Below are 56,315 nucleotides of genomic sequence, written 5' to 3'. Positions count from 1 at the left end.
GTCGTAGAGCATCCCGGACATGAACATCGGCAGCGATTCCTGCTCGATCTGCTGCTCGACCATCGCGCGCATCCCGGCGTCGGCTTCTTCGTCCCAGGCCTGCCCGCGGGCCTCGGCGGCGGCCTTCCCGACGATCGAGATCACGCCCGCCAGTTGCGCGCCGCCCATCACCGCCGACTTGGCGCTGGGCCAGCTGAACATGAACCGCGGGTTGTAGGCGCGCCCGGACATGCCGTAGGCGCCGGCGCCGTAGGACGCGCCGATGACCAGCGAGATGTGCGGCACCGTCGAATTGGACACCGCGTTGATCATCAGCGAGCCGTGCTTGATGATGCCGCGCTGCTCGTATTCTTTGCCGACCATGTAGCCGGTGGTGTTGTGCAGGAACAGCAGCGGGGTGTCGTACCGGTTGGCCAACTGGATGAACTGGGTGGCCTTCTGGGCTTCCTCGCTGAACAGCACCCCGCGGGCGTTGGCGAGGATCCCGACCGGGAAGCCATGCAGCTCGGCCCATCCGGTCACCAGGCTGGAGCCGTAGAGCGGTTTGAACTCGTCGAAGTCGGACCCGTCGACGATCCGGGCGATCACCTCGCGCGGGTCGAACGGGATCTTGAGGTCCGACGGCACGATGCCGAGCAGCTCCGCGGCGTCATACAGCGGTTCGAGGACCTGCGCGCGCGGCGCCGGTCCGCGCTTGCGCCAGTTGAGGCGTTTGACGATGGACCGGCCGATCCGGATCGCGTCCTGCTCGTCGACGGCGAAGTAGTCGGCCAAACCCGAGGTGCGGGCGTGCATCTCGGCGCCGCCCAGCGACTCGTCGTCGGACTCCTCCCCGGTCGCCATCTTCACCAGCGGCGGTCCGCCGAGAAAGACCTTGGAGCGTTCCTTGATCATCACCACGTGATCGGACATGCCGGGGATGTACGCGCCGCCGGCGGTGGAGTTGCCGAACACCAGCGCGATCGTGGGGATCCCGGCGGCCGACGCGCGGGTGAGGTCCCGGAACATCTGCCCGCCGGGCACGAAGACGTCCTTCTGGGTCGGCAGATCGGCGCCGCCGGATTCCACCAGCGAGATCACCGGCAGCCGGTTCTCCCGGACGATGTCGTTGATGCGCAACGTTTTGCGCAGCGTCCACGGGTTCGAGGTGCCGCCTTTGACGGTGGGGTCCGGCGCCACGATCATGCATTCGACGCCCTCGACGATGCCGATGCCGGCGATCGTGGAGGCGCCGACATGGAATTGGCTGCCGTAGGCGGCCAGCGGGCACAGCTCCAGGAACGGCGAGTCTTCGTCGATCAGCAGCTCGATGCGTTCGCGGGCGGTCAGCTTGCCGCGCTTGCGGTGCCGGGCCACCTTGTCGGGCCCCCCGCCCGCGATGGCCTTCGCCAGTTCGGTTTCCAGCTCGGCGAGCTTGGTGTTCATCGCCGCCGCGGCGGCGGTGTACTCCGCGGAGCTCGGGTCGAGGCCGGTTCGCAGAATTGTCATTGGTACCCCAGGAGTTTCGCTGCCAGCATGGTCATGATTTCGTCGGTGCCGCCGCCGATGCCGATGATCCGGAAGTCGCGGTAGATGCGTTCCACCTCGGATTCCCGCATGTAGCCCATGCCGCCGAACAGCTGGACGGCCTCGTTGACCACCCACGCACCGTTCTCCACGGCGGTGTTCTTGGCGAAGCACACCTCGGTGATCAGGTTGGTCTCGCCGGCTTCGGCGCGCTCAACCAGTGAGCGGGTGTAAACCCGGGCGACGTCGACCTTGCGCGCCATCTCGGCGAGGCGCATCTGCACGTGTTGGCGGCTGATCAGCGGCCGACCGAACGTCTGCCGGTCCCGGCACCAGGCCACGGCCAGATCCAGCGCGCGCTGCGCATGCCCATAGGCGAGCACCGCCAGCCCGATGCGTTCGGACACGAACGCCGCCGCGATCTGCGCGAAACCGCTGTTCTCGGCCCCGACCAGGTTCTCCACCGGCACGTGGACATCGACAAACGACAGCTCGGCGGTATCCGAGGCCAGCCAGCCCATCTTGTCCAGCTTGCGCGACACCGTGAATCCCGGGGTGTCCTTGTCGATCACCAACAGCGAGATGCCGGCGGCGCCGGGCCCGCCGGTGCGCACCGCGGTGGTGACGAAATCGGCGCGCACCCCGGAGGTGATGAACGTCTTGGCGCCGTTGACGATGTAGTGGTCGCCGTCGCGGCGGGCGGTGGTGGCGAGGTTGTTGACGTCGGAGCCGCCGCCCGGTTCGGTGATGGCCAGCGCACCGATCAGGTCGCCGGCCAGGGTGGGTTTGACGTAGCGGTCGATCAGCGTCTGGTCGCCGGACGCGGCGATGTGCGGGCAGGCGATCGCACAGGTGAACAGCGACGCCCACAGCCCGCCGGACACCCCGGCGTAGAGGGCTTCCTCCACCAGGGTGACCTCGTCGATCCGGGTACCGCCCGACCCGCCGACGGACTCCGGGAACGCGAGCCCGAGCAGACCCAGCGCCCCGGCCTTCTTGTGCAGCTCGCGCGGCAGTTCGCCGTCGCGCTCCCACTGATCGAGGTCGGGCAAGACCTCGCGCTCCACGAATCCGCGGACGGTGGCGCGCAGCGCCGTCCGCTCCTCGTCGGTCCACACCGTGCTCACGACAGCAACTCCTCCGGGATGTCGAGGTAGCGAGACCGCAGCCACTCCGCGAGTCCCTTTGCCTGCGGATCGAATCGGGCGTTGTACGCGACGCCCTTGCCGAGCAGACCTTCCAGCACGAAGTTCACCGCGCGCAGGTTCGGCAGCACCGTGCGGGTGACGGTCAGCGCTGCGGCCTCCGGCAGCAGTCGCTTGACCTGCTCGACCGTCAACGCATGCACCAGCCAGCGCCACTGCGCGTCGGTGCGCACCCAGACCCCGATGTTGGCGTTGCCGCCCTTGTCCCCGCTGCGGGCCGCGGCGATCGTCCCCAGCGGTGCCCGCCGGGAACCGCCGGCAGGCAGCGGCTCGGGCAGTTGCGGTGCGGCGACGTCGGCCAGCGGCTGGGTCTCGGTCGGCGGCGCGATGTCCACCCGGGCGCCGTCGGGCAGCACCGCGAGGTGCGGCACCGCGTCCTGGTCGACGTAACCCGGGCTGTAGACGCCGTAGACCGAGCCGTTGCCGGGCATCGCGGTGAACGAGCAGCCCGGGTAGCTGGCCAGCGCCAGCTCGACGGCGACGTTGGAAAACGCGCGCCCCACCTTGTTCGGGTCGGGGTCGCGCACCACGCAGCGCAGCAGCGCGGACGCCTGCTCCTCGGTGTCGGCGTCGGGACGATCCAGCCGGGCCAGCGTCCAGTCGATCTCGGCCGGCCGCACCGGCAGCCACGATTCGAGCTGGTTGCGGGCGAGTTCGGCCTTGGCCTCGATGTCCAGGCCGGTGAGGATGAACTCCATCTCGTTGCGGAAGCCGCCGAGGGTGTTCAGCGACACCTTCAGCTGCGGCGGCGGTGGCTCCCCGGTGACGCCGCTGATCAGGACCCGGTCGGTGCCGTCCTGGTGCAGCTGGATGCTGTCGAGCCGGGTCGTCACGTCCGGTCCGGCGTAGCGCGCGCCCTGGATCTCGTACATGAGCTGCGCTTCGACGGTGTCGACGGTGACCGCGCCGCCGGTATTGGGGTGCTTGGTGATGACGCTCGAGCCGTCGCGGCGGATCTCGGCGATCGGGAAGCCGGGCCGGCGCAGGTCGGCGATCTCGCCGAAGAAGGAGTAGTTGCCGCCGGTCGCCTGGGTGCTGCACTCGATCACGTGCCCGGCGACGACGGCGCCGGCGAGCTGGTCGTAGTCGGTGCGGCCCCAGCCGAAATGCGCCGCCGCGGGGCCCACGATGACCGAGGCGTCGGTGACCCGTCCGGTGACGACCACGTCGGCGCCGGCGTTCAGGCACTCGACGATGCCCCAGGCACCCAGGTAGGCGTTGGCCGCCAGCGGCGTGCCGAGGTTCAATTCGGCCGCGCGGGCGGTGATGTTGTCGCCCTCGACGTGGGCGATGTTGACAACGAGGCCCAGTGTGTCGGCGAGCTCGCGGAGCTTGGCGGCCAGCCCGGCCGGGTTGAGGCCGCCGGCGTTGACGACGATCTGGACGTTGCGGTCCAGCGCCAGACCCAGACAGTCCTCCATCTGGCGCACGAACGTCTTGGCGTAGCCGAGGCTGGCGTCCTTCATCATGTCCCGGCCGAGGATCAGCATGGTCAGCTCGGCGAGGTAGTCGCCGGTCAGGACGTCGAGGTCGCCGCCCTCCAGCATTTCCCGGACCGCGCTGAGACGGTCGCCGTAGAAGCCCGAACAGTTGCCGATGCGGATCAGATCCGGATCGGCGGCAAGGTCGCTCATCGAGGACGAGTCTCGCAGCGAGCCCGAAAAAAAGCAAGCACGCATGCTTGTATTTGCGGGATCGTCAGCGCCTGCTGCGCGACCGGCGGGCCGCCGGCGTCGGAATGCCATTTTGGAGCCGACGCTGGTCACCGGCTATCCTGGCAAGAACTGTCGGCGCTGGACTGTGCACGGCAACATCGGTATCAAGGAGAAGCTCGATCATGGCTGTGCCCAAGCGCAGGATGTCGCGTGCGAACACCCGTTCCCGTCGCGCGCAGTGGAAAGCCGAAGCCCCCGGGCTGGTCAACGTCACGGCGGGCGGCCAGCAGCACAAGGTGCCGCGTCGGCTGCTCAAGGCCGCGCGCCTGGGCCTGATCGACCTCGACCGCCGCTAGTTGGGTCGCGGCGACGCCGAGCGTGCATCCAGGGCGGGAATTCGCCCGATTTTCCGCTACAGGCGCACGTTCGGTGGCTGAGCCGGTGAAAGTGCAGGCCTAAGGCGCCAGGGCGCGCCTCTTAGGCCGCTCTCAGGCGATGGGATAAAACTAGAGGCCGTGCGGATACTTGTCGTCGATGACGATCGCGCGGTGCGTGAATCGCTACGCAGATCCCTTTCCTTCAATGGCTATTCGGTGGCTTTGGCCACCGATGGCGTGGAGGCGTTAGAGGCGATCGCTGCGGATCGGCCCGACGCGGTGATTCTGGATGTGATGATGCCGCGGCTGGACGGCCTGGAAGTCTGCCGTCAGCTGCGCAGCACCGGCGATGATCTCCCCATCCTGGTGTTGACCGCCCGCGACTCGGTGTCCGAGCGGGTCGCGGGTCTCGATGCCGGTGCCGATGACTACTTGCCTAAACCCTTCGCGCTCGAAGAGTTGCTGGCCCGGATGCGAGCCCTGTTGCGGCGCACCGTCCCTGACGTGTCCGGCGACTCCGCGCCGATGACGTTCACCGACTTGACGCTGGACCCGGTGACCCGCGAAGTCACCCGGGGTGAGCGCCAAATCAGCCTGACCCGTACCGAATTCGCGCTGCTGGAGATGCTGATCGCCAATCCGCGCCGGGTGTTGACCCGCAGCCGCATTCTGGAGGAGGTGTGGGGATTCGACTTCCCCACCTCCGGGAATGCGCTGGAGGTCTACATCGGGTATCTGCGTCGGAAAACGGAGGCCGAGGGGGAGTCGCGGCTGATCCACACCGTGCGCGGTGTGGGTTATGTGTTGCGCGAGTCGTCGCCTTGATGCCGTCGCTGGGACACCGCGGTCCGCGGCGAGGCACCACGTCGGTGTCGCTGCGTGGGCGGGTGATGCTGCTGGCGATGTCCATGGTGGCGATGGTCGTCTTTGTGATGGCGTTCGCCGTCTACAAGGTGATCTCGGTCGCGCTGTATAAGGACATCGACAACCAGCTGTGGAGCCGCGCGCAGCTGCTGATCGCCAGCGGTTCCCTGGCGGCCAATCCCGGCAAGGCGATCGAGGGCACCGCCTACTCGGATGTGAACGCGATGCTGGTGGTGCCCGGCCGGGCGACCTATATGGCCAATCAGCAAGGACAGCGGCTGCCGGTGGAAGGGCCGGAGGAGGCCGTCATCCGCGGTGAGCGGTTCATGTCTTGGCACACCGTGGGTAAGCAGCGGGTGTTCGCCGTGCACCTGCCCAACGACAATTCGTTGCTGATCTCCAAGAGCCTGGTTCCCACCGACGCGGTGATGATGCGGCTGCGGTGGGTGCTGCTGGTCGTGGGCGGGGTGGGGCTGGCGGTCGCCGCGATCGCCGGGGAGATGGTGACCCGCGCCGGGTTGCGGCCGGTGGGTCGTCTCACCGAGGCGACCGAACGGGTGGCGCGTACCGACGACCTGCGACCCATCCCGGTCTACGGCAGCGACGAATTGGCCCGGCTCACCGAGGCGTTCAACCTGATGCTGCGGGCGCTGGCCGAGTCACGGGAGCGTCAGGCGCGATTGGTCGCCGACGCCGGCCATGAACTGCGCACCCCGCTGACCTCGCTGCGCACCAACGTGGAGTTGTTGATGGCCTCGATGGAGCCCGGTGCGCCACGACTGCCGGAGCAGGAAATGGCCGATCTGCGCGCCGATGTGATCGCCCAGATCGAGGAACTCTCCACCCTGGTCGGTGATTTGGTGGACCTCACCCGGGATGAGGCCCGCGAAGTGGTGCACGAGCCGGTGGACATGTCCGAGGTCATCGACCGCAGCCTGGAGCGAGTCCGGCGGCGCCGCAACGATATTGAGTTCGACGTTGAGGTCACCCCGTGGCAGGTCTACGGCGATGCCGCCGGGCTGTCGCGTGCGGTGCTGAATCTGCTGGACAATGCGGCCAAGTGGAGTCCGTCGGGCGGGCGGGTCGGTCTGCGGCTGACCCAGCTCGATCCGTCCCACGCCGAGCTGGTGGTCTCCGATCAAGGGCCGGGCATCCCGCCGGAGGAGCGCCGGCTGGTGTTCGAGCGGTTCTTCCGGTCGGACTCGGCCCGGGCAATGCCCGGTTCGGGGCTGGGACTGGCAATCGTCAAACAGGTGGTCCTCAAGCATGGCGGCGCCCTGCGCGTCGAAGACACCACCCCGGGCGCTCAGCCGCCGGGAACCTCGATCTACCTGCTGCTGCCCGGGCGTCCGGTCGCGGATGTGGCGTTGCCCACGCCGGTGGCAGACGAGCAGGTCGCGGCCACCGCGCCCCCTGGCGGGCAAAAATCTGCGAACCCACCGAGTAGCATCACAGGCGATTCTCAGTCCGGGCAGGCAACGTAGTCGTGCAGCACACGTTGCATCTCATTTCAACTCCGAGGAGGAGTGACGTAGCGACATGACGAATCACCCACGGTATTCGCCACCGCCGCAGCCGGAGCACCACACCGGGTCGGCCCCGGTGATGTCGTCACCCGAGCACACCGGGCAGATTCCGCACCAGACGCTGTCACACCCGTACGACTGGCGTTATGCGCAGCAACAGCAACAGCAACAGCAGCATCGCCCCCCGTACGACGGCTATCGGGGCGCGCCGCCCGGATTTGACCGGCCCCCCGCCGGTTTCCGGCCAATGCCGCAAAAGCGTTCCCGGACAGGGTTATTGATGACCGGTGCGGTGGCCATCGCGGTGGTGTCGGCCGGTATCGGCGGAACCGTTGCGACGGTGATGCGTCCGGACCGGCCGGCGGTCGGCAGCGGACCTACCGTGACCGCGCCGGTGAACGCGCCGACACAACCGGCCGGCGCGAGCCTGCCCGAGGGCACCGTGGAGAAGGTCGCCGCCAAGGTGGTGCCCAGCGTGGTGATGCTGGAAACCGACCTGGGCCGCCAGTCCGAGGAGGGCTCGGGTATCATCTGGTCGACCGACGGGTTGATCCTCACCAACAACCACGTCGTCGCGGCCGCCGCCAAAACCGATCACCCCGGCCCAGGGCCGAAAACCACCGTGACCTTCGCCGATGGACGTACCGCATCGTTCACCGTGGTCGGGGCCGACCCGGCCAGCGACATCGCCGTCGTCCACGTCGACGGGGTGTCCAACCTGACCCCGATCTCGCTGGGCTCCTCGGCGAATCTGCGGGTCGGCCAGGACGTGGTGGCGGTCGGCTCCCCGCTGGGGCTGGAGGGCACCGTCACCACCGGGATCGTCAGCGCGCTCAACCGGCCGGTCTCGACCAGCGGTGAGGCGGGAAACCAGAACACCGTGCTGGACGCCATCCAGACCGACGCCGCGATCAACCCGGGTAACTCCGGTGGCGCGTTGGTCAACATGAACGGCGATCTGGTCGGGATCAACTCGGCGATCGCCACCCTGGGCGGCGATTCGGCCGAGGCGCAAAGCGGCTCGATCGGGCTGGGCTTTGCCATCCCGGTGGACCAGGCCAAGCGCATCGCCGACGAGTTGATCAACAGCCCCAGCCACACCGCGACCCACGCCTCGCTGGGGGTGCGGGTCACCAGCGATCGCAACGCCCACGGCGCGAAGATCGTCGAGGTGGTCGCCGGGCAGGCCGCGGCCAAAGCGGGGTTGCCCGACGGGGTCACCGTCACCAAGCTCGACGACCGCCCGATCGGCGGCGCCGACGCGTTGGTCGCCGCCGTGCGGTCCAAGGCACCCGGTGAAACGGTGACGCTGACCTACCTGGATCCGGGTGGGGACAGCAAGACCGTGCAGGTCGTGCTGGGGACGGCGGAGCAGTGATGGGAGTCGGCGGGCCGCGGTCAGTGCCTCCAGATACGGTGGCATCCATGGAAAAGGCAGGGGACATGGTCGGCAGGGCCCTCGTCGTCGTGGTCGACGACCGCACCGCGCACGGCGACGAGGACCACAGTGGGCCGCTGGTGACCGAGCTGCTTGCCGAGGCCGGGTTTTTGGTGGACGGCGTGGTGGCCGTGGCCGCCGATGAGGTCGAGATTCGCAACGCGCTGAACACCGCGGTGATCGGCGGGGTGGACCTGGTGGTGTCGGTGGGCGGCACCGGGGTGACGCCCCGCGATGTCACCCCCGAAGCCACCCGCGAGATTCTGGACCGTGAAATCCTCGGCATTTCCGAAGCGCTGCGGGCCTCGGGACTGTCGGCCGGGATCGTCGACGCCGGATTGTCCCGCGGGCTGGCCGGAATATCGGGGAGCACCCTGGTGGTCAATCTCGCCGGTTCCCGTTATGCCGTCCGCGACGGAATGGCGACCCTGAATCCGCTGGCCACCCAGATCATTGGCCAATTATCGAGTTTGGAGATCTGAACCCGGTGTTCGACACCGAATTTCCGGCCGCGTCGGCCGACGAGCGCGACCCGGACGCCGCGCGCGACATCGAGGAGCGCGAGCGGTGGCTGCGGGATAACGTGCCACCGCATCACGGCTGATCAGGGCCCTGCACCGGGCATCGTCGAGGTCACGGCCCGGTTAACGTTCGATTCCCACTTCATCGGCAATCTCGCCGAAAACGCGCGATTGTGCGCAGCTGCGCATACCGTTTTCCTGGGCGAAGTCGCGTCGCCCCAGTAAGTGGTGCCAATGGAACGGCTTATGAAAGGGGCATTCATGCTCAAGGGGTTCAAGAATTTCTTGATGCGCGATGACGTGATCACCACTGCGGTCGGCCTGGTTGTCGCACTGGCTTTCTCGAACCTGGTGAAGGCCTTTACCGACAGCGTCATCACCCCGCTGGTGGCGGCCGTGCAACCCGGCAGCGGAAAGCTCGGGCTGGGCGTGCAACTCAAGGCCGGTAATGAGGCGACGTTCCTCGACTTCGGGGCGTTGATCTCGGCATTCATCTACTTCGTTGTCTTCATGGCGGTGGTCTATTTCCTGATCGTGCTGCCGTACAAGCATCTCCAGGCGCGCCGCGGGGTCACCGTGTTCGGCGACGAGGAGCCGGCCCCGTCCACCAAGACCTGCGAGGAGTGCCTGTCCGACGATCTGCCGCTGGCGGCCCGCAAATGCAAGCACTGCGGCAGCCTGCAGGTCACCTCGTCCTGACATAGCCCGTTTAGTGCAGGGTGAACGTCACCGTCTGGGCCAGCGCGGCCCCGGCGACGGCGTTGGCGGCGCCCACCGGCAGCGCGACCAGCACCACCCGGTCATCGGATTGAGCCTGCTGCTTGGCCGACACCAGGACCACCACCGCATTGCCGGCCACCAGCTTCGGGGCAGCCCCGGCCGGTGACGGCGCGCCCGCGGCCTCGGGGGCGGCGGCCAGGATGTCGACGACGTCGCCGGGACGAAGCAGATCGATCAGCCCGGCGTCGGCCGGATGGACCGGCACGATCCGGGCGTCGGGCCCGGCCGTCGACTCGGCCAGCCGCGCGCCCAGCAACCGGACATCGGTGAGCACCTCCCCACGCCGCGTCGCGCCCGCCACCGTCGCACCGGCCACCGCACCCGGGCTGGTTTGCGCCCCGTCCGGAATCGTTGCGCTCGGCCGCCGCTCGAGGCGGACATCGTCGGTGGTCAACGCCGTGCCCGGCTCCAGGTCGTGCGCCGCCACCAGCACCGGGGTGCGGTCAGCGTCGGGATCGGAGCGCAACGCCGCAATCCCGGCCAACACCACCAGTCCGCCGGCGGCGACGCGGCGGGCCAGCACCGTGCGGGCCCAATCGGGGTGCAGCCACAGCGCGAGCCGGCTGGCCAGGGTGGGGTTGAGCGATTCGCCCATGCGGCCACGGTAGGCAGCAACCTGCGCGGCCGCCTGCGTCGTGCGGCGCGGGCTGTGGATAAGGAAGTGCCGTCCGGCCGCGCCGGTTTAGCTGGAGGCGGCCGCGGTGGACGGGGCGGGGGTGGAGCTGGCGGTCGACTTCTCGGTGGAACCGGACTTGTCGCCGGAGCTGGAGCTGGAGTCCGAGCTGCTCTTGGCGGAGCCGTTGATGGTGCTCTTGGTCGACTCGCGGCTGTCGGTGCGGTAGAAACCGCTGCCCTTGAACACCACGCCGACCGACCCGAACAGCTTGCGGAGTCGACCAGAGCAGTTCTCGCAGGTGGTCAACGCATCGTCGGTGAACGCCTGCACCACGTCGAAGCGGTTGCCGCACGCGGTACACGCATAGCTATAAGTCGGCACAGAAACCTCCGTGATGTGCGCAGAGTTGTTAGCACTCTACAGTGCTAAGTGCTAGAACCGCTATGTGGCGCGTGTCATTCCCGCGCCGAGCGAGGTCACGCCCGTGCCGGGGGTCAGCGCATGGGTCATCCGCACATCGTGCGGCTCGCACGGCAGCTCGTCGAGCACCTCCTCATCGCGGACCACCGCGATGAGCGGCGCCTCCGGCGCGGCCAACGCCAGGGAGCGGTCGTAGAAGCCGCCGCCACGGCCCAGCCGCACGCCGTGGCGGTCGACGGCCAGCGCCGGGACCAGCACCGCCCCGGCCTGTCCCAGCGCCGACGCCGGCAGCCACGGCTCGGGCGGTTCGAGCAGGCCGAACCGCGCGGCCACCAGCCGTCCCGGCCGGTACTCGCCCCAGCGCAGCGGCAGCGGAACATCGTCGCTGGTGGTGCGGGCGACCGGCAGCAACACCCGCAGGTTGCGCCGCGACAACACGTCCAGCATGGCGATCGCCCCGGGTTCGGCGCCCACCGGCACGTAGGCGCAGACGGTGCCGGTGCCGGTCGTCAGCGCACTGAGGTGTTCGGTGAGCGCCTGCGCCTCGGCGGCCCGCACGTCGTCGGCAATTGCACGGCGGGCCTGCAGCAGCCGGCTGCGCAGAGCGGCCTTGCCTGCGGTGCCCATGGCCTCCACGATGCCAGGACCGGCGTTCCCGCGCGCCGACCCGATGCAGTTATCGTGTGAACGATGTCTGGATCACAGCTTCCGGTTCCGCGCACGGCGATCGTGCCCGCGGCCGGTCTGGGCACCCGATTTTTGCCGGCGACCAAGACGGTGCCCAAGGAGCTGCTGCCGGTGGTCGACACCCCCGGCATCGAATTGGTGGCCGCCGAGGCCGCCGACGCCGGTGCCGAGCGGTTGGTGATCGTCACCTCCGAGGGCAAAGACAGCGTCGTCGCCCACTTCGTCGAAGACCTGGTGCTGGAGGGCACGCTGGAGGCGCGCGGCAAGAAGGCCATGCTGGCCAAGGTGCGCCGGGCGCCGCAGCTGATCAAGGTCGAGTCGGTGGTGCAGGCCGAGCCGCTGGGGTTGGGCCACGCCATCGGTTGCGTGGAGCCCACCCTGGCCGACGACGAAGATTCCGTCGCGGTGCTGCTGCCCGACGACTTGGTGCTGCCGACCGGGGTGCTGGAAACGATGTCGAAGGTGCGCGCGCACCGCGGCGGCACCGTGTTGTGCGCCATCGAGGTCACGCCCGAGGAGGTCAGCGCCTACGGCGTCTTCGATGTCGAACCCGTGCCCGACAGCGACAACCCGGACGTGCTCAAGGTCGTCGGCATGGTGGAGAAACCCAAGGCCGAGGATGCGCCGTCCATGTACGCCGCCGCCGGGCGTTATGTGCTCGACCGGGCCGTCTTCGATGCGTTGCGCCGCATCGACCGCGGCGCCGGCGGCGAAGTGCAAATCACCGATGCGATCGCGCTGCTGATCTCCGAAGGCCACCCGGTCCACGTCGTCGTGCACCGCGGGTCTCGACACGATCTGGGAAATCCCGGCGGCTACCTCAAGGCTGCGGTTGACTTTGCCTTGGATCGTGACGACTACGGCCCGGAATTGCGGCGGTGGTTGGTGGCGCGATTGGGCCTGACCGAAGATTAGTCACCGGGCAATCGGATCGGGCCAACGCCGGGCACTCCGAGTTCGGCGGTAACCGCTCGACGGCAGAAAGGCGCGCGTTGCGTTCGGTGGAGGAGCAGCAGGCTCGGGTGACGGCGGCTGCGGTGGCGCCGAGACCGATCCGGGTTGCGATCGCCGAAGCGCAGGGCCTGATGTGCGCGGAAGAAGTCGTCACCGAGCAGCCGATGCCGGGCTTTGATCAGGCCGCGATCGACGGCTACGCGGTGCGCAGCGTCGACGTGCTCGACGTCCACGATGATGAGGCCGGGGCGGCCTCCGGCGAGGTCATCCTGCCGGTGATGGGAACCATCGAGGCCGGGGCGCGCACCCCCAGCCGGCTGCAGCCGCGTCAGGCCGCGCGGGTGCAGACCGGGGCCCCGATGCCGACGCTGGCCGATGCGGTGTTGCCGCTGCGCTGGACCGACGGCGGGAAGTCCCGGGTGCGGGTGCTGCGCGGGGTGCGCTCGGGGGCGTATGTCCGCCGGACCGGCGACGATGTGCAGCCCGGCGACGTCGCGGTGCGGTCCGGGACGGTGATCGGCGCCGCGCAGGTGGGCCTGCTGGCCGCGGTGGGCCGCGAGCGGGTACTGGTGCATCCGCGGCCGCGGCTGTCGGTGATGTCGGTGGGGGGCGAGTTGGTCGACATCGCCCGCACCCCCGGCAACGGCCAGGTGTATGACGTCAACTCCTATGCGTTGGCGGCCGCCGGCCGCGACGCCGGGGCCGAGGTGAACCGGGTCGGCATCGTCAGCAGCGACCCCGCCGAACTGCGCGAAGTGGTCGAGGGTCAGCTGAACCGGGCCGAGATCGTGGTGATCGCTGGCGCGGTCGGGGGTGCGGCCGCCGAGGCGGTGCGCGCGGTGCTGTCCGAACTCGGCGAGATGGAGGTGGCCCGGATCGCCATGCATCCGGGCTCGGTGCAAGGTTTCGGTCAGCTGGGGCCAGACGGTGTTCCGACCTTCCTGCTGCCGGCCAACCCGGTCAGCGCGCTGGTGGTGTTCGAGGTGATGGTCCGGCCGCTGATCCGGTTGTCGCTGGGCAAGCGGCAGCCGATGCGCCGGGTGGTGCCGGCCCGTACGCTGTCACCGATCAGCTCGGTGGTCGGACGCAAGGGCTACCTGCGGGGCCAGCTGATGCGGGATCAGGACACCGAGGAATACCTGGTGCAGGCGCTGGGCGGGGCCCCGGGTGCGTCCTCGCACCTGCTGGCCACCCTGGCCGAAGCCAACTGTCTGGTGGTGGTGCCCGAGGAGGCCGAGCAGATTCCGACCGGTGAACTCATCGACGTCGCCTTTTTGGCTCAGCGCGGCTGAGCGGCGTACACGCTCGTGAACTTGTGGCGCTCCAGCTCCCAGCATCCGGGTTGGCCGAAGGTGCTGGGGCCGCTGCGCGTCGCGGCCGGGGTGATCCGGCTGCGGCCGGTGCGGATGCGCGACGGCGCGCACTGGAGCCGGATCCGGCTGGCCGACCGGGCCTATCTGGAGCGGTGGGAGCCCACCGCGGAGGTGAATTGGAATCTGCGGCATGCGCTTTCGGCGTGGCCCGCGGTGTGTTCCAGCCTGCGCTCGGAGGCCCGGAAGGGCCGCATGCTGCCGTTCAGCATCGAGCTGGACGGCCAGTTCTGCGGCCAGTTGACGATCGGCAACGTCACCCATGGGGCGTTGCGGTCGGCGTGGATCGGCTACTGGGTGTCCAGTGCGGCCACCGGCGGCGGGGTGGCCACCGGGGCGTTGGCGTTGGGCCTGGACCACTGCTTCGGGTCGGTGAAACTGCATCGGGTGGAAGCCACCGTGCGTCCGGAGAACGCGGCCAGCCGGGCGGTGCTGGCCAAGGTCGGTTTCCGGGAAGAGGGCTTGCTGCGGCGTTACCTCGACGTCGACGGGGGCTGGCGCGACCACCTCTTGGTGGGCCTGACCGTCGAGGAGGTCGAAGGCTCGGTGACCTCGCGGCTGGTGCGCAACGGCCAGGCCAGCTGGGTGTGACTTGTTTGGGGGCCCTGCGGTGGCGGCCGCGAGCCTGCGGTGGTGGTCGCGAGTCTGCGGTGGTGGCGTCGAGTCTGCGGTGAGGGTGTCGAGTCTGCGCTGACGGCGCCGAGTCTGCGGTGAGGGTCTCGACTCTGCGGTGGTGGCGCCGAGTCTGCGGTGATGCCGTGTTTTCGCGCCGATACTGGGCCTGAGCGCAGGCTCGATGCCCTGGACGCAGTCTCGATGCCCTGAGCGCAGAGTCGGCGCCCTGGACGCAGTCTCGATGCCGTGAGCGCAGTCTCGATGCCGTGAGTACAGGCTCGGCGCCCTGGACGCAGGCTCGATGCCACCAGCGCAGTCTCGAGGCCGAAAAAGCCTCTCGCAAGAATTTTCGGTGTTACTACTGTGGCAGTTGTGGCTATTGAGGCCTTAGCGGAGTAAATTACAGACATGTAATTGTACTCGGCGCGTCAGCCGCGGACGCGCTGGTCGCATACCTAGCCTTGGCTAGGAAAGGAGCAGGCCACCATGCCCAGCATCCCCCAATCGTTGCTCTGGATATCACTGGTAGTGCTTTGGCTCTTCGTGCTGGTGCCCATGCTGATCAGCAAGCGCGAGGCCGTGCGCCGTACCAGCGATGTGGCCTTGGCGACGCGGGTGCTCAACAGCGGCAGCGCCGCGCGGCTGCTCAAACGCGGCGGCCCCGCGGCCGGTCATCGCAGTGATCCCGATTGGCGACCCGAGCAAGACCACGCCGACGACGAGTTCGACGACGCCGACACGGACACCGAGACCCCGTCGCAGGCGGTCGCCGTGCAGGCGGCCGAGGTTGAGGAAGCCGAGCCGGATTACCTGGACGTCGAGGTTGTCGAAGAGGATTCCGGGGCGCTGCCGGTGGGAGCTAGCGCGGAGGCGACGGACGCGGACGACCCCGAGGGGGCCGAGGACCCGCTTACCGACGAAGCCGAGTACGAGACCGAAGACCTCGACGACGACGAAGACGCCGGCGACGACGACCCCGATGAGGCCGACGCCGACGAATACGAGTACGTCGAGGACACCTCGGGGCTGGAAGCGGAGGCCGACCCGCCCACCACGGCGACGCGCACGCCGTTGTCGGGGGCGTCGCGCCGCCGCCGTTACGACTCGAAAACCGCTGCGGCGGTCAGCGCGCGCAAGTACAAGTTCCGCAAGCGGATGCTGATGGCGATGGCGCTGGTGCTGGTGGCATCGGCCGCGGCGGCCTTCACCGTGGCGCCCGGTGCGTGGTGGCTGTGCGGCAGCGCCGCGGGCGTGACCGTGCTCTACCTGGCCTACCTGCGTCGGCAGACCCGCATCGAAGAGCGGCTGCGGCGTCGGCGCATGCAGCGGATGGCGCGGTCGCGGCTGGGCGTGGAAAACACTCACGACCGCGAATTCGACGTGGTCCCGGCCCGGTTGCGCCGGCCCGGAGCCGCGGTGCTCGAGATCGACGACGAGGACCCGGCCTTCGAGCATCTGGCCTACGCCTCGTATGCGCGCGACTACGACTGGCGCACCGATCTCCCGCGCGCGGCCGGCCAGTAGCCCGTCGCAAACCGTGTTCGGTTTCTGGTCGCCGGGCGGTGACTGGTAACCTGCTAGCGGCCAGGGGCTATGGCGCAGTTGGTAGCGCGACTCGTTCGCATCGAGTAGGTCAGGGGTTCGATTCCCCTTAGCTCCACCAGGTAAAACCCCAGTTATGCTGGGGTTTTCTTGTTTGCGGTGGCGCAACAAAATGTAGGCTGGGCGCTCATGTACGAAGACCTGTTCGTGGTGGACGTGGAGGCGACCGCCCCAACACCGATGACCGGGGTGATGCCCTGTTTCGGTGCGGTGCACGTCGTCAGCGGACGGACCTTCTACGGGCACCTGTACCGGTGGCGTCACGACCCCGCGGGGCTGCCCGTGCTGGAACTCGGCGACGACGGGGCCTCGATCGCCGAACCGTACTGGGCGGTCGACGGCCAAGACGCCCTGCACGGTGAGCAGCCGGGCGACGTCGCCGCCGCGCTGCAGGCCTGGGTCGGTGGCTTCGAGGTCGCCCGACCCACGCTCGTCAGCGACAACAATGGCTTCGACGCGATGTGGCTGAACTGTTTCACCGACGGCGCGGGGCTGGGCCTGCTGTTCGGGCATTCCAGCAGGCGGATCGGCGACTACTTCGCCGGCACCCGCGGTCGGTGGGCCGACCAGTCGTCGTGGAAGTCGTTGCGCCGCACCGCACATACCCATCACCCGGTCGACGACGCCATCGGCAACGCCGAGGCGCTGCGGGTCATCCTCGGGATCGGGTCGTAACTCATCGAGAGTCGTCGGCGCCAAGCATCGGCTGCCACCACCCGTCGTTCATGAGGTGAAGGCCGGAGCCAGGAAACGCTGTAGAACCTGTTGTTCGACGCGGCCGCTCCCGATTGGCCAGTAGGCCAGGGATAGCACGACGCGCACGATCCATTGCGCCGCCTGGGGGTCGTCGTCGGTGATCCCGGTGAGCTCGGCCGCAAGATGCCCGAGCACTGGCGAGGAATGCAGCTCACCCAAATCCGGAGAACTGCCCGGGCTGAGCATCAGTCGCCGGAGCGGGTCCGACCTGATCTGCTGCAGTGCCACGGTGACAGCGGTGATGACCCGTTCCGCACCGCTGAGCCCGTCCACGGCACGCCGAACCGTCTCAATGATTCCGGCGGAAAGGCGGACGAGCACCGCGTCACGGATTTGGGCCTTGCCGCCCGCGTAGCGATAGATGGTGGCTCTGGAACAGTGAACCCGCGCCGCCAGGGTATCGATGTCGAAAGCATCGAGCCCCTCGCGCACGATGAGGTCGGTCGCGGCGGCGTAAATGCGATCAGCCGCCGCCGCTCGGCGGTCGCCGCCAACGACCCAGTCGTCGCGAACCATCGGCGTCACCCCTCTGAATCGGTTGGTCCATATGTTCTCAATTTTGAGACAGCATAGGCGGTATGTTCCAGCGTTTGCGCAGCTGAGTCACCGCCGGTGAGACGACCGCACCCCCAGCCGAGTTCGCCGCATCGCAACTTTGTCGACGTCGATTGACGCGGCGCGCCGGCGCCCCGCAGCGTGGAGCCATGACATCGGACGATGGTGGCCTCGGGCTCGCGCTGTTCAACGACCGGTTTGTGCAGGATCCGCATCCGCTCTATGAGCGGATGCACCAGACCGGGCCTGTCCATCGCATCGGGGATTCCGGCTTCTACGCCGTGAGCAGTTGGGTCGCCGTCAACGAGGCGGTCACGCGCTGCGCCGACTTCTCGTCGAACCTGACCGCGACGATGATGTATGAACCCGGAGGCACCATCACCCCCTTCCCGGTCGGCGAACTCGGCGGCCCCACCCAAGCCTTGGCAACCGCTGATGAGCCAGCACATTCCGTGCATCGCAAGGCGCTGTTGCCGCAGCTCGCCGCCAAGCGCATCCGCGCCTTCGAACCCTTCATCGCCGACACCGCCGCCCACATCTGGAACGCCCATGCCGAAGACGGACGCATCGAATGGATGAGCGCGATGGCGAACCGACTCCCGATGATGATTGTCGGGCGCATCATCGGCGTCCCCGACGCCGATATCGGCAAGCTCATCCACTGGGGCTATGCGGCGACCCAGGTGGTCGAAGGGCTGGTCACCCGGGATCAGCTGGACGCCGCCGGCACCGCCGTAATGGAACTCAGCGCCTACATCACCGAACAGTTTCACGGCGCGGCAAGCGATCCGCAAGACAACCTGCTGGGCGACCTCGCGACCGCCTGTGCCACCGGCGAACTGGACAACCTAGCGGCGCTGGCCATGATGATCACGCTGTTCAGCGCGGGCGGGGAGTCCACCGCCTCCCTGATCGGTTCGGCCGCATGGGTACTCGCGACGCGGCCGGATATTCAGCCGCGGGTGCGTGATCACCCGGACCTGCTCGGGGCGTTTCTCGAAGAGGTGCTGCGCTACGAGCCACCCTTCCGGGGTCATTACCGGCATGTCGTCAACGACACCGAACTGTGCGGTGTCGAGTTAGCGGCCGGTTCCCGACTGCTCCTGTTGTGGGGAGCGGCGAATCGGGACCCGTCGCACTTCGACAACCCTGGACAGTTTCGACTCGACAGGCCAGCGGGAAAGGGGCATATCAGTTTCGGCAGGGGAATCCACTTCTGCGTCGGGGCGGCACTGGCTCGATTGGAGGCGAAGGTCGTGCTGGGTCACCTCCTCGAACGGACCTCCAACATCGCGGCCGCCGACGTCGGGAAGTGGCTCCCCAGCCTCCTGGTCCGCCGCCTCGAACGCCTACAAATCGCCTATGAGTGAGACATTTTGAGCGACCTTTGCGTTCGTGCGAAGCACGATTCACTGCGGTGTCGCGGCCTGCGCGCGCACTGACGGTCCGATCCAAGCGTCCAGGAAGCCACGCAATTGCCTGCCCGCGCGGGGTGGGCGTCCCGGGTCCACGATCAGCGACTGCAGCGTGCGCAGCATGATCTCGACCAGTTCATCCAACTTGCCCTCGCCGAATCCCGCTGCCGGCCAATCCACGTCGAATCGCTGCAGGATCGACCGGCCGAACGAGATGGCCAGGTCGGAGGTCACCCCCGCGGTGAAGGCGCTGGCCTTGCCCGGCTGGAACACCAGGCCGAGGTACTTGTCGTGGGCCAGTTGTTCGAAGGTGTAGGCGATGCCCTCCACCACGGCCTCGGTGGGATCGGTGATCGACCCTAGATGGGCCGCCAGCCGATCGAGGAAGCCGTCCACCGACGACAGTGCCGTGGCGCCCAACAGCGCCTCATGGGTGGGGAAGTAGCGGTAGATCGTCTGCCGGGTGACGCCCAGCGCCTGAGCGACCTCCGACACGCTGGCGGTGCCGCGCTCATCGATAGCGCCGCGCGTCGCGGCCAGGATGCGCGCGACCGCTTCGTCGTCGTCATCCGGAATGTCTCCCGACCAGCCGTGTCGCCGCATCGCGTGATCGTCGCACAATCGGGGCCGCAACCTTGACAATACAAACCATGATCACTGTATGGTCAAAGGGAATCGAAGGAGACGATGGTGACGACGACCCACAGCCCGGTGCGCGGCACCGACGAGGCGTTGACCCGGCGCGGCTTACGGCACGCCCTGGACGGAACGACGGACCTGGCCGACCGCGAACTTCGAGTGCCGCTGCACTATTACCGCGATCCCAAGATCACCGAGATCGAGGAGTCGCAGATCCTGCGCCGGGTGCCGTTGGCTATCGTGCCGTCGGCGCAACTGCCGGAAAAGAACGACTACGTGGTGCGCTCGGTGCTGGGCGATTCGCTGTTGGTGACCCGTGACCGCTCCGGCGCCAGCCACGTCTTGCTCAACTACTGCCGGCACCGTGGCGCGATGCCGGCCTGCGGGTCGGGCAACGCTGCCCGGTTCGTGTGCCCGTATCACGCCTGGACCTACAAGAACACCGGCGAACTGTTCATGGTGCCGGGCAAGGCCGGCTTCGATTCGATGGACACCCGGGACTACGGATTGGTGGAACTGCCCTCCGAGGAGCGGCACGGTTTCATCTGGGCGGTGCTGACCGCCGACGCGACCCTCGACCTCGACGCGCACCTGGGTGACTTCGGTGCCGAACTGGCGCTGTGGAACTACGGGTCCTACGGCTATCACAAGGAGCGTGAGTTCACCTCCGAGGTGTCGTGGAAGGGCGCGTTGGAAGCCTTCGCCGAGGGCTACCACTTCCCGTACGTCCACGGGCAAAGCCTGATCGGGCAAAACACGCTCGCCAACACGATGGTCTACGACGAGTTCGGTAAGCATCATCGGATCGGGTTCCCGTTCAACTGGATCACCAACGTGGAATCCGATCCCGAGGCATCCCGTGAGCCACTGGCCAACATGGGCGTCATCTACTGGGTGTACCCGAACCTCATCCTCGCCAATAGTCCCGTGGGCGTGGAGATCATCGACATGCTGCCCGCCGGCGAGCCGACCCGCTGTACCGTGCGGCACAGTTGGATGGGACGCGTGCCCGCCACCACCGAGGACATGCGCGCCGGCTACGACGCCGTGTTCGACGGCGTGCATGCCGCGGTGCGTGACGAGGACTTCGCCATGCTGCCGCAATGCGGCGAGGGTGTCCGGCACGGCCAGCACGACCATATGATCATCGGCCGCAACGAAATCGGCGTACAGCACATGATCAAGGTGTTCGCCGAGGAGTTGGGCGTCGCACTCGCCTGACGTCAGGGATGGTCGTGGAGAACCTCGATTGACTCTGCGGCTACCAGGCAAAAGTTCGAGTAGACCCCCTGGTACGCGCAGAGTCAACGCAGCGCAGAGTCAACGCGGCGCAGCGCCAACGCCGCGACGCTCAGATCAGGCCCTGGGCCAGCATGGCGTCGGCTACCTGGGTGAACCCGGCGATGTTGGCGCCGGTGATGTAATTGCCGGGCGCACCGTACTCCTCGGCGGTGGCCAGGCAGCGGTCGTGGATGCCGTGCATGATGGCGGCCAGTCGCTGTTCCGTGTAGCCGAAGGTCCACGAGTCGCGGGATGCATTCTGCTGCATCTCCAGTGCGCTGGTGGCGACCCCGCCGGCGTTGGCCGCCTTGCCCGGCGCGAAGGTCACCCCCGCCTCGGCGAACGCCTTGACCGCGTCGGGGGTGCACGGCATATTCGCGCCTTCGGCGACGATGCGGCAGCCGTTTTTGATCAGCCGGGCGGCGTCGGCGGCGTTGAGCTCGTTGTGGGTGGCGCTGGGCACCGCGATGTCGCAGGGGACGTCCCAGGTCAACCGGCCCGCGACGAAGTCCGCCGCGCCGCCGCGGCCGTCGCTGTAGGCCTGTAGCCGCTCCCGGCGCTGCTCTTTGACCTCTTTGAGCAGCTCCAGGTCGATGCCCTTTTCGTCGACGACATAGCCGGAGGAATCCGAGCAGGCGACCACGGTGCCGCCGAGCTGATGGATCTTCTCGATCGCGTAGATCGCGACGTTGCCCGACCCCGACACCACCGCGCGTTTGCCGTCGAACGAATCGTGCGCGGCTTTGAGGATCTCGTCGATGAAGTACACCGCGCCGTACCCGGTGGCCTCGGTCCGGACCTGCGATCCGCCCCAGGTCAGGCCCTTGCCGGTCAGCACCCCCGACTCGTAGCGGTTGGTGATCCGCTTGTACTGGCCGAACAGGTAGCCGATTTCGCGGCTGCCCACCCCGATGTCGCCGGCCGGGACGTCGGTGTATTCGCCGATGTGGCGGTAGAGCTCGGTCATGAACGACTGGCAGAACCGCATGATCTCCCCGTCGGAGCGGCCCTTGGGGTCGAAGTCCGAACCGCCCTTGCCGCCGCCGATGGGCAGGCCGGTCAGCGAATTTTTGAAGATCTGCTCGAATCCCAGGAACTTGATGATCCCGAGGTACACCGAGGGGTGGAACCGTAGTCCGCCCTTGTAGGGGCCCAGCGCGGAGTTGAACTCCACCCGAAAGCCCCGGTTGATTTGCACGGCGCCGTGATCGTCTGCCCAGGGCACCCGAAAGATGATCTGTCGCTCCGGCTCGCACATCCGGCGGATCACCGCGCTATCGGTGTACTGCGGATGTTTGGCGACCACGGGTCCAAGGCTGTTCAGCACTTCGTAGACGGCCTGGTGGAATTCCGTTTCGCCGGGGTTGCGGCGCAGCACCTCGTCGTAGATATCGTGCAGTTTTCCGTCCAGCCCAGTCATGCCCCGCCTTTTCCTCACACCTGTTGTCCCCGCATGGTGAGGCTAACGACCGACGCGCGCCACGCCCGATCCGGGGCGATTGCCCCCTCGCGGTCGGGGCCATAACCTAAATCAGACGACCTCGACCTGGTTGGGGGCTATGGGTGGCCGAACTGACGGTGCGCGCCGACGAACTGGCGACCATGGACATTTTCCAGGGATGTTCGGCCGAGGACTTGGCGCCGCTGGTCAAACGGCTGCAACCGCTCCGCGCCGCCACCGGGCAGGTGCTGATGCAGCAGGGCGAGCAGGCCGTCTCGTTCCTGTTGATCTCGTCGGGAACCGCGCAGGTCAGGCACCGCCGCGACGACGGCGCGGTGACCCTGGACGAGGTCTCCGCCGGCATGATCGTCGGCGAGATCGCGTTGCTCCGCCACATTCCGCGGACCGCGACGGTGTGCACCACCACGCCCCTGACCGGCTGGATCGGCGACGACCAGGCGTTCGCCGAGCTGGTGCACATCCCGGCGGTCATGGACCGGCTGGTGCGCACCGTGCGTCAGCGCCTGGCCGCGTTCATCACCCCGATCCCCATCCAGGACCGCGACGGGGGAGAACTGCTGCTGCGTCCGGTGCTGCCCGGTGACCGGGAACGAACGCTGCACGGACACGTCCAGTTCTCCAACGACACGCTGTACCGCCGATTCATGACACCGCGGATCCCCAGCCCGGCGTTGATGCACTATCTGGCCGAGGTCGACTACGTCGACCACTTCGTCTGGGTGGTGACCACACTGGACGGATCCCCGGTGGCCGACGCCCGCTTCGTCCGGGACGAGGACGCCCCGACCGTCGCCGAGGTCGCCTTCACCGTCGGAGACGCCTACCAGGGCCGCGGGATCGGCACCTTCCTGATGAGTGCGCTGGCCGTCGCGGCCCGGGTGGGCGGGGTGGAAAAGTTCTCCGCGCGGGTGCTCTCCGACAACGCGCCGATGCGGGCCATCATGGACCATCACGGGGCGTTCTGGCAGCGCGACGAGCCCGGGGTGGTCACCACCATCATCGACGTGCCGCCCCTGACGGAGCTGCCGTTGGATCAGCACCTGCTCGAGCAAGTCGAAGACGTTGCCCGCCAAGTGATCCAGACATTCGGGTAACCGGGCATGCGGCGGTGCTGGGTCGGTGCGGCAGTAGTGGTGCTGGTCGCCGGGTGTGGCCACCCGCCGCAACACCGGCCCGAGTCGTCGGGCTCGGCAACCCCGTCGTCGCGCATCAACCCGGCCAATATCAGCCGGGTCCGCGGCGCGATGCCGCCCGGCTATGAGGTCCGCGGTGTCACCGGGGTGTCGTCGCCGGCCGCGCTCTGGGGTCTGCCCGGGGCCTGGACCGCGGATCCGCCGCCCTGCGCGGTTCTGGCCGATCCGCTCGGCGGACACGGCGGAACCGCCCGCGGGGTGTCGGGCTCCGGGCCGGGCGGGCTCAGCTACGCGGTGGTCGCGGCGTCGACGACCGGACCGCTGGCCCTGGATCGGGGCCGGGTGGCCCAGTGTCCGCACTGGACCATGACCCAGGGCCGCACCACCGCCCGGGTGCAGTTGATCGACCCGCCCCGCATCGACGGCGCTGACACCCTCGGCCTGGCCAGCGCGATCAGCACCGTCGTCGAGGGTGGCACCCAAATTACTTCCCGTGCAGACACTTTCACCGCCTACCTGGGTGACTACTATGCATTCACCGCCGTGGTCGCCGACCCCGGCGCCCCGCATCCGGCGCTCGGCCCGGGATTCGCCGCCGACCTGCTGAAGAAAACGGTGTCCGCTTTGCGGAGCTGACCGCGACCGGTTCGGTAGATTGACCACGATGCTGAACCCGAAGGCTGTACTCGCGATCGGATGTGCGTGCTGGCTGGCCGCCTGCGGATCCGACAAATCAGCGGAGTCAGTCTCCGCCGACATCACCAAGGTCAACGCCGTCAAATCCAGTTTCGGCCCGGAGTTCAAGGTCAAGGACTTCGGGAAGTCGGGCATCGACCCCAAGATGCTGTCCAGCCGCAAGCTGCCGGAAGGGTTGAAATTCGATCCCGCCAGCTGTTCGAAGTTCGCGACCGGCCAGCAGCTGCCCGAGGGCACCCAGGGCAACATGGCCGCGGTCGCGGCCGAGGGAAACGGCAACCGCTTCATCACCATCGCCCTAGAAACCTCCGAACCGATACCGGTCAACCAACCGCAGCGGGGCTGCGAGACGGTCCAGTTCTTCGGGGGCCACCTCAACGGGGTCATCAAGGCGGTCGACGCGCCGAAGATCGACGGGGCGCGCACGCTTGGCGTCCACCGGGCGGTGCGGACGGTGGGCAACAACGGGCAATCCCGCGCCGGCGAGCTGTACACCTACTCCGCGCATTTCGGTGACTACCAGGTGATCGTCACCGCCAACCCGCTGGTGCTGCCGAACAAACCCCCCGCGAAGGTCGACACCGAGCGGGCCAAGAAGCTGCTCACCGAGGCGGTGGCGGCGATCCGCAGCTGAGCCTGCCTCAGCGCACGTCGCGGGGCCGAAACTGGATGCTGATCCGCGGGCCGATGCGCCGCGACGTCTTGGGAATCGCGTGCTCCCAGGTGCGTTGGCAGGAGCCGCCCATCACCAGCAGGTCGCCGTGCTGCTGCGGTAGCCGCAACGACGGCCCGCCGCCGCGGGGCCGTAACGCGAACGTGCGGGTGGCGCCCAGGCTGACGATCGCGACCATGGTGTCCTCGGTGCTGCTGCGGCCGATGGTGTCGCCGTGCCAAGCGACGCTGTCGGAGCCATCCCGGTACAGGCACAGCCCCGCGCTGGTGAACGGCTCGCCGAGTTCACCGGCGTAGATGTCGTTGAGCCGACGTCGGAGCCGGGTCAACGCCGGATGCGGGGGCGCGTCGACGGTCAGGTCGTGAAAGCTCACCAGCCGCGGCACATCGAGCGTCCGCTCATACATCTGGCGGCGCTCGGCCCGCCACGGCACCGTCGAGTGCAGGGCGTCGAACAGCTCGTCGGCGTCGGTCGCCCAGTTGGAGCGAATGTCGAGCCAGGCGCCGCCACCGAGCGCTCTCCGCTCGGCGACGGCGAACAGCGACTCCTGTACCGGTATCGCCACGCCGCCCAGTTTATCGCACGCCTGTTCGAGTCGGCGGCTGCGTTCAGCGCCAGCTGGGCAGCCAGATCTCCATATTCCAGGTGCTCTGCGAGATGGGCTGGCCGGTGAGCACCGGGAACAGCCAGGCGAAGTTGGTCAACACCATCGCGATGTAGCAGCACACCACGATCAGCCCCAGGGTGCGCCGCTCGGCGCCCTGGCCGGGTTGGTAGAGGATGTCGCCGAGGATCACCGCGAGCGCCATCACCAAAAACGGCGCCATGACCACCGCATAGAAGAAGTACATCTGCCGGTCGATGTCGGCGAACCAGGGCAGCCAGCCCGCGCAGTAGCCGACCAGGATCGCCGCGTAGCGCCAGTCGCGGCGCACCGCCGTCCGCCAGGTCGCGTAGAACAGCACCGGCACCGCCAGCCACCACATGGCCGGGGTGCCGACCAGCATCACCGCCTTCACACACGACTGCGGCCCGCAGCCGGGCACGTTTTGCTGATCGATGGCGTACAGCACCGGCCGCAGCGACATCGGCCAGGTCCACGGCTTGGACTCCCAGGGGTGGTAGTTGCCGGCCGCATTCGTCAGGCCCGCATGGAAGTGATACGCCTGGTAGGTGTAGTGCCACAGCGACCGCACCGCGGCGGGCAGCGGGAACGCGGTGTCCGGGCCGATGGTGTGGCCGATCTCGTGGCGGTCCACCGCCGTCTCCGAGGCGAACCAGGGCGCATACGACGCCAGATACACCCCGAACGGGATGAGCAGCAGCGCATACAGCGTCGGGCCCACGTCGCGGCGCACCGTCCCCAGCCACGGGCGCAGCACCCGGTACTGGCGGCGCGCCGCGACGTCGAACGCCAGCGACATCAGCCCGAAAAACAGCACGAAATACAGCCCGGACCACTTGGTGGCGCACGCCAACCCGAGCAGCACCCCGGCGCCGAACCGCCACCAGCGCACCCCCAGCCGCGGCCCCCACGGCGTGTCGGCGCTGCGGCCCTCGGTGAGCACGGTGTGCATCCGTTCCCGCACCTGGTCGCGGTCCACGATCAGCGCGCCGAACGCCGCCACCACAAAGAACGTCAAAAACCCGTCGAGCAGCGCGGTGCGGGCCGCGACGAAGCTGACGCTCTCGGCGATGAGCAGCAGCCCGGCGATCCCGCCCACCAGCGTGGAGCGGCTGATCCGGCGCACGATGCGCGCCACCAGCGCCACCAGGAGCACGCCGAGCAGCGCGCCGGTGAACCGCCAGCCCACCCCGGTGTAGCCGAAGATTGCCTCGCCCAACGCGATCAGTTGTTTGCCGACCGGGGGGTGCACGACCAGGCCGAAGCCGGGGTTGTCCTCGACACCGTGGTTGCCCAGCATCTGCCAGGCCTGCGGCGCGTAGTGCTTTTCGTCGAAGATCGGGGTGCCGGCATCGGTCGGCGAACCCAGGTTCATAAACCGCGTCACCGCCGCCAGCGCGGTGATCCCCCCGGTCATCACCCAGCCGTTGAGCCGGTCGACCGGCCCGAAATCCGGGACCGGTACCAACGGGCCGGGGCTGATGACGGGGACCATGCGCTCCGGTGCGGGGGCTATAGCGGGCGGGGCGGTCATCCCCACGATCGTAAGCTGTGCGCCATGAGCGGCGGTCGACTGTTGCTGGGCGCGACCCCGCTGGGTCAGCCCTCCGACGCGTCCCCGCGGCTGGTGGCCGCGCTGGGCTCCGCCGACGTGGTGGCCGCCGAGGACACCCGGCGGGTGCGGACCCTGGCGTCGGCGCTGCAGGTCCGCATCGCCGGACAGCTGGTCAGCCTGTTCGACGCCAATGAGGCCGGGCGGGTGCCGTCGCTGGTGGCGGCCATCGAGGCCGGCGCGACGGTGCTGGTGGTCAGCGACGCCGGCATGCCGCTGATCAGCGACCCCGGCTACCGGCTGGTGACGGCGTGCGTCGCCGCCGACCTGGCGGTGAGCTGCCTGCCCGGACCGTCCGCGGTGACTACCGCGCTGGCGGTGTCGGGGCTGTCGGCGGAGAAGTTCTGCTTCGAGGGTTTCGCCCCGCGCAAGGCCGCGGCGCGGCGCAGCTGGCTGGCGTCGCTGGCCGCCGAGCGGCGCACCACGGTGTTCTTCGAATCGCCGCGTCGGCTGCCGGCCTGCCTGCGCGACGCCGTCGAGGTGCTGGGCGCCGAACGCGCCGCGGTGGTGTGCCGCGAGCTGACCAAGGTGCACGAGGAGGTGGTGCGCGGATCGCTGGGTGAGCTGGCGGACTGGGCCGCCGACGGCGTGCTGGGGGAGATCACCGTGGTGCTGGCGGGGGCGGCGCCCATCGCCGATGTGGCGTCCCTGGTCGCCGAGGTGACGGCGTTGACCGACGACGGCGTCGGCGTCAAGGACGCCTGCGCGCAGGTGATCGCCGCGCATCCGGGGGCGCCGTCGCGCCGCGAGCTCTACGACGCGGTGCTGCGGGCGCGTTCTCCGGGGCGTTGACTCTGCGCGTATGGCGCAGAAGTGCGAGTAGACCGCGCCGTCAGCGCAGAGTCAGTGACGAGGGCGTGAGCCCGACCACCGGTGCGGCCTTATCCAGGCATTCCTGCCACTCGGCATCCGGGTCGGAGTCGGCGGTGATGCCGCCGCCGACCCCCAGCACGGCGCCGCCGAGGCCGTCGAACTCGACGGTGCGAATCGCCACGTTGAGCTCACAACCCGCCACCGGCGACGCCAAACCAACGGTGCCGCAATACACCCCGCGCCGGTGCGGCTCCCAGTGCGCCAGCAGTTGGCGGGCCCGCAGCTTCGGTGTCCCGGTGACCGACGCCGGCGGGAACGCGGCGTCCAGCAGCGCCGACATCGGCACCTCCAGCGGCACCCGCGCCGACACCGTCGACACCAGATGCCACACCCCGGGCGCCGGGCGCACCGCCAACAGTTCGGGCACGCTGACCGTCCCGGTGACCGCCACCCGGCTCAGGTCGTTGCGGACCAGGTCCACGATCATGATGTTTTCGGCGACGTCCTTGGTCGAGGCGCGCAGCGCCGACGGGCTGGCGTGCCGGGGCAAGGTGCCCTTGATCGGGCTGGAGGTCACCACGTCGCCACGGCGCCGCAGGAACAACTCCGGCGACAACGACGCCACCGCCCCCCAATCGCCGGCGAGGAACGCGGCCCGCGCGGGTGCGGTGCGCTCGACCGCGTCGGCGAAGAAGTCCAGCGGGGCTCCGCTGACGGTCCCGGTGAGCTGGGTGCATACACACGCCTGGTAGATCTCGCCGGCCCCAATGGCTTCCAGACAGTCCAGCACCCCGGCCCGGTGCCGGTCGCGGTCGGCGTCGGTCCAGTCGATCCGGCAGTGCTGCGGCAGGGCCGGGGTCGCCAACGCCTCGGCCAGCCACCCCGGCATCGGCGTGCCGGACAGGCTTTCGTACCACCACTGTCCGTCGCCGTCGCGGCGCAGCACGCAGTCGGTCCAGCCGCCGGCGGCGTGCGGCACCCGGGGCGGCCGCGCCTCGGCGCCGGCGTCCGGGTAGGACAGGTAGCCGATCCAGCCGCCGCCGACCGCGGTGGGGTCGGCGCCGGGTGCGACGGCGAAAGCGTCGGCGGGGTCGACGGGCTCGATCGCCACGCTGGGGGCGATCACCGCCCGCGCGCCGAACCAGTCGCCGGTCAGCGCCGCCGGCGGCGGCAACCGCAGCCGGGCGGTGGCGTCACCGACCGCGCGCAGCACCTCGCCGGCTTCGCCTAGGGCGCCGAGCCGCTCGATTCGCACCGTCCTAGCTTGCTGTGTCCGGCGAGCAGACGCAAAAGACCCCTTCTTCGCGCTGAAGTAGGGGCCTTTGCTGGGGGCACCACCCGCACGGGGGACCGCTCGCGGGAGGCTCAGGCGCGGCTGATCTCGCGGGTGGCGGCCAGCGCGGCCAGCTTGTCCGGGTTGCGCATGGCGTAAAAGTTGGTGATCAGCCCGTCGACGATCTCCACGGTGAACACCCCCTCCAGCTTCTCGGCGCGGTACAGCAGCACCGCCGGGGCGGCGTTGCAGACCACCATCTCCACCCGGACGTCGGGCAGCTGCAGCCCCCGCCCGACCAGCCCGACGAGCCCTCGGGCGACCTTGTCCGCGCCGATCACCGGGCGGCGGGCCGCGCTGGCCTTGCCGCCGCTGTCGGCGGTGTACACCACGTCCGGGGCCAGCATGGCCATCACGGCCTGCACGTCACCGCTGGCCGCGGCGGCCATGAATTCTTCGGTGATCCGCGCGGTCTCGTCCGGGTCGACCGGGGTGAACCGCGGCCGTCGGGCCTGCACATGTGCGCGGGCCCGATGGGCGACCTGACGGGACGCCGCCACGGATTTTCCTACCGCGGCGGCGATCTCGTCGTAGTCGAACCCGAACACCTCGCGCAGCACGAACACCGCGCGTTCATCGGGGCTGAGTGTCTCCAGCAGCACCAGCATCGCCATCGACACCGATTCGGCCAGCAGCACATCGGCCGACGGGTCCTGCTCGGTGAGCAGCAGCGGTTCGGGTAGCCACGGCCCGACGTAGTCCTCCCGGCGCCGGGCACCCGCCCGCAGCGCATTGAGCGCCTGGCGGGTGACCAGCTGGGCCAGATACGACTTGGTGTCGCGCACCGTGCTCAGATCGACGTCGGCCCACCGCAGGTAGGAGTCCTGCAGGACATCGTCGGATTCGGTTGCCGAACCGAGGATTTCGTAGGCGATCGTGAACAGCAGCGGCCGCAGCGTGGTGAACCGTTCGGCGTGCTCGTCCATCACACCAACTCGTTCTGCTCGGCGGGGGCAGGCCGCCGGCCACCCTTGATCCAGAACACCGAGGCCGGTTTGGCCGCCGCGTGGCGGATCGACCACACCGTGGCCTTGCAGACCGCTTCCTTGATCGCCGCGCCCACCCGGCCGCCGACGTAGGCGTTGATCGGGGTGTCGTCGAGCCGGGCGAGCTGGATGGTGGCGGCGCGACGGCCCAGGCTCATCGCCTGACCGGTGAACGCCTGGTTCAACGCGGCCGGTTCGGTGCCGGCGATGCGGCTCACGACGGTGTTGGCGGCTTGGGCGCCCATCGGCCCGGCGGCCTGGCAGCTCATCCGCAACGGCTGACCCGACGGTGCGGCGGCGTCCCCGGCCGCGACGATCCACGGGTTGTCGACGCTGGTCAGTGTCTCGTCGGTGAGCAGCCGGCCCAGCGTGTCGGTGGCCAGACCGCTGGCCGCGGCCAGGTCCGGGACACCGAAGCCCGCCGTCCACACGGTCACCGCGCTGGGCAGCATGCTGCCATCCTGCAGCACCACCGCGTCGGGGTGCACCTCGGTGACCACCGCGGTGTCGCGCACGTCGACGCCCAGTCGGCGCAGTGCCTTGGCCACCGAGCGGCGGCCCGGCGCGGACAGCGACGGCGCCAGCACACCACCGCACACCAGCGTCACCCGCCGGCCCTGCTCGGCCAGCTCCGAGGACGTCTCGATGCCGGTCAGCCCGCCGCCGACCACGGTCACCGGGGCATCGGGGTGCAGCTCGTCGAGCCGGTGCTGCAGCTGCTGTGCGGCCTCGAATTCGGCCACCGGGTAGGCGAATTCGGCGGCGCCGGGCACCGTGTTCGGCACCGCGCCGGTGCTGCCGGCGGCGTAGATGAGGTAGTCGTAGGTCAGTTCGCGACCGGACGCCAAGTCAACGCGCCGGTCGGCGGCGTTGATCCGGGTGGCCTTGTCGACCAGCAACTGGACCCCGTCGCCGAGCAGCGTGCCGTAGTCGACGGTGGCCCGGTAGGTGCCGGCCACGTGCTGGTGCAGCCGGATCCGTTCGACGAACGCCGGCCGCGGGTTGACCAGGGTGACGTCGATGTCGGGCCGCACCCGCAGGTGGTTGGCGGCCAGGGTGCCGGCGTAGCCGCCGCCGATGACGACGACATGGGTGCGGGTCATGATGTCTCCTGCCTGTTGGTTGTGCCCTCAAGACACCGCGGAGCGCCGGGATGTGACAGGTTGTGATCAGGGTCACCGCGTTGCGTAGGGTGGGCTTGTGGCGTTCGGTGGCCCGTTGCGGGTGTTTGTGAATGTGTTCAACGGCGCGACAACGGCGCTGGTCTCGGCGCCGCTGATCGGTCCGCTGCTGCGCCGGCAGATCACGACGATCAGCTATGTCGGGCGCCGGTCCGGGCAGACGTTCAGCCTGCCGGTGGGCTATCAGCGCAGCGGCGATGAGGTGACGATCGGGGTCGCGATGCCGGATGCGAAAGCGTGGTGGCGAAACTTCCTCGGTGACGGCGGCCCGCTGACGATTCGGTTGGACGGTGCGGACCGGACGGGGCATGCCGTCGCGCATCGCGATGAGCGGGGTCGGGTGGCGGTCGTCGTGCGACTGGAGGCGCGGTAGCGGGCTACCTTGCCGCCAACTTCACTATCCAGCCGCCCAGGTCGCCGACATAGACGTTCCCGTCGGCGTCGACCGCCACATCTTCCGGGTATCTGAGTTCGGTGAACGGCAACACCTCCGGGGTGTTCGAGCCCGCCGGCAATTTCAGCACCCGGGCATTAGCGCTGTCGGTGGTGTAGACGTTTCCGGTCCGATCGACCGCCACACCGCCGGGGTACTTGAGCCCGGTGAATGGCAGTTTCTTGGCGAAGGAGTAGGGGAGTGTTGCTCCAACCGGGCCCCAATTCACCTGCCCCTCTACTTTCATCACCGCAGTTTCACCGTCTTTGACCCGCGAACAGCTGAAATAGATGTTTCCCTCGGAGTCGACCGCTATGCGTTCCGGGCTGCCCGCACCGAATCCTGGGCTGTCCGCCTCCAGGAATGACGTGTGCTGCGGGGTATTTGACCCCGCGGATAATCTGGTCCAGATTCCGTCCAAGGCAGCGTAGACCGTGCCGGCGGAATCAACTGTCAAATCACTCATGAGGTAAAACTCCGGGAATGGGAGATCCTGTGGCGTGGTCGAACCCGCCGGTAGTTTCACCACATGCGGCGGGTTGGTGGCGTAGACGTTTCCGGCATTGTCGACCGCGAACTTGCTATTCCAGCCAATGCCCAGGGCTGGTAGCTCCTGTGGCGTGGTCGAACCCGCCGGCAGTTTCAGTAGCCGAGTGTCGTCCCTGACGTAGAGGTTCCCAGCGGCATCCACCCGAACGTCGGTGCCACGCAAGCTGGGCAGCGCCCCCGGCGGCGGTGGCAGAGCCGGTGGATGAGCGCTCTTGTACATCCGGTATCCGACGACCCCGGCGATGAGGCCGGCCATCAGGAAAATGACTGCACCCAGGATCAACAGGCGGCGAGGCCACCTCGGTCGCGGCGCCGGGATGGATCGGACGTCAGTTGGCGCCGATGGCTGGTGTGATGGCCACGCCGCGACCGCCGCAGTCTGCGCGGGCTGGGCGTGCAAGGTCTGCTCGGCGTATAGGGTCGGTGTCGGCGCCAGCAGCGTGTCGGCGGCATGTCCGATATCGGGAAGTGGTGCCGCGACGCCCCGTTGCGCCACTACAGCGGTGGCTGCCTCCGCCAGCGCCCCGCAGCTGGGAAATCGGTCCTGGCGGCTTTTCGCCAGTGACCGCATGAACACCGCATCCCAGGCCGGCGCCAAACCGGGGCGCACCGCACTCGCCTGCGGGACCGGTGTCATGAGGTGGCCGCGCATCAGCTCCGGCAACGAGGTCCCGGGATAGGGTGGTCGCCCGGTCAAAAGGTGAAAAAGCGTGCAGCCCAGCGCATACACGTCGGTGCGTTCGTCGAGCGCCTCGCCGTCGAATTGTTCTGGTGCGGCGTACTGCAGGCTGGCCACCAGCATGCCGGTGCGGGTCAGATGCGAGGTCTCCGCCAAAGCTTTGGCAATCCCGAAGTCGGCCAGCAACACCCGCCCGGCCCGGTTGGAGCGGTCCTGTTCGAGGAGAATGTTGTCCGGCTTGACGTCGCGGTGCAGCACCCCCTCACCGTGGGCGTAGTCCAGCGCTTTGGCGGTTTCACCGATGACCCTCACCGCCTGCTCGGGGGCAAGTGGCCCGCCACTCCGCAGCGCATCGCCAGCGCTGCTGCCCTCGATGTATTGCATGGCGATCCACAGTTGGTTGCCCTCGCGCCCGGTGTCGTAGACGCCGACGATGTTGGGGTGCTCCAGCCGGGCCACATGGCCGGCTTCGGATTCGAACCGGGACCGCACATAGTCGTCGCGGGTCAGGTCGAGGTGAAGGAGCTTCAACGCCACCCGCCGCGGCAGTCGCGGATGAGCTGCCACGTAGACGGTTCCCATTCCGCCGCCGCCGAGGACGCGTTCGATGGTGTATCCGGCGAACACCGCCCCCGGCGCCAGCCTGCCGCTTTCCGTCATCGTTGCCGTCGCCTCCCCAGGTTGCGGCTCAGGTTATCGCAGGCCGCCACCGACGAGCAGACGCAGATTCGCACGCGACACCCACTTTGAATGCGATTCTGCGTCTGCTCGGCGGTTCTAGCGATCAGCGCGCCGGTAACTTCAGCACCCGCGGGTACAGGCCGTCGGCGACGTAGACATCGCCCGCGGCATCCACCGCCACCCCCACCGGGGACGCGAGGCCGGTGAACGGCAGCACCTGCTGGGTATCCGAGCCGGCCGCCAACTTCAGGACCCGGTCGTTGTCGTAGTCGGTGATGTACACGTTGCCGGCGGCATCGACGGTCAGCGCACCGGGGTGGTAGAGCCCGGTGAACGGCAACGCCTCCTGGGTGGTCGACCCGGCCGGCAGTTTCAGCACCCGATTGCTGTCGGTGTCGGCGACGTAGACCGTGCGGGCGGCATCGACTGCCACACCCCAGGGTTCTTGTAGACCGGTGAACGGCAACACTTGTCGGGTGCCCGTCCCGGTGGCCAGCTGCATGACTTGGTCTGCGCCATCGCGGTTAACGGTGACGTACACGTTGTCCTCGTCGTCGACGGCCACCCCGTAGGGGCGGGGCAGGTCGGTGAACGCCCGCTGGGCGCCGGACCCGGACGGTAACTCCACCACCCGGTTGTTGTCGTAGTCGGCGACATAGACGTCGCCGGCGGCGTCGACCGCCACGCCCACCGGGTGATGCAAACCGGTGAACGGCAAGTCCCGCTGGGCGCCGGATCCGGTCGGCAGCTCGACCACCCGGTTGTTGTCGTAGTCGCTGACAAAGACATTCCCGGCGGCGTCGACCGCAATGCCGTTGGCGTGCAGGCCGGTCAACGGCAGCACCACCTGAGCGGTTGGCTGCGCAGACGGTGGCGTTGCGGGTGGCGAGCGGCGATCAGATCGACAGCCCACCGTGCCGGCGGCAATTACGACGAGACCGGCCAACATCAGCGCCCCGCGCCGCAGCGGGGGAGTCGTGACGGTTAGCCGGCGGCCAGCTTCCATACCCGTTTCCTGTTGGCGCCGTCATCGGTGACGTAGACGTTTCCGGCCGAATCGATCGCCACATCCCGGGGGTTGTGCAGGTCGCTGAACGGCAGAACCTGCTGGTGTGTCGCGCCTTTCGGCAGCTTCAGCACCCGGCCGTCGTCGATCACGTACACGGCGCCGCCGGCGTCGACGGCCACCCCGATCGGGCCCTTGAGGTCGTCGAACGGCAACACCTGTTGCGCGCCCGACCCGCCGGGCAGCATCAGCACCCGGTGCTGGTCGAAGTCGGAGACGTAGACGTCGCCGGCGTGATCGACCGCCACCCCGTACACGCCGCCGAGATCGGAAAACGGCAGCAGCTGTTGGGTATTCGACCCCGCCGGCAACTTCAGCACCCGGTTGGTGCCGATATCGGTGAGGTACAGGTCGCCGGCGGCGTCGACGGCCATCGCATTGGGGTACTGCAGGTCGGTGAACGGCAGCTGCTCCTGGGTTTTCGACCCGGCCGCCAACGTCAGCACCCGATGGTTGCCGGTGTCGCTGACGTAAACCCGGCCCGCGGCGTCGACCGCCACCCCCTCCGGGCTGGCCAGACCGGTGAACGGCACTGTCTGTTGGTGTGGCTGGTCCGCCGGTAACTCCACCACCCGGGTGAGCCCCAGGTCGACGACGTACACGTTGCCGCGGGCGTCGACGGCCACCTCGCCGGGGTCCATCAAGTCGGTGAACGGCAGCACCGTCTCCGCGGGCGGCTTGTGCGGTTCGGTGGGCTGCCCCGCCCCCGGGGGCTGTCGGGTCGGATGCCCACCGCACGCAGCGAGCCCGAGGGCGACGATCAGGACCGCCACCCCGCGGCCTACCCCGCGCGAGCAGACACAAAAGCCCCTCATTTCGGCAGGAAATGGGGGCTTTTGTGTCTGCTCGCCGGGCACACTCACTCCACTTGATAGCGCGGGAACACCCCGGTGGGTGCGGGCAGCGTGATCCCCGGCTTGAGCCGCTCGGCCACCGCGGCAAACGTGCGCTGCTGCTCGGGCTGTCCCAGCAGATCCAGCAGCTTGCCCGCCGATTCGGGCAGCACCGGCTGGATCAGCAGCGCCGCGATGCGCACCACCTCCAGCGTCGTGTACAGCACGGTGCCGAATCGGGTTTGGTCGGCGGCGGATTCACTCTTGCGCAGCACCCACGGCTGCTGCGCCGAGAAGTACTTGTTGGCCGCGCCCAGCGCCAACCAGATCGCCTCCAGCGCCAAATGCATGGCCTGGGCGTCGAAGTGGGCGCGCACCCGATCCAGCAGCCCGTCGGCCAACGCCAGCAGCTCGTCGTCGTCGGCCGTGAGATCCGTGGGCACCGGCACCACGCCGTCCAAGTTCTTGGCCACCATCGACAGCGACCGCTGCGCCAGGTTGCCCAGCTCGTTGGCCAGGTCGGTGTTGACCCGGGTGATCATCGCCTCGTCGGAGTAGCTGCCGTCCTGGCCGAACGGGATTTCGCGCAACAGGAAATACCGCACCTGGTCCACCCCGAACCGCTCGACCAAGGCCACCGGGTCGATGACGTTGCCCACCGACTTGCTCATCTTCTCGCCCCGGTTGAGCAGGAACCCATGCGCAAAAACCCGGCGCGGCAACTCGATTCCGGCCGACATCAAAAACGCCGGCCAGTACACGGTGTGGAACCGGATGATGTCCTTGCCGATCATGTGCAGATCGGCCGGCCAAAAGCGGCGGAACAGCGCCGAGTCGGTGTCGGGATAACCCACCCCGGTCAGGTAATTGGTCAGCGCGTCCACCCACACGTACATGACGTGATCGGGATGGTCGGGGACCGGCACCCCCCAGTCGAACGACGTCCGCGAGATGGACAGATCGCGCAGCCCGCCGGAGACGAAGCTGACCACCTCGTTGCGCCGCACGTCCGGCGCGATGAACTCCGGGTGCGCGGCGTAGTGCGCCAACAGCTTCTCGGTGTACGCCGACAGCCGGAAAAAGTAGGTCTGCTCCTCGGTCCAGGTCACCGGCGCCCCCGTCTCGGTGGCCACCCGGGTGCCGTCAGCGGCGAGCCGGGTCTCGGATTCGGTGAAGAACCGCTCGTCGCGCACCGAATACCAGCCCGAATACGTGTCGAGGTAGATGTCGCCGGCGTCGACCATCCGCTGCCAGATCGCCGTGGACGCTTCCAGGTGGTCGGCGTCGGTGGTGCGGATGAACCGGTCGAAGGAGATGTTCAGTTTCTCCTGCAGCCGCTGGAACACATCCGAGTTGCGCCGGGCCAGCTCGGCGGTGGGCAGGCCCTCGGCGGCGGCGGTCTCCACCATCTTCAGCCCGTGCTCGTCGGTGCCGGTCAGGTAGCGCACGTCGAAGCCGTCGAGCCGGCGGAACCGGGCGATCGCGTCGGTGGCGATGTACTCGTAGGCGTGCCCGATGTGCGGCTCACCGTTGGGGTAGGTGATCGCCGTGGTGACGTAGTAGGGCCTCATCGGATACCACCCTATTGTGTGCGCGTGAGCTCCAAACGGTCAGCCAAACGAGAAGCGCCACCGGCTCCGCCGCCGCTGGCCCCGCTGATCGACGCGCATACCCATCTGGACGCGTGCGGCGCGACCGACGCCGACGGGGTGCGGACGCTGCTGGACCGGGCCGCGCAGGCCGGGGTCGAAGCCGTCGTCACCGTCGCCGACGATCTGGCGTCGGCGCGCTGGGTGACCCGCGCCGCCGACTGGGATCCGCGGGTCTACGCCGCGGTGGCGCTGCATCCCACCCGCGCTAACGCCCTCACCGACGACGCCCGCGCCGAGATCGAGCGGCTGGCCGCCCATCCGCGGGTGGTGGCGATCGGGGAGACCGGCCTGGACTTGTACTGGCCGGGCCGGCTGCAGGGCTGCGCCGAACCGGCGACGCAAAGGGAGGCCTTTGCGTGGCATATCGACCTGGCCAAGCGGACCGGCAAGCCGCTGATGATCCACAACCGCGACGCCGACACCGAGGTGCTGGACGTTTTGGCCGCCGAGGGCGCCCCCGAGACTGTGATCTTCCACTGCTTCTCGTCCGGGCCGGCGATGGCTCACAGCTGCATCGACGCCGGCTGGCTGCTCAGCCTGTCCGGCACGGTCAGCTTCCGCAACGCCCGTGACCTGCGAGAAGCCGCGCCGCTGATCCCGGTCGACCAGCTGCTGGTGGAGACCGACGCACCCTTTTTGACGCCGCACCCGTACCGCGGCGCGCCCAACGAGCCGTATTGCCTCCCATACACTGTCCGGGCGTTGGCCGAACTACTGGATCGGCCGGCCGACGAGCTGGCCGGGGCGTCCACCGGCAACGCGCGACGGGTGTACGGGCTTTAAGAGTCCAGTAAGAACCGCTCGAGACGGGCTCCGCAAGTTGCCCGATGTAGACAGGTTCGTTACCGTCTCGTTATCGAATTGCGGGCCTGCGGGCCCGTTTAGTTTGTCACTGAGGTTTTTGAGGTCGGGGAAGACGCACGTTGAACGTACTCACCAAGCTGCACCAGACCCCATCACCGATATTGCGAGTCCTGGTCGCCGCGTTGCTGCTGGTGCTGACCTTCGCCGGTGGTTACGCGGTCGCCGCGCAAAAGACGGTCACCCTCAACGTCGACGGGACGCCGGTCACGGTGACCACGATGAAGTCGCGGGTGATCGACATCGTCGAGGAGAACGGATTCGCCGTCGCCGAGCGCGACGACCTGTACCCGGCCGGTGACGTGCAGGTGCACGACGCCGACACCATCATGTTGCGGCGCAGCCGGCCGCTGCACATCTCGCTGGACGGCGGCCAGGACAAGGACGTCTGGACGACGGCCTCGACCGTGGACGAGGCGTTGGCGCAGCTGTCGATGACCGACACCGCCCCGGCCGCGGCCTCCCGCGGTAGCCGGGTCCCGCTGGCCGGCATGGCCCTGCCGGTGGTCACCGCCAAGAACGTGCAGATCGACGACGGCGGCGCGATCCGCGCCGTGCACCTGGCCGCGCCGAACGTCGCGGGCCTGCTCGCCGCCGCCGGCGCCCCGCTGGAACAGGGCGACAAGGTGACCCCGGCCGCGTCGGCGCCGGTCACCGAGGGCATGCAGGTCCAGGTGACCCGCATCCGGGTCGAGCAGGTCACCGAGCGCCGGGAGTTGACCCCGAACGCGCAGCGCATCGAGGACCCGGAGATGAACATGAGCCGGTCGGTCGTCGAGGACCCGGGCACCCCGGGCACCCAGGATGTGACCTTCGCGGTGGCCACGGTCAACGGGGTGGAGACCGGTCGGCTGCCGGTGGCCAACACCGTGGTGACCCCGGCCCGCGACTCGGTGCTGCGGGTCGGCACCAAGCCGGGCACCGAGGTGCCCGAGTCGGTCTACGGCAGCGCGTGGGACCGGATCGCCAGCTGCGAGTCGCACAATAACTGGGCCATCAACACCGGCAACGGGTTCTACGGTGGTGTGCAGTTCGACCAGAACACCTGGGAGCGCAACGGTGGTCTGAAGTACGCCCCCCGCGCGGACCTGGCGACCCGCGAGGAGCAGATCGCGATCGCCGAGGTCACCCAGGCGCGTCAGGGCTGGGGCGCCTGGCCGGTGTGCAGCGCGAGGCGTTGACGATTCGGCTGCTCGGGCGCACCGAGATCCGGGAGCTGGCCAAAGAACTCGAGTTTCGGCCCCGAAAATCGCTGGGACAGAACTTCGTTCATGACGCCAACACCGTGCGGCGGATCGTGTCGGCCGCGGGCGTCAACCGCGACGACCACGTCTTGGAGATCGGGCCCGGGCTGGGCTCGCTCACGTTGGCCCTGCTGGACCGCGGGCCTACGGTCAGCGCCATCGAAATCGACCCGGTGCTGGCCGGTCGGCTGCCCCAAACCATCGCCGAGCACTCCCGCAGCGAGGCGTCCCGGCTGAGCGTGCTCAACCGGGACGTGTTGTCGCTGCGTCGCGCGGAGCTGGACGACGAGCCCACCGCGGTGGTGGCGAATTTGCCCTACAACGTGGCGGTGCCGGCGCTGCTGCACGTGCTGGCCGAATTCCCCTCGCTGCGGACCGTGATGGTGATGGTGCAAGCCGAGGTGGCCGAGCGGCTGGCCGCCGAACCGGGCGGCAAGGACTACGGGGTGCCCAGCGCCAAGATGCGGTTCTTCGGGCCGGTCCGCAGGTTGGGCACCGTGCCGCCGAGCGTGTTCTGGCCGATCCCGCGGGTCTATTCCGGGCTGGTGCGGCTGGACCGGTACGAGACGTCGCCGTGGCCCACCGACGACGCCTTCCGCCGCCAGGTCTTCCACCTGGTCGACATCGCCTTCGCGCAGCGACGCAAGACGGCCCGCAACGCGTTCGCCGAATGGGCGGGCTCCGGCAACGAATCGGCGAACCGGTTGCTGGCCGCCAGCATCGACCCGTCCCGGCGCGGGGAGACGCTGAGCATCGCCGACTTCGTGCGGCTGCTGCAGCGGTCCGGCTGGGAGCACGCCTCGGCGAGCTAGGCGGCCCACCGCGCGGCCCCGGTCCTGAGCGGGAGCCGAGAACGCCGGCCAAAACTTTATGAATCGTTTGGCCACAACTCAGGTTATTCTCAGCTACTCTGCGGGGAGTCGTGCTCGCCGACTCCGCCGCAGGGAGGTCGCACATGCTGCGTCGCAGGTTGTTTTCGCTGGTTGTCGCGGTGCTGGCGGTGATCGGTGCCACGGTGCTGAGCCTGACGTCGGCGTTCGAGTCGACGGTAAGGACGGTGAGGGCCGAGGCGGCGCTGCTGGCCGACGAGGTGGCGCTGATCATGGGCGGCAGCGGCCAGCCGATCCCGGGCGAGCAGTACGTGCAGGACGTGACCCACCTGTTCCTGGCGCCCAACGGTTTCGGCGGCTACACCGCGGACCCGCCGCAAGGCCTGTTCACCCCGGAGGGGTTGTATCCGCTGACCGGGATCAAAGACTTGCCGCTGAGCACCTCGGTGGACCGCGGGGTCACCATCTTGAACGACGCCATCACCAACCATGCCGGCGATGACCTCGTCGTCTTCGGCTACTCGCAGAGCGCGGTGATCTCGTCGCTGGAAATGCAGAATCTCGCGGCCACCGACCCGAACGCGCCGGTGAGCTTCGTGCTGATCGGCGATCCGATGAACCCCAACGGGGGCCTGCTCGAGCGTTTCGCGGGGTTGAACCTGCCCAGCCTGGGGCTGAACTTCTACGGCGCGACGCCGACGGACACCCCGTTCACCACCGACATTTACACACTGGAATACGACGGCTACGCCGACTTCCCGCGCTACCCACTCAACCTGCTGTCCGACCTCAACGCCTTCGCGGGCATCAACTACGTGCACGGCACCTACCCGGACCTGACACCCGAGCAGATCGCGCCCGAATCAGCGACAAATCCGGGCGGCGCGATTTTGCTGCCCGGATCGGCGGATCTGCCCGGGGGCACCGGCGCGACCAACTACTGGATGATTCCTACCGAGAATCTGCCGCTGCTGGACCCGGTGCGCTCGATTCCGGTCATCGGCAAACCGATCGCGGATCTGCTGCAACCGGATCTGACGTATCTGGTGAACCTCGGCTACGGCGACCCCGAATACGGCTGGTCCACCGCCCCGGCGAATGTGGCCACCCCGTTCGGGTTGTTCCCCAGCCTGAGCGCCTTCGAGAAACTTCCCGGCCTGCTGGCCAGCGGCACCCAGCAGGGCATCGACGCCTTCGTGCACGACATCACCGGCGGGCTGACCGGCCTGTCCCTGCCGAACCTGTCCGACGTCGTCGCCAACCCGTTGTCGCTGCTGGACGCCGGCTCCGCGGGCACCGCCGCCGTGGACGCGGCCAACCCGCTGGGCTTCCTCAGCAGCGCGGTGAACGCGCTCACCAATATCGCCGCCAGCGGCTACGCCGTGCTGCTGCCGACCGCCGACATCATCAACGCCCTGGTCACCTCGGTGCCGTTGTATGACGTCAACCTGTTCGTGGACGCCCTCTCCAGCGGCGACCTGCTCGGCGCCCTCGGCGACCCGATCGCCGCCGACGTCGGGCTGGCCACCATGGCGGGCGGCTTCGAGTTCCTGATCGCGATGGATGCGGTGCAATCGATCGTCGGCGATTTGACCAGCCTCATCCCGTTCTGACGGCGGTTCGGCGATACTCTCGTGCGGTGCCGAGGGAGGGAAACACCGCCACCGAGTGGGTGGCCACCGGGTCGGTCACCGTGCGCGTCCCCGGCAAAGTCAACCTGTACCTGGCGGTCGGTGACCGCCGCGCCGACGGCTACCACGACCTGAGGACGGTGTTCCACGCCGTCTCGCTGGTCGACGAGGTGACCATCCGCAACGCCGACACGCTGTCGCTGCGGGTCGTCGGTGAGGGCGCCGAGTCGCTGCCCACCGACGAACGCAACCTGGCCTGGCAGGCCGCCGAACTGCTGGCCGAGCACGTCGGCCGGCGCCCCGACGTGTCGATCACCGTCGACAAATCCATCCCGGTGGCCGGTGGCATGGCCGGCGGCAGCGCGGACGCCGCCGGGGTGCTCGTCGGCATGAACACGCTGTGGGAATTGGGCGTGCCGCGGCACGACCTGCACGTGCTGGCCGCCCAACTCGGCAGCGATGTGCCGTTCGCGCTGCACGGCGGCACCGCGCTGGGCACCGGCCGCGGCGAGGAGCTGGCCACCGTGCTGGCCCGCGACACCTTCCACTGGGTGTTGGCGTTCGGCAAGAGCGGGCTGTCGACGCCGGCGGTGTTCGCCGAGCTGGACCGGCTCCGCGACGTCGGCAGCCCGCCTGGGCTGCCGAGCCCGGAGCCGGTGCTGGCGGCCCTGACCGCCGGCGATCCGCATCGGCTGGCGCCGCTGCTGGGCAACGAGCTGCAGGCGGCGGCGGTCAGCCTGGACCCGGGGCTGCGCCGCGCGCTGCGCGCCGGGGTCGAGGCCGGCGCGCTGGCCGGCATCGTGTCCGGTTCCGGGCCGACGTGCGCGTTTTTGTGCGCGTCGGCGGCGTCGGCGATCGACGTGGGCACCGAACTCGCCGGGGCGGGGGTGTGCCGCACGGTGCGGGTGGCCAGCGGCCCGGTGCACGGCGCCCGCGTCGTGCCCGCGCCGGCCACCGAGGTGTGACACACGCCTCAAGGTTTGGTAGTTACTTAAGAGGAGTTTAAGATGTTCGGCGGTGACGACTAGCGTTCAGGGACAGCGCGGGATACATTCGTCTGCCGGGTACCCCGGTGGACGGTCAACGCGGCTGCGGCGCGCGGTTCCTGGCTCAACACCGATTCGAGACATAACTGCTCCCCAATTGTGTGTGCGTGCCAGTTACGAAGCGCCCCCTACCCGGGGGAGCATTAGATCCCGGTCCTTGTGGAATCGACGAGTGCCGGAACCGAGGAGGTTGTGGTGAGCAGGTTCACCGAGACGATGTTCCACAACGCCCGCACCAGCACCAAAGGCATGGTCACCGGCGAACCCCACAACCCGGTCCGGCACACCTGGCTCGAGGTGCATGAACGTGCCCGCCGCATCGCCGGCGGGTTGACCGCGGCCGGCGTCGGCCACGGCGACGTCGTCGGGGTGCTGGCCGGCGCGCCGGTCGAGATCGCCCCCACCGCCCAGGGGCTGTGGATGCGCGGCGCCAGCCTGACCATGCTGCACCAGCCCACCCCCCGCACCGACCTGGCGGCGTGGGCCGAGGACACCCTGACCGTCGTCGACATGATCGAGGCCAAGGCCGTCGTCATCTCCGAGCCGTTCATGGCCGCGATGCCGGTGCTGCAGGACAAGGGCCTGACGGTGTTGACCGTCGAGGAGCTGCTGGCCGCCGAGCCCGCCGACCCGATCGAGACCGGCGAGGACGACCTGGCGCTGATGCAGCTGACGTCGGGATCGACCGGGTCGCCCAAGGCGGTGCAGATCACCCACCGCAACATCTACTCCAACGCCGAAGCGATGTTCATCGGCGCCAAGATGGACCCCACCGGCAACGACGTCATGCTCAGCTGGCTGCCGTGTTTCCACGACATGGGCATGATCGGCTTCCTGACCGTGCCGATGTACTTCGGCGTCGAACTGGTCAAGGTCACGCCGATGGACTTCCTGCGCGACACCCTGCTGTGGGCCAAGCTCATCGACAAGTACAAGGGCACCATGACGGCGGCCCCCAACTTCGCCTACGCGCTGTTCGCCAAGCGGCTGCGCAAGCAGGCCACCCCCGGCCAGTTTGACCTGTCCTCGCTGCGGTTCGCGCTGTCGGGCGCCGAGCCGGTCGACCCCGCCGACGTCGAGGACCTGATCGACGCCGGTAAGCCGTTCGGGCTGCGACCCGAGGCGATCATGCCCGCCTACGGGATGGCCGAGACGACGCTGGCGGTGTCGTTCTCCGAGCTGGGCGACGGCCTGGTGGTCGACGAGGTGGACGCCGACCTGCTGGCCGCGCTGCGCCGCGCGGTGCCGGCGACCAAGGGCAACACCCGCCGGCTGGTGTCGCTGGGGCCGCTGCTGACCGGGCTGGAGGCCCGCGTGGTCGACGAGGACGGCACGGTGCTGCCCGCCCGCGGCGTCGGGGTCATCCAGCTGCGCGGCGAGCCGGTGACCCCGGGCTACCTCACCATGGCCGGGTTCATCCCGGCCCAAGATGAGCACGGCTGGTATGACACCGGCGACCTGGGCTACCAGCTGGAGAACGGCCACATCGTGGTCTGCGGCCGGGTCAAGGACGTCATCATCATGGCCGGCCGCAACATCTACCCGACCGACATCGAGCGGGCCGCCTGCCGGGTCGCCGGGGTGCGTCCGGGCTGTGCGGTGGCGGTGCGGTTGGACGCCGGTCATTCCCGGGAGACGTTCGCGGTGGCCGTCGAGTCCAACGCCCACCAGGATCCCGCCGAGGTGCGCCGCATCGAACACGACGTCGCCCACGAGGTCGTCAAAGAGGTCGACATGCGGCCGCGCAACGTCGTGGTGCTGGGACCGGGCAGCATCCCCAAGACGCCGTCGGGCAAGCTGCGGCGGGCCAACTCCGTCGCCCTGGTCACCTAACTTTCGGCGAGCTACGCCGGGCAACGCCGAGTGCGCGAATCGATACGCTTTCTCTCGGGCGAGGCGTATGAGATCGCACGCTCGAGAACTCCACCGCGGGGCGAAGGTCTGCGGTGGTCACACTTTGATCACTGACAGGGCTGGACAGGCCCGCGCCATCTGATCGAAATCGTCATCCTGCGTCACGACCGGCAGGCCGTGCTCGATGGCGGTGGCCGCAATGAGGGAGTCGGTCAACTTCACCGCCCGTAGCACCCCCGCGGCGCGGCAATCGGCGACGAGTCGAGCCCACGACACCATCACCGCTTCGCTGACCGGGATCGGGTCCGCCGCCCGAGCCAGCGCCAGGGTGTCTGCGCGCCGGGCGCGGGTCCCCGAATCGCCTGCGTTGAGCACACCGAGTTGCAGTTCGCCGATCGTTATGACGGACAACGCGACGCGTTCGGGAAGTTGCGCGAGGGGCCGGCCGCTTTCGCGGGCGATGAACACCGAGGTGTCCAACAGGCCAACGTCGGCCTCGACCGCGGTCACAGCTGCTCGAGGGTATGGCCGGCAAGCTCCTCGAGTTCGTCGGCGAGGGGCGCATCGGCCGCGCGCTCGGCCAGCTCATGTCGGAGTTGCTCCCCGGTGAGCCACCGGACGCGACGCCGATGCGGGACGATGTCGGCGACCGGCTCACCGTGCACCGTGAGCGTCACCTGCTGCCCGGATTTGACCGCGTCGATCACCTGGCTGGTGCGATTCCGCAGGTCGCGTACCCCGACCTCCACGTGCGACAGCGTAGCACTTTTCGCCCTCTCGACCGATGCCGAGTTATGCGGGGCACAATCTGCACAATGGAGACCCGCCTGGACGTCAGCGCTGCCGTCGGCGAGCCGGCAACGTTAGCGGCCACCGTGTATCCCGCCGCCACGCCGGATCCCGGTGTGCTGGTGTGTCTGCCCGGCGGCACCTACAACCGCGGCTACTGGCACTTCGAGGCGCCCGGTCACACCGGCTACAACTTCGCCGAATACGCGTCGCAGCGCGGCTTTTCGGTGGTCGCCGTCGACCCGCTGGGCACCGGGGACAGCAGCCGACCGGCCCGCGACATCGACCTGCCCGACATTGCGGCCGCGCTGGCCGCCGCCATCGCCGCCGTGCCCGAGGTCGCCGGCACCGCCCGGCGGCCGATCGTGGTTGCGGGCTGGTTTCATCTGCCCGATGTGCCCGCCGCCGTCGTCGAGGCCGATCACGCCACCACGCTGTCGGTGGTGCCGCGCCGATTCGGGGCAGCGGCGGTGCCCGGCATCACCGCCGACGAGGCGGCCCTGGTCGACGTCCCGGTGTTCCTCGGCTACGGCGCCGTCGACGTCTCACCGGATCCCGCCGCCGAGGCCGGCTTCTACCGCCGTAGCCCCGAGGTCACCACGATGGTGCTGGAATCCAGCGGGCACTGCCACAACATGGCCTCCACCCGCCGCCGGCTGTGGGATCGGCTGCTGGCCTGGGCGGCGCGGCCCTAGGCCTGGGCCAGCTGCTTTTGCGCGTACAGCCGGGCCCATTCCTTGCGCGGCCGGATGGAGACGTCGACGTCGCTCGCGGTCGCCCGCAGCGCGCCCACGGTGGCCCGTTCGCGCGGGGTCCGCGCGAACGGATCCCAGCCGAAGAACCGGCAGGCGTTCTCCCAGGTGATCTTGTTGATGTCGGCGTCGTCGGCGCCGGCGTCGGTCAACTCGGCCAGCACCTGCTCGGGGGCGTCGGGCCAGAAGCAGTCCGAATGCGGGTAGTCGCACTCCCAGGCGATGTTGTCGATGCCGATCTCGTGGCGCAGCTTCAGCGACGTCTTGTCGGTGACGTAGCAGGCCAGCGCGTGCTCGCGGAACACCTCGGACGGCAGCCGGCCGCCGAAGTCGCGGCGCAGCCACTTCTGGTTGGTGTAGTGCCGGTCGCAGCGGTCCAGGTAGAACGGGATCCAGCCGATGCCGCCCTCGGAGAACGCGAACTTCAGGTCGGGGTAGCTGCGCATCGCCGGGCCCCACACCAGATCCTGGGCGGCGATCGCCGAGATCTGGGTGGCCAACACGATCAGGTTGTCGATCGGGGCGTCCTTGGCCATCGAGATCGCGCCGAACCCGGTGCCGATGTGCAGGCACATCACCACGTTCTGCTCGCACAGCGTGGCGAACACCGGGCCCCAGTACTCGATGTCGTGGTAGCTGGGCAGCCCCTCCAGGTGCGGCAGTTCGGGCATGGTGACCGCGCGGCAGCCCTTGGCCGCCACCCGACGGATCTCGGCGCACATCGCCTCGGGGTTCCAGGTGGGCAGCAGCGCGATCGGGATGAACCGGTCCGGGTAGGCGCCGGCCCACTCGTCGATGTGCCAGTCGTTATAGGCCTGCACCATGATCACGGTCACCGGATCCTTGTGCTGGTTGAGGTGCCGGGCCGAGAATCCGGTGAACGTCGGGAAGCACATCGAGGCCAGGATGCCGTTGCGGCTCATGTCGCGGACCCGTTCGTGCACGTCGTAGACGCCGGGCCGCATCTCGGCGAACCCGGCCGGGTCGCGGCCCCACTCCTCGGCCGGCCAGGACACCACCGCGTTGAGGCCACTGACCCCGGTGGGGCGGCCCTGGTAGATCCACTGGTCGACGCCGTTGTCGTCGGTGACCACCCGCGGTGCTTCGTCGACGTATTTGGCGGGCACGTGCCGGGCGAACATATCCGGGGGTTCGACGACGTGGTCATCGATGCTCACCAGGATCAGGTCGTCGACGTTCATGCACACTCCTTGAGGCGTCGTTGGCTCACCTTTCTTCCTAGTTGTACCGTCGAATGCCATGACCGTCTCCGCGCTTTCGGCCAGACGTTTAGCAGAATCGGCCAACATCGGGCGGGTCGAGCTGCGCTACGGTGGCCGCGCCCGGGCCGGCAGCTACCTCTATGAGGGCCATCGGCTGGTCACCGGCTGGCACTCGCATGATCTGCACCAGATCCAGTACGCGATCGGCGGGGTGGTCGAGGTGGAGACCGCGGCCGCGCACTACCTGCTGCCGCCGCAGCAGGCCGCCTGGATCCCGGTCGGGCTGGAACACCAGGCCACCATGAACCCCGACGTGCGCAGCGTCGCGGTGATGTTCGATCCCGACCTGCTGCCGCCCACCGACGACCGGGCCCGGATCCTGGCGGTGTCGCCGCTGATCCGGGAGATGATGATCTACGCGCTGCGCTGGCCGATCGGGCGCGCCGAAAGCGACCCGGTGTCCGACGGCTTCTTCGCCACGCTGGGGCATCTGGTCTTCGAGGCGCTGGACCACGAGGCGCCGCTGAGCCTGCCCACCTCCGAGAACCCGATCGTGGCGGCGGCGATGGCCTACACCAAGGCGCATCTGTCGTCGGTGACCGCCGCCGAGGTCAGCCGCGCCGTGGCGGTTTCCGAGCGCACGCTGCGGCGCCAGTTCGACACGGCGATCGGCATGTCGTGGCGCACCTATTTATTGCACGCCCGGATGCTGCGGGCGATGGCGCTGCTGGCCGCACCGGATCAGCCGGTGGCCCAGACCGCGACCGCGGTCGGGTTCGACAGCCTGAGCGCCTTCACCCGCGCGTTCACCCAGTTCTGCGGCGAGCCGCCGTCGACCTACCGCCGTCGCATCGCCGCGACCGGCTGAGTGCGTAGCCGCACGCTCGCGCGGATCAGGGCCAGGCGTGGACGATGTTTTGGGCGGGCTCCAAGCCCCGCTCGATCAGCAACTCGGTGGCGTCGGCGGCCTGCTCGCAAATGGCAGGGATTTCCGGACGCTCGGCGGCGGTGAACGTCTCCAGCACGAACGTCGCCGGGTCCTTGCGGCCGGGCGGGCGCCCGATCCCGATCCGCACCCGTTGAAAATCCTTGGTGCCCACGGCGTTCGCGATCGAGCGCAGCCCGTTGTGGCCGCCCTCGCCGCCGCCCAGTTTGAGCCGGACCCGGCCGAAGTCCAGATCGAGGTCGTCGTGGACGACGATCACGTCCGCCGGGGGCACCGAGTAGAACTTCGCCAACGGTCCCACCTGGCGGCCGGACTCGTTCATGTAGCACCGCGGCCGGGCCAACACCACCGATCGCCCGCTGAGGCGACCGGTGGCGACCTCCGCGCCGGACCGCTTGTGCGCCTTGAACGCCGACCCCAGCCGCTGCGCCAGCAGGTCGACGACCATGAATCCGAGATTGTGCCGGGTTTTGGCGTAATTCGGTCCGGGGTTGCCCAGGCCGACGACCAGCAACGGCTCGGCCATCCGGTGATCCGTCTACTCGGACTCTTCGGCGGCCGCGGTCTCCTCGGCCGCTTCGGCAGCCGCCTCGCCCTCGGCGGCCTCTTCGGCAGCTTCGCCCTCCATCTCCTCGGCGGTCGGCGCGGTCACCACGTTGACCACCAGCAGCTCCGGATCGGAGATCAGGGTGACCCCCTTGGGCAGCGTGAGCTGGCCGGCGGCGAACTGGGTGCCGGCCTCGACGCCCTCCACCGAGACGGTTAACTCTTCGGGGATCGACAGCGCCTCGGCCTCGATCTCCACGGTGTTGGTCTCCTGGGTGACCAGGGTGCCCGGGGCGGCGTCGCCCTCGACGACGACGTTGACCTCGACGACGACCTTCTCGCCGCGGCGCACCACCAGCAGGTCGGCGTGCTGGATGGTGCGGCGGATCGGGTGGATGTCGAGCGCCTTGGTCAGCGCCAGCTGCTCTTTGCCGTCGATGTCGAGCGCCAGCACGGCGTTGGTGCCGGCGTGCCGCAGCACGGCCGCGTAGTCATGGCCGGGCAGCTCCAGGTGCTGCGGCTCGGTGCCGTGGCCGTAGAGCACCGCGGGGATCTTGCCGGCGCGACGCGCCCGTCGGGACGCGCCCTTACCGGTCTCGGTCCGCACCGCGGCGGCGAGCTTGTTGGTGTGCGAAGTCTTTGACGCTGCCGTCTTGGCCATGGTGTCGCTCCTGTGTTCGGGGCACGGCCAGCATCGCGACAACCAGTAGGGGAAATATCCGGGTCGCCGTCGATAACGGTGATCAGCACAATTGCCGACCGCCCTCGCCGTGACGCCGGTCAGGATAGCGCACCGGCGCCGCGCAGCGGAAATTCGCCGGGGCCGCCGCACCTATTTGGCGGCGACGGTGAAGCCGTGGATGATCGCCTCGACATCGTCGGCCTGCGCGACGGCCTGGGTGGCCACCGTGGTGATGGTGAGCTGAACCAGGTAACGCTGCTTGGCCGGGGCCGCGCCGGTGGGGATGACGACCCGGTTGTAGCTGTGCAGCCGCTGCCCGAGCTGGTCGTAGGAGCCTTGAATCATCCCCGACGGGAAGCCGTGAAAGTCGTCGGTGGAGGAGTCCAGCTTCTTGAAGTTCTGCGTCAGTTCGGCATCGGCGAAGCTGTGCTTGACCACCTCGGCGGCGTCGAAGTCACCGCTGAGCTTGAACACCATCAAGATGGCCATCGGATACGAGTCGCCCTTGCTGATCGCCACCGTTCCGGGGGAGAAGTGCCAGTTGGTGGACCTGGTCCACCCCGGCGGGGTCGGGATCGACACCGTCAGGTCGGTCAGCGAGTCGGGTGCTACCTGCTCCCCGGAGACCCCGATGCTTTCCAGGTACTGCGGGAACGCGACCGGTTTCTCGGTCCCCGTCGTGGTGGTGGCGGTGGTCGTCGTTGTCGCGCTGGTGGTCCAGATGGATTGGTAGTCCGGCGACTTGGACCCACAACCGACCAGGCAGAGAACCGCCGCGGTGACGCCGAACAGCCGAAAGTTCACAGAATTTCGCGGACCGCATCGATCGGGCGAGCCAGCCGGGTGCCGTTTGCGGTGACGACGAACGGGCGCTGGATCAGGATCGGGTGTTCGGCCATCGCGTCCAGCAGGGCGTCGTCGGAGGCATCGGCCAGGTTCAGTTCGGCGTACACCGCTTCCCGGGTGCGCACCGCGTCGCGCACCGCGATCCCCGCGTCGTCGATCATCTGCACCAGCTCGGCGCGCGACGGCGGGGTCTTCAGGTATTCGACCACGGTCAGCTCAATGCCGTTGTCCCGTAACAGCTCCAGCGTCTTGCGCGAGGTGGAGCAGCGCGGGTTGTGGTAGATAGTCGCGGCGTCAGCCATCTACGCGTCCCCGTCGAAAAGCCCGGTGACCGAGCCGTTCTCGAAGACCGCCCGGATGGTGCTGGCCAGCAGCGGCGCGATCGACAGCACGGTCAGCTGCGGGAAGCGTTTGTCCTCGCCGATCGGCAACGTGTTGGTGACGATCACTTCGCGGGCGCCGCACTCGGCCAGCCGCTCGGAGGCCGGCGGGGACAGCACCCCGTGGGTGGCGGCGATGACCACGTCCTTGGCGCCGTCGTCGTGCAGCAGCTTGACCGCGCCGGCGATGGTGCCGCCGGTGTCGATCATGTCGTCGATCAGCACACAGGTCCGCCCAGCCACCTCACCGACCACCCGGTTGGACTTCACCTGGTTGGGCACCCGCGGGTCCCGGGTTTTGTGAATGAACGCCAGCGGCACCCCGCCCAGCGCGTCGGCCCACTTCTCGGCGATGCGCACCCGGCCGGAGTCCGGGGACACCACCACCATGTCGTCGCGGGCGTAGTTGTCGGCGATGTAGTTGCACAGCAGGGCCTGGGCGCGCATGTGGTCGACCGGCCCGTCGAAGAAGCCCTGGATCTGGTCGGTGTGCAGGTCGACGGTGACGATCCGGTCGGCGCCAGCGGTCTTGAGCAGGTCGGCCACCAGCCGCGCCGAGATGGGCTCGCGGCCGCGGTGCTTTTTGTCCTGGCGGGCGTACGGGTAGAACGGCAAGATCGCGGTGATCCGCTTGGCGCTGCCCCGCTTGAGCGCGTCGATCATGATCAGCTGTTCCATCAGCCATTGGTTCAGCGGCGCCGGGTGCGACTGCAGCACGAACGCGTCACAGCCGCGCACCGACTCGTTGAACCGCACGAAGATCTCCCCGTTGGCGAAATCGCGGGCGGTCTGCTCGGTGACGTGGACGTCGAGCTCCTTGGCGACCTGTTCGGCCAGCTCGGGGTGGGCCCGGCCGGAGAAGAACATGAGGTTTTTGCGGTTGTCCATCCAGTCGTAGCTCACGTGCTGCCCCCGGCGGTTGATCGAGATGTCGCCTAATGGTACGTAAAGCGTGTCGAACTGCTGTGTTGAGGGTTCGGCACCGCCCTTCTCGGGCGTCGTCGGTTCAGGCCGCGGGTGCGGTGTGAACGTCGGTTCCCGCGTCGTTCGGGCTGGTTTCACCGGCACACGCAGAGTGCTGGTCAGCGCCGTCCCGTCGGCGGGCGTTGGTGACCCGGCCTCCTGCTTGGGGGTCCGGGGATTGGTTGGCGTGATGGGCTTGACCCCAACGGGCCAGGTTTGCCGCGGCGTTGGTGTCCCTGTCGGCGGAATGTCCGCAACCACATGTGAACATCCGATCCGCCAGTGTCAACTCGCGGCGCAGTCCGCACGCCGGACAGAGTCTGCTGGAGGGGAACCAGCGGTCGGCAACCACGACTTCGCCGCCGCGCCAGGCCTGTTTATAGCGAAGCAGGCGGGCGAATTCGGCCCATCCGGCATCGGAGATGGCCTGGGCGAGCCGGTGGTTGGCCAGCATCCCTGCCACGTTGAGGTCTTCGATGACGAGCCGGTCGTGAGTCTTGACCAGCGCACCCGAGATCTGATGCAGGAAATGCCGACGAATGTTGGCGATTCTATGATGATGCTGCCCGAGCCTGCGAGCAGCGTGTTGGCGGTTGTGTGAGCCCTCCTTCTTGCGCGACACATTCTTGGCCAAGCGCCGCTGCCGGGCCAGACCGGCTCGTAGCGCTTTCGGGGCTTCGGTGATGCGGGCAACCTCGGTGCCGTCGCTGGTTGCGGCGACCATGAATGCCGACAGGCCTCGGTCAACGCCGACCCAGCCGCCGGCGTCGCTCTCAGCCCGGGTCGGGTGTTGGTGAGTCGGATGTAGGTCGGCGGCCTCGACATTTAGCGACACCCACCAGCGTCCAGCTTGCTGGGTCACGGTGGCGAACAGGATTGTGGCGCGGCCTTTGCCGAGCATGCGCCGCAGTTGGCGGGTGTCGTCGTGCACGGCGATCGGCCCGATCACGGGCAGAGTCACCGAGCGGCGTCGATTGTTATCACCGACCCGAATCGCCGGTTTCCCGTTTTTGGGGTGCTTATTGCGCAGCCGAAACGATGGCAGCGCGCGACCTTTCTTCTTGAAGCGAGGGAAGCCGACGCGCTTGCCTTTGCATCTGCCCAACCGCGAGTCCGACCAGGCTTTGAGCCCCTTACCCAGATTGATGGCGCCTTCTTCAAACACCTGCTGACATACTTCACCTCGCCACGCTAGGCCGGTCACGACCACGTCGGTGACTCCGTCGTTGTTGACGGCAAATACCCGGCCGGCAGCCTCAGTTTTCTTCCACCCGTTGAAACTGTTGATCAAATCGAACCCCGTCCATGGAACGGCCACGCCCGGGTCGGTCTTGCGATCGGACAGTGCTGTGGTAACCATGCGTAGGCACTGGTTGAACGCGAACCGGGCCGCGCCTGCGTGCCTGGCCAGTACGTCCTGCTGTTCGACGGTGGGATCCAGACAGAACTTGAACGTTGTGTGCCGAGTCATCTCACCGGTGAGTATCGCAGCACCCACCGACAATCGGCTGGCCAGCGATGACGCTGGCGACCCGCCAACCATTGCCCAGGCCTACGAATCACTCACACCGGACACTCTTTAGCCCAACGTGCGGGTTCCCCGAACGCGCCGCGGGTCACTCCGGCGGGTCGGCCGCATCGGGGCTGGTCCGCGCCCGCTCGGCGGCCTGCGCGGCCGCGCTGCCCGGCCGTTTGCGCTGGACCCAATCCTCGATGTTGCGTTGCGGGCCGGCCGATACCGCCAACGCGCCCGGCGGAACGTCGTCGCGCAGCACCGTGCCCGCCCCGGTGTAGGCGCCGTCGCCGACGGTGACCGGCGCGACGAACATGGTGTCCGAGCCGGTGCGCACGTGCGAGCCCACCGTGGTGCGCCGTTTGGTCTGCCCGTCGTAGTTGACGAACACGCTGGAGGCGCCGATGTTGGAATGCTCGCCGATGTCGGCGTCGCCGACGTAGGTCAGGTGCGGCACCTTGGTGCCGGTGCCGATGGTGGAGTTCTTGGTTTCCACGAAGGCGCCCAGCTTGCCGTCGGCGCCCAGCACGGTGCCCGGCCGCAGGTAGGCGAACGGGCCGACGGTGGCGCCGTCGCCGATGACCGCCGAGCCGGCGTGGGTGCGGATCACCGACGCCCCGTCGCCGACGGTGACGTCGGCCAGCGTGGAGTCTGGGCCGATGCGGCAGTGGGTGCCGATGCGGGTAGCCCCGAGCAGCTGGGTGCCCGGCGCGATCACGGTGTCGCGGCCGATGGCCACGTCGACGTCGATCCAGGTGGTGGTGGGGTCGACGACGGTGACCCCGGCGCGTTGGTGGCCGGCCACGATGCGCCGGTTGAGTTCGGCACCCAGCTCGGCCAGCTGCACCCGGTTGTTGACCCCGGCCACCAGCGCGGCGTCGTCGACGTGGCGGGCCCGCACGATCAGGCCGTCGCCGCGGACGATGCCGATCACGTCGGTCAAATACAGCTCACGCTGGGCGTTGTCCGCGCTCAGCCGGGTCAGCGCCGAGCGCAGCGCGGCCGCGTCGAACGCGTACACCCCGGCGTTGACCTCGCCGATCTGCCGCTGCGATGCGCTGGCATCGGCCTGCTCGACGATCGCGATGACCTCCCCGTCCTGGGTGCGCAGGACGCGGCCGTAGCCAGTGGGGTCGTCCAGCGTGGTGGTCAGCACGGTGACCGCGGCCGGCCCGGCCCGATGACTGGCGATCAGGTCGGCCAGCGTGGCGGCGTCCAGCAGCGGGGTGTCCCCGGAGGTGACGGCCACGACCCCGGCGAAATCGTCGGGCAGCGCCGACAGCCCGCACAGCGCGGCGTGCCCGGTGCCCAGCTGCTCCTGCTGCACCGCCACGGCCACTTCGCGGCCCAGTTGCTCGGCCAGCTCGGCGACCGCCGGCGCGACCCGGTCGCGGCCCTGACCCACCACCACGACCAGGTGCTGCGGGCCCAGGCCGGCGGTGGCGTGCAGGGCGTGCGCGAGCATGCTGCGCCCGGCCAGGGTGTGCAGCACCTTGGGGGTGTCGGAAACCATCCGGGTTCCGGCCCCGGCCGCCAAGACCAGGACCGCGGTGTCGCCTTGCGTTGTCATGGGCCTCCTCGGCTTGCTGGCGCGAGCGTGCGCATCCGTACGCCGATACGCCGTCTAGCGTGGCATTTTGCGCACGCTGGCGGCAAAGGGCCGGGCGAAAAGCTCCGTCGCCAGGACTCGAACCTGAACTCTCAGAACCAAAATCTGATGTGCTGCCGATTACACCACGACGGATCAACTGCAAGGAGACTCTAACCGAACTGGATATCCTGGTAGACGTGGCAGCTCCGGACAAAGATGTGCGGGCGCCGCGCGCCCGGATGACGGGTAGCGAGCGTCGTCACCAACTCATCGACATCGCGCGCTCGCTATTTGCCGACCGCGGCTATGAGGGCACCTCGATCGAGGAGATCGCGCAGCGGGCCAACGTATCCAAACCGGTGGTCTACGAGCATTTCGGCGGTAAGGAAGGGCTTTACGCGGTCGTCGTCGACCGGGAGATGTCGGCGTTGCTGGACGGCATCACCGCGTCGTTGACCAAGCAGACCAACAACCGGTCCCGGCTGCGCATCGAGCGGGTGGCGTTGGCGCTGCTGACCTACGTCGAGGAGCGCACCGACGGCTTCCGCATCCTGATCCGCGACTCGCCGGCGGCGATCAGCGCCGGCACCTACTCCACCCTGCTCAACGACGCCGTCAACCAGGTGTCCTCGATCCTGGCGGGGGACTTCTCCCGGCGCGGCCTGGACCCGGAGATGGCGCCGCTGTACGCCCAGGCGCTGGTCGGGTCGGTGTCGATGACCGCCCAGTGGTGGCTCGACGTGCGCGAACCCAAGAAGGAAGTGGTCGCCGCGCACCTGGTCAACCTGTGCTGGAACGGGCTGACCCACCTGGAGGCCGACCCCGATCTGCTCGACGAGTAGCTTTCGGGCCGCCGCGCCGCGCCGCCGCGCAGCGCCGAGATCGACGTTTTCGGGCAAAAGTTCGAGTACGCGGCACGGAAACGTAGATCTCGGCGCTGCGGAGCATTGCGGCGCCGCGATGTGGCGGCGGTCACGCCCGTTTTGGCCAGCGCCGCAACGTGAATCGGCAAGCATAGAATGGTCCAAATGACCGCACCGGGGCCTGCCCGCCCAGTCACCCCGATCGCGGGGCTGGTCGACCTGGCGTTGACCGCGCCCACCTTTACCCAACTCATCGACCGGGCCGCCGAGCGGCCGCAGGAGCTGGCGTTGGTCGGCCCGGCCAGCGCCCGGCTGTTCGCGGCGGCCGCGCTGGCCCGCCAGACCCCGCTGCTGGTGGTCACCGCCACCGGACGCGAAGCCGACGACCTGACCGCCGAACTGCGCGGGGTGCTGGGCGACGCGGCGGCGATGTTCCCGTCCTGGGAGACGCCGCCGCACGCGCGGCCCACCTCGGGCGTGGTCACCGTCGGCGCCCCGCCGCCGCCGCCGCGCCGGCTGGGGCGTGCGGGTGGTGGGCGGGGGGGGGGCGGGGGGGGGGGGGGGGG

The 56,315-nt window shown here is 68.7% G+C and carries 55 protein-coding genes, 2 tRNA genes and 1 pseudogene (1 of these 58 running past the window's edge); 29 read left to right on the top strand and 29 right to left on the bottom strand.

The features are described 5' to 3' along the window. The 3 genes in view from BKN37_RS02755 to BKN37_RS02745 are tightly spaced (at most 2 nt apart) and all read right to left on the bottom strand, a layout consistent with a single transcriptional unit that may run on beyond the window. On the bottom strand, window positions 1–1,482 hold the 5' portion of the coding sequence (locus BKN37_RS02755; RefSeq protein WP_207547203.1) for an acyl-CoA carboxylase subunit beta. Its footprint begins 111 nt before the window's first position; 1,482 of the gene's 1,593 nt are visible here — the first part of the coding sequence; it begins with the start codon at window positions 1,480–1,482; the stop codon falls past the left edge of the window. A 2-nt stretch (window positions 1,483–1,484) separates the two neighbouring features. Next, window positions 1,485–2,633: an acyl-CoA dehydrogenase family protein gene (locus tag BKN37_RS02750; RefSeq protein WP_071021035.1), complete on the bottom strand. Its 1,149-nt coding sequence runs from the start codon at window positions 2,631–2,633 to the stop codon at window positions 1,485–1,487. Continuing rightward, window positions 2,630–4,345 (bottom strand): acyclic terpene utilization AtuA family protein, encoded by a 1,716-nt coding sequence (locus BKN37_RS02745; RefSeq protein WP_071021032.1) that lies wholly within the window; start codon window positions 4,343–4,345, stop codon window positions 2,630–2,632. Before BKN37_RS02745 ends, BKN37_RS02750 begins: the two co-directional genes overlap by 4 nt. A 203-nt stretch (window positions 4,346–4,548) precedes the next feature. On the opposite strand from BKN37_RS02745, the gene rpmF reads away from it, so the two are divergent. From rpmF to BKN37_RS02715, 6 genes are all read left to right on the top strand, one after another. Continuing rightward, the gene (gene rpmF / locus BKN37_RS02740) at window positions 4,549–4,722 is read left to right on the top strand and encodes a 50S ribosomal protein L32 (protein WP_071021028.1); all 174 of its coding nucleotides are present in this window, start codon (window positions 4,549–4,551) and stop codon (window positions 4,720–4,722) included. A 159-nt stretch (window positions 4,723–4,881) separates the two neighbouring features. Further along, window positions 4,882–5,568 (top strand): response regulator transcription factor, encoded by a 687-nt coding sequence (locus BKN37_RS02735; RefSeq protein ID WP_071021025.1) that lies wholly within the window; start codon window positions 4,882–4,884, stop codon window positions 5,566–5,568. Beyond that, window positions 5,568–7,091, top strand: a complete 1,524-nt coding sequence (locus BKN37_RS02730; protein WP_071021022.1) for a HAMP domain-containing sensor histidine kinase — start codon at window positions 5,568–5,570, stop codon at window positions 7,089–7,091. Before BKN37_RS02735 ends, BKN37_RS02730 begins: the two co-directional genes overlap by 1 nt. A 55-nt stretch (window positions 7,092–7,146) precedes the next feature. Then, window positions 7,147–8,511, top strand: a complete 1,365-nt coding sequence (locus BKN37_RS02725) for a S1C family serine protease (RefSeq protein ID WP_071021019.1) — start codon at window positions 7,147–7,149, stop codon at window positions 8,509–8,511. After that, on the top strand, window positions 8,511–9,053 hold the full coding sequence (locus tag BKN37_RS02720) for a MogA/MoaB family molybdenum cofactor biosynthesis protein (RefSeq protein ID WP_083341534.1): 543 nt from the start codon (window positions 8,511–8,513) through the stop codon (window positions 9,051–9,053). The genes BKN37_RS02725 and BKN37_RS02720 overlap by 1 nt, the downstream gene beginning before the upstream one ends. Window positions 9,054–9,338: 285 nt before the next feature. Then, window positions 9,339–9,791, top strand: a complete 453-nt coding sequence (locus BKN37_RS02715; protein ID WP_242657055.1) for a large conductance mechanosensitive channel protein MscL — start codon at window positions 9,339–9,341, stop codon at window positions 9,789–9,791. A gap of 10 nt (window positions 9,792–9,801) precedes the next feature. Here BKN37_RS02715 and BKN37_RS02710 read toward each other — a convergent pair whose 3' ends face one another. The 3 genes from BKN37_RS02710 to BKN37_RS02700 form a co-directional block, all read right to left on the bottom strand. Continuing rightward, complete coding sequence (locus BKN37_RS02710) at window positions 9,802–10,467, bottom strand: SAF domain-containing protein (RefSeq protein WP_071021013.1); 666 nt, start codon at window positions 10,465–10,467, stop codon at window positions 9,802–9,804. 87 nt (window positions 10,468–10,554) lie between these two features. Beyond that, window positions 10,555–10,869, bottom strand: a complete 315-nt coding sequence (locus tag BKN37_RS02705; RefSeq protein WP_071021010.1) for an FmdB family zinc ribbon protein — start codon at window positions 10,867–10,869, stop codon at window positions 10,555–10,557. Between the two features lie 60 nt (window positions 10,870–10,929). Further along, complete coding sequence (locus BKN37_RS02700; RefSeq protein WP_071021007.1) at window positions 10,930–11,535, bottom strand: 5-formyltetrahydrofolate cyclo-ligase; 606 nt, start codon at window positions 11,533–11,535, stop codon at window positions 10,930–10,932. Window positions 11,536–11,598: 63 nt separating this feature from the next. Here BKN37_RS02700 and BKN37_RS02695 point away from each other — a divergent pair, with 63 nt between their 5' ends. The 6 genes from BKN37_RS02695 (at window position 11,599) to BKN37_RS02670 (ending at window position 16,811) form a co-directional block, all read left to right on the top strand. Beyond that, window positions 11,599–12,510 carry a UTP--glucose-1-phosphate uridylyltransferase gene (locus tag BKN37_RS02695; RefSeq protein WP_071021002.1) on the top strand — a complete coding sequence of 304 codons (912 nt, stop codon included), beginning with the start codon at window positions 11,599–11,601 and terminating at the stop codon, window positions 12,508–12,510. A 77-nt stretch (window positions 12,511–12,587) separates the two neighbouring features. Then, complete coding sequence (glp, locus tag BKN37_RS02690; protein WP_071020997.1) at window positions 12,588–13,841, top strand: molybdotransferase-like divisome protein Glp; 1,254 nt, start codon at window positions 12,588–12,590, stop codon at window positions 13,839–13,841. Window positions 13,842–13,856: 15 nt separating this feature from the next. After that, complete coding sequence (locus BKN37_RS02685; RefSeq protein WP_071020994.1) at window positions 13,857–14,510, top strand: GNAT family N-acetyltransferase; 654 nt, start codon at window positions 13,857–13,859, stop codon at window positions 14,508–14,510. Between the two features lie 510 nt (window positions 14,511–15,020). Continuing rightward, window positions 15,021–16,058: a divisome protein SepX/GlpR gene (gene sepX / locus BKN37_RS02680; protein ID WP_071020991.1), complete on the top strand. Its 1,038-nt coding sequence runs from the start codon at window positions 15,021–15,023 to the stop codon at window positions 16,056–16,058. Window positions 16,059–16,121: 63 nt separating this feature from the next. Continuing rightward, window positions 16,122–16,197 (top strand) — tRNA-Ala (locus BKN37_RS02675). Window positions 16,198–16,265: 68 nt separating this feature from the next. Further along, complete coding sequence (locus BKN37_RS02670; protein WP_071020987.1) at window positions 16,266–16,811, top strand: hypothetical protein; 546 nt, start codon at window positions 16,266–16,268, stop codon at window positions 16,809–16,811. Between the two features lie 48 nt (window positions 16,812–16,859). Here the strand turns inward: BKN37_RS02670 and BKN37_RS02665 are convergent, their stop codons facing one another. Continuing rightward, window positions 16,860–17,408, bottom strand: coding sequence for a TetR/AcrR family transcriptional regulator (locus BKN37_RS02665; protein ID WP_071020983.1), 549 nt, complete (start codon window positions 17,406–17,408; stop codon window positions 16,860–16,862). A gap of 188 nt (window positions 17,409–17,596) precedes the next feature. Here BKN37_RS02665 and BKN37_RS02660 point away from each other — a divergent pair, with 188 nt between their 5' ends. Further along, window positions 17,597–18,817, top strand: a complete 1,221-nt coding sequence (locus tag BKN37_RS02660) for a cytochrome P450 (RefSeq protein WP_071020980.1) — start codon at window positions 17,597–17,599, stop codon at window positions 18,815–18,817. Between the two features lie 39 nt (window positions 18,818–18,856). Here the strand turns inward: BKN37_RS02660 and BKN37_RS02655 are convergent, their stop codons facing one another. Next, the gene (locus tag BKN37_RS02655) at window positions 18,857–19,465 is read right to left on the bottom strand and encodes a TetR/AcrR family transcriptional regulator (RefSeq protein WP_071021054.1); all 609 of its coding nucleotides are present in this window, start codon (window positions 19,463–19,465) and stop codon (window positions 18,857–18,859) included. 84 nt (window positions 19,466–19,549) lie between these two features. On the opposite strand from BKN37_RS02655, the gene BKN37_RS02650 reads away from it, so the two are divergent. Continuing rightward, window positions 19,550–20,722: an aromatic ring-hydroxylating oxygenase subunit alpha gene (locus BKN37_RS02650; RefSeq protein WP_071020977.1), complete on the top strand. Its 1,173-nt coding sequence runs from the start codon at window positions 19,550–19,552 to the stop codon at window positions 20,720–20,722. A 130-nt stretch (window positions 20,723–20,852) separates the two neighbouring features. Here BKN37_RS02650 and gdhA read toward each other — a convergent pair whose 3' ends face one another. Beyond that, the gene (gdhA, locus tag BKN37_RS02645) at window positions 20,853–22,202 is read right to left on the bottom strand and encodes an NADP-specific glutamate dehydrogenase (protein ID WP_071020974.1); all 1,350 of its coding nucleotides are present in this window, start codon (window positions 22,200–22,202) and stop codon (window positions 20,853–20,855) included. Between the two features lie 143 nt (window positions 22,203–22,345). On the opposite strand from gdhA, the gene BKN37_RS02640 reads away from it, so the two are divergent. The 3 genes from BKN37_RS02640 to BKN37_RS02630 are packed head-to-tail and all read left to right on the top strand — an operon-like array spanning window position 22,346 to window position 24,707. Continuing rightward, window positions 22,346–23,338: a GNAT family N-acetyltransferase gene (locus BKN37_RS02640; protein ID WP_071020971.1), complete on the top strand. Its 993-nt coding sequence runs from the start codon at window positions 22,346–22,348 to the stop codon at window positions 23,336–23,338. 6 nt (window positions 23,339–23,344) lie between these two features. Then, entirely contained in the window at window positions 23,345–24,013 is a 669-nt protein-coding gene (locus BKN37_RS02635) for a DUF5642 family protein (RefSeq protein ID WP_071020968.1), read from the top strand. 28 nt (window positions 24,014–24,041) lie between these two features. Then, window positions 24,042–24,707: a DUF5642 family protein gene (locus BKN37_RS02630; protein ID WP_071020963.1), complete on the top strand. Its 666-nt coding sequence runs from the start codon at window positions 24,042–24,044 to the stop codon at window positions 24,705–24,707. Window positions 24,708–24,714: 7 nt separating this feature from the next. On the opposite strand, the gene BKN37_RS02625 is transcribed toward BKN37_RS02630, so the two are convergent. Then, the gene (locus tag BKN37_RS02625) at window positions 24,715–25,311 is read right to left on the bottom strand and encodes an alpha-ketoglutarate-dependent dioxygenase AlkB (protein WP_071020960.1); all 597 of its coding nucleotides are present in this window, start codon (window positions 25,309–25,311) and stop codon (window positions 24,715–24,717) included. A 43-nt stretch (window positions 25,312–25,354) separates the two neighbouring features. Continuing rightward, window positions 25,355–26,866, bottom strand: a complete 1,512-nt coding sequence (locus BKN37_RS02620) for a dolichyl-phosphate-mannose--protein mannosyltransferase (RefSeq protein ID WP_095406980.1) — start codon at window positions 26,864–26,866, stop codon at window positions 25,355–25,357. Window positions 26,867–26,929: 63 nt separating this feature from the next. Here BKN37_RS02620 and rsmI point away from each other — a divergent pair, with 63 nt between their 5' ends. Beyond that, the gene (rsmI, locus tag BKN37_RS02615; RefSeq protein ID WP_071020953.1) at window positions 26,930–27,775 is read left to right on the top strand and encodes a 16S rRNA (cytidine(1402)-2'-O)-methyltransferase; all 846 of its coding nucleotides are present in this window, start codon (window positions 26,930–26,932) and stop codon (window positions 27,773–27,775) included. A 40-nt stretch (window positions 27,776–27,815) separates the two neighbouring features. Here rsmI and BKN37_RS02610 read toward each other — a convergent pair whose 3' ends face one another. The 3 genes from BKN37_RS02610 to BKN37_RS02600 all read right to left on the bottom strand — a co-directional run bounded on the left by BKN37_RS02610 (window position 27,816) and on the right by BKN37_RS02600 (window position 31,218). Beyond that, on the bottom strand, window positions 27,816–29,051 hold the full coding sequence (locus tag BKN37_RS02610) for an aminodeoxychorismate synthase component I (protein ID WP_071020950.1): 1,236 nt from the start codon (window positions 29,049–29,051) through the stop codon (window positions 27,816–27,818). 110 nt (window positions 29,052–29,161) lie between these two features. Further along, entirely contained in the window at window positions 29,162–30,055 is an 894-nt protein-coding gene (locus BKN37_RS02605; protein ID WP_071020946.1) for an RNA polymerase sigma-70 factor, read from the bottom strand. Beyond that, window positions 30,055–31,218: an NAD(P)/FAD-dependent oxidoreductase gene (locus tag BKN37_RS02600; protein ID WP_071020943.1), complete on the bottom strand. Its 1,164-nt coding sequence runs from the start codon at window positions 31,216–31,218 to the stop codon at window positions 30,055–30,057. Before BKN37_RS02600 ends, BKN37_RS02605 begins: the two co-directional genes overlap by 1 nt. 97 nt (window positions 31,219–31,315) lie before the next feature. On the opposite strand from BKN37_RS02600, the gene BKN37_RS02595 reads away from it, so the two are divergent. Continuing rightward, window positions 31,316–31,669: a hypothetical protein gene (locus BKN37_RS02595; protein ID WP_071020940.1), complete on the top strand. Its 354-nt coding sequence runs from the start codon at window positions 31,316–31,318 to the stop codon at window positions 31,667–31,669. A 4-nt stretch (window positions 31,670–31,673) separates the two neighbouring features. On the opposite strand, the gene BKN37_RS02590 is transcribed toward BKN37_RS02595, so the two are convergent. From BKN37_RS02590 to metG, 4 genes are all read right to left on the bottom strand, one after another. Next, window positions 31,674–33,617 carry a serine/threonine-protein kinase gene (locus BKN37_RS02590; RefSeq protein ID WP_071020935.1) on the bottom strand — a complete coding sequence of 648 codons (1,944 nt, stop codon included), beginning with the start codon at window positions 33,615–33,617 and terminating at the stop codon, window positions 31,674–31,676. 124 nt (window positions 33,618–33,741) lie between these two features. Beyond that, a complete protein-coding gene (locus BKN37_RS30495) occupies window positions 33,742–34,473 on the bottom strand; it encodes an NHL repeat-containing protein (protein WP_165618281.1) in 732 nt (243 codons plus the stop codon). Between the two features lie 149 nt (window positions 34,474–34,622). Beyond that, window positions 34,623–35,477: an NHL repeat-containing protein gene (locus BKN37_RS02580; protein WP_071020929.1), complete on the bottom strand. Its 855-nt coding sequence runs from the start codon at window positions 35,475–35,477 to the stop codon at window positions 34,623–34,625. Window positions 35,478–35,563: 86 nt separating this feature from the next. Further along, window positions 35,564–37,108: a methionine--tRNA ligase gene (gene metG / locus BKN37_RS02575; protein WP_071020926.1), complete on the bottom strand. Its 1,545-nt coding sequence runs from the start codon at window positions 37,106–37,108 to the stop codon at window positions 35,564–35,566. An 18-nt stretch (window positions 37,109–37,126) separates the two neighbouring features. Here metG and BKN37_RS02570 point away from each other — a divergent pair, with 18 nt between their 5' ends. From BKN37_RS02570 to BKN37_RS02545, 6 genes are all read left to right on the top strand, one after another. Further along, window positions 37,127–37,972, top strand: coding sequence for a TatD family hydrolase (locus BKN37_RS02570; RefSeq protein WP_194074114.1), 846 nt, complete (start codon window positions 37,127–37,129; stop codon window positions 37,970–37,972). Window positions 37,973–38,112: 140 nt separating this feature from the next. Then, window positions 38,113–39,231: a resuscitation-promoting factor gene (locus BKN37_RS02565; RefSeq protein WP_071020920.1), complete on the top strand. Its 1,119-nt coding sequence runs from the start codon at window positions 38,113–38,115 to the stop codon at window positions 39,229–39,231. Continuing rightward, window positions 39,204–40,106: a 16S rRNA (adenine(1518)-N(6)/adenine(1519)-N(6))-dimethyltransferase RsmA gene (rsmA, locus tag BKN37_RS02560; protein ID WP_071020917.1), complete on the top strand. Its 903-nt coding sequence runs from the start codon at window positions 39,204–39,206 to the stop codon at window positions 40,104–40,106. The genes BKN37_RS02565 and rsmA overlap by 28 nt, the downstream gene beginning before the upstream one ends. A gap of 143 nt (window positions 40,107–40,249) precedes the next feature. Next, window positions 40,250–41,737, top strand: coding sequence for a PE-PPE domain-containing protein (locus tag BKN37_RS02555; RefSeq protein ID WP_071020914.1), 1,488 nt, complete (start codon window positions 40,250–40,252; stop codon window positions 41,735–41,737). Window positions 41,738–41,763: 26 nt separating this feature from the next. Then, the gene (locus BKN37_RS02550) at window positions 41,764–42,720 is read left to right on the top strand and encodes a 4-(cytidine 5'-diphospho)-2-C-methyl-D-erythritol kinase (RefSeq protein WP_071020912.1); all 957 of its coding nucleotides are present in this window, start codon (window positions 41,764–41,766) and stop codon (window positions 42,718–42,720) included. Window positions 42,721–42,996: 276 nt separating this feature from the next. Continuing rightward, window positions 42,997–44,634, top strand: a complete 1,638-nt coding sequence (locus tag BKN37_RS02545; RefSeq protein ID WP_071021051.1) for a fatty acyl-AMP ligase — start codon at window positions 42,997–42,999, stop codon at window positions 44,632–44,634. A 117-nt stretch (window positions 44,635–44,751) separates the two neighbouring features. Here BKN37_RS02545 and BKN37_RS29695 read toward each other — a convergent pair whose 3' ends face one another. Together BKN37_RS29695 and BKN37_RS29690 are read right to left on the bottom strand one after the other, a co-directional pair. Next, entirely contained in the window at window positions 44,752–45,165 is a 414-nt protein-coding gene (locus BKN37_RS29695; RefSeq protein WP_071020909.1) for a PIN domain-containing protein, read from the bottom strand. Then, window positions 45,162–45,404: a type II toxin-antitoxin system Phd/YefM family antitoxin gene (locus tag BKN37_RS29690; RefSeq protein ID WP_242657053.1), complete on the bottom strand. Its 243-nt coding sequence runs from the start codon at window positions 45,402–45,404 to the stop codon at window positions 45,162–45,164. The genes BKN37_RS29695 and BKN37_RS29690 overlap by 4 nt, the downstream gene beginning before the upstream one ends. Before the next feature lie 66 nt (window positions 45,405–45,470). Here BKN37_RS29690 and BKN37_RS02530 point away from each other — a divergent pair, with 66 nt between their 5' ends. Further along, window positions 45,471–46,139 (top strand): alpha/beta hydrolase, encoded by a 669-nt coding sequence (locus BKN37_RS02530; RefSeq protein ID WP_095406978.1) that lies wholly within the window; start codon window positions 45,471–45,473, stop codon window positions 46,137–46,139. On the opposite strand, the gene BKN37_RS02525 is transcribed toward BKN37_RS02530, so the two are convergent. After that, on the bottom strand, window positions 46,136–47,398 hold the full coding sequence (locus tag BKN37_RS02525; RefSeq protein WP_071020903.1) for an amidohydrolase family protein: 1,263 nt from the start codon (window positions 47,396–47,398) through the stop codon (window positions 46,136–46,138). The two genes, BKN37_RS02530 and BKN37_RS02525, sit on opposite strands and share 4 nt — an antisense overlap. A gap of 58 nt (window positions 47,399–47,456) precedes the next feature. On the opposite strand from BKN37_RS02525, the gene BKN37_RS02520 reads away from it, so the two are divergent. Further along, on the top strand, window positions 47,457–48,287 hold the full coding sequence (locus BKN37_RS02520; protein ID WP_071020900.1) for an AraC family transcriptional regulator: 831 nt from the start codon (window positions 47,457–47,459) through the stop codon (window positions 48,285–48,287). A 25-nt stretch (window positions 48,288–48,312) separates the two neighbouring features. Here the strand turns inward: BKN37_RS02520 and pth are convergent, their stop codons facing one another. The 8 genes from pth to BKN37_RS02480 form a co-directional block, all read right to left on the bottom strand. Further along, window positions 48,313–48,891, bottom strand: coding sequence for an aminoacyl-tRNA hydrolase (gene pth, locus BKN37_RS02515; protein WP_071020897.1), 579 nt, complete (start codon window positions 48,889–48,891; stop codon window positions 48,313–48,315). A gap of 12 nt (window positions 48,892–48,903) precedes the next feature. After that, window positions 48,904–49,572 (bottom strand): 50S ribosomal protein L25/general stress protein Ctc, encoded by a 669-nt coding sequence (locus BKN37_RS02510; protein ID WP_071020894.1) that lies wholly within the window; start codon window positions 49,570–49,572, stop codon window positions 48,904–48,906. Window positions 49,573–49,743: 171 nt separating this feature from the next. After that, window positions 49,744–50,397: an LpqN/LpqT family lipoprotein gene (locus tag BKN37_RS02505; protein WP_071020890.1), complete on the bottom strand. Its 654-nt coding sequence runs from the start codon at window positions 50,395–50,397 to the stop codon at window positions 49,744–49,746. Then, the gene (gene arsC / locus BKN37_RS02500) at window positions 50,394–50,741 is read right to left on the bottom strand and encodes an arsenate reductase (glutaredoxin) (protein WP_071020888.1); all 348 of its coding nucleotides are present in this window, start codon (window positions 50,739–50,741) and stop codon (window positions 50,394–50,396) included. The genes BKN37_RS02505 and arsC overlap by 4 nt, the downstream gene beginning before the upstream one ends. Beyond that, window positions 50,742–51,722, bottom strand: coding sequence for a ribose-phosphate diphosphokinase (locus BKN37_RS02495; RefSeq protein WP_071020885.1), 981 nt, complete (start codon window positions 51,720–51,722; stop codon window positions 50,742–50,744). It abuts the gene before it with no gap. A 103-nt stretch (window positions 51,723–51,825) separates the two neighbouring features. Continuing rightward, entirely contained in the window at window positions 51,826–53,253 is a 1,428-nt protein-coding gene (locus BKN37_RS02490; protein ID WP_071020883.1) for an RNA-guided endonuclease InsQ/TnpB family protein, read from the bottom strand. 145 nt (window positions 53,254–53,398) lie between these two features. Continuing rightward, window positions 53,399–54,865, bottom strand: a complete 1,467-nt coding sequence (glmU, locus tag BKN37_RS02485) for a bifunctional UDP-N-acetylglucosamine diphosphorylase/glucosamine-1-phosphate N-acetyltransferase GlmU (RefSeq protein WP_071020880.1) — start codon at window positions 54,863–54,865, stop codon at window positions 53,399–53,401. 102 nt (window positions 54,866–54,967) lie between these two features. Then, a tRNA-Gln gene (locus BKN37_RS02480) sits at window positions 54,968–55,039 on the bottom strand. Window positions 55,040–55,125: 86 nt separating this feature from the next. Here BKN37_RS02480 and BKN37_RS02475 point away from each other — a divergent pair. Then, the gene (locus tag BKN37_RS02475) at window positions 55,126–55,728 is read left to right on the top strand and encodes a TetR/AcrR family transcriptional regulator (protein WP_071020877.1); all 603 of its coding nucleotides are present in this window, start codon (window positions 55,126–55,128) and stop codon (window positions 55,726–55,728) included. A gap of 186 nt (window positions 55,729–55,914) precedes the next feature. Continuing rightward, window positions 55,915–56,315 (top strand): annotated as a pseudogene (locus BKN37_RS02470) (transcription-repair coupling factor); the annotation flags it as partial.

This window comes from Mycobacterium talmoniae (assembly GCF_001854525.1).
Classification (GTDB): domain Bacteria; phylum Actinomycetota; class Actinomycetes; order Mycobacteriales; family Mycobacteriaceae; genus Mycobacterium; species Mycobacterium talmoniae.
Note: the sequence above shows the minus strand (reverse complement) of the source record. Positions and strands in the feature narration are given on the sequence as shown.

Bases quoted from the DNA above. Each gene is read 5' to 3' on its own strand.
- BKN37_RS02745 (WP_071021032.1), bottom strand. From the start codon at position 4,345: ATGAGCGACCTTGCCGCCGATCCGGATCTGATCCGCATCGGCAACTGT.
- rpmF (WP_071021028.1), top strand. From the start codon at position 4,549: ATGGCTGTGCCCAAGCGCAGGATGTCGCGTGCGAACACCCGTTCCCGT.
- BKN37_RS02730 (WP_071021022.1), top strand. From the start codon at position 5,568: ATGCCGTCGCTGGGACACCGCGGTCCGCGGCGAGGCACCACGTCGGTG.
- BKN37_RS02725 (WP_071021019.1), top strand. From the start codon at position 7,147: ATGACGAATCACCCACGGTATTCGCCACCGCCGCAGCCGGAGCACCAC.
- BKN37_RS02720 (WP_083341534.1), top strand. From the start codon at position 8,511: ATGGGAGTCGGCGGGCCGCGGTCAGTGCCTCCAGATACGGTGGCATCC.
- BKN37_RS02715 (WP_242657055.1), top strand. From the start codon at position 9,339: ATGAAAGGGGCATTCATGCTCAAGGGGTTCAAGAATTTCTTGATGCGC.
- BKN37_RS02710 (WP_071021013.1), bottom strand. From the start codon at position 10,467: ATGGGCGAATCGCTCAACCCCACCCTGGCCAGCCGGCTCGCGCTGTGG.
- BKN37_RS02700 (WP_071021007.1), bottom strand. From the start codon at position 11,535: ATGGGCACCGCAGGCAAGGCCGCTCTGCGCAGCCGGCTGCTGCAGGCC.
- BKN37_RS02695 (WP_071021002.1), top strand. From the start codon at position 11,599: ATGTCTGGATCACAGCTTCCGGTTCCGCGCACGGCGATCGTGCCCGCG.
- sepX (WP_071020991.1), top strand. From the start codon at position 15,021: ATGCCCAGCATCCCCCAATCGTTGCTCTGGATATCACTGGTAGTGCTT.
- BKN37_RS02670 (WP_071020987.1), top strand. From the start codon at position 16,266: ATGTACGAAGACCTGTTCGTGGTGGACGTGGAGGCGACCGCCCCAACA.
- BKN37_RS02665 (WP_071020983.1), bottom strand. From the start codon at position 17,408: ATGGTTCGCGACGACTGGGTCGTTGGCGGCGACCGCCGAGCGGCGGCG.
- BKN37_RS02660 (WP_071020980.1), top strand. From the start codon at position 17,597: ATGACATCGGACGATGGTGGCCTCGGGCTCGCGCTGTTCAACGACCGG.
- BKN37_RS02655 (WP_071021054.1), bottom strand. From the start codon at position 19,465: ATGCGGCGACACGGCTGGTCGGGAGACATTCCGGATGACGACGACGAA.
- BKN37_RS02650 (WP_071020977.1), top strand. From the start codon at position 19,550: ATGGTGACGACGACCCACAGCCCGGTGCGCGGCACCGACGAGGCGTTG.
- gdhA (WP_071020974.1), bottom strand. From the start codon at position 22,202: ATGACTGGGCTGGACGGAAAACTGCACGATATCTACGACGAGGTGCTG.
- BKN37_RS02635 (WP_071020968.1), top strand. From the start codon at position 23,345: ATGCGGCGGTGCTGGGTCGGTGCGGCAGTAGTGGTGCTGGTCGCCGGG.
- BKN37_RS02630 (WP_071020963.1), top strand. From the start codon at position 24,042: ATGCTGAACCCGAAGGCTGTACTCGCGATCGGATGTGCGTGCTGGCTG.
- BKN37_RS02620 (WP_095406980.1), bottom strand. From the start codon at position 26,866: ATGGTCCCCGTCATCAGCCCCGGCCCGTTGGTACCGGTCCCGGATTTC.
- rsmI (WP_071020953.1), top strand. From the start codon at position 26,930: ATGAGCGGCGGTCGACTGTTGCTGGGCGCGACCCCGCTGGGTCAGCCC.
- BKN37_RS02605 (WP_071020946.1), bottom strand. From the start codon at position 30,055: ATGGACGAGCACGCCGAACGGTTCACCACGCTGCGGCCGCTGCTGTTC.
- BKN37_RS02600 (WP_071020943.1), bottom strand. From the start codon at position 31,218: ATGACCCGCACCCATGTCGTCGTCATCGGCGGCGGCTACGCCGGCACC.
- BKN37_RS02590 (WP_071020935.1), bottom strand. From the start codon at position 33,617: ATGACGGAAAGCGGCAGGCTGGCGCCGGGGGCGGTGTTCGCCGGATAC.
- metG (WP_071020926.1), bottom strand. From the start codon at position 37,108: ATGAGGCCCTACTACGTCACCACGGCGATCACCTACCCCAACGGTGAG.
- BKN37_RS02555 (WP_071020914.1), top strand. From the start codon at position 40,250: ATGCTGCGTCGCAGGTTGTTTTCGCTGGTTGTCGCGGTGCTGGCGGTG.
- BKN37_RS02530 (WP_095406978.1), top strand. From the start codon at position 45,471: ATGGAGACCCGCCTGGACGTCAGCGCTGCCGTCGGCGAGCCGGCAACG.
- BKN37_RS02525 (WP_071020903.1), bottom strand. From the start codon at position 47,398: ATGAACGTCGACGACCTGATCCTGGTGAGCATCGATGACCACGTCGTC.
- BKN37_RS02520 (WP_071020900.1), top strand. From the start codon at position 47,457: ATGACCGTCTCCGCGCTTTCGGCCAGACGTTTAGCAGAATCGGCCAAC.
- pth (WP_071020897.1), bottom strand. From the start codon at position 48,891: ATGGCCGAGCCGTTGCTGGTCGTCGGCCTGGGCAACCCCGGACCGAAT.
- BKN37_RS02510 (WP_071020894.1), bottom strand. From the start codon at position 49,572: ATGGCCAAGACGGCAGCGTCAAAGACTTCGCACACCAACAAGCTCGCC.
- arsC (WP_071020888.1), bottom strand. From the start codon at position 50,741: ATGGCTGACGCCGCGACTATCTACCACAACCCGCGCTGCTCCACCTCG.
- BKN37_RS02490 (WP_071020883.1), bottom strand. From the start codon at position 53,253: ATGACTCGGCACACAACGTTCAAGTTCTGTCTGGATCCCACCGTCGAA.
- glmU (WP_071020880.1), bottom strand. From the start codon at position 54,865: ATGACAACGCAAGGCGACACCGCGGTCCTGGTCTTGGCGGCCGGGGCC.
- BKN37_RS02475 (WP_071020877.1), top strand. From the start codon at position 55,126: ATGACGGGTAGCGAGCGTCGTCACCAACTCATCGACATCGCGCGCTCG.